Annotated in this window: 51 protein-coding genes and 1 pseudogene (1 of these 52 cut by a window edge); 22 read left to right on the top strand and 30 right to left on the bottom strand. The window is 70.1% G+C overall.

Going from position 1 to position 56182, the window contains the following annotated elements; all coding sequences use genetic code 11:
* From D7V77_RS45655 to D7V77_RS02300, 7 genes are all read right to left on the bottom strand, one after another.
* Positions 1-1533, bottom strand: partial view of a cyclic nucleotide-binding and patatin-like phospholipase domain-containing protein gene (locus D7V77_RS45655; RefSeq protein ID WP_120574641.1) — the 5' portion only. Its footprint begins 327 nt before the window's first position; only the first 1533 of its 1860 coding nucleotides appear in the window; the start codon lies at positions 1531-1533; its stop codon lies off the left edge, out of view.
* A gap of 78 nt (positions 1534-1611) precedes the next feature.
* Positions 1612-4809: an efflux RND transporter permease subunit gene (locus tag D7V77_RS02325; protein ID WP_120574640.1), complete on the bottom strand. Its 3198-nt coding sequence runs from the start codon at positions 4807-4809 to the stop codon at positions 1612-1614.
* A 9-nt stretch (positions 4810-4818) separates the two neighbouring features.
* The gene (locus D7V77_RS02320) at positions 4819-6027 is read right to left on the bottom strand and encodes an efflux RND transporter periplasmic adaptor subunit (protein WP_120574639.1); all 1209 of its coding nucleotides are present in this window, start codon (positions 6025-6027) and stop codon (positions 4819-4821) included.
* Complete coding sequence (locus D7V77_RS02315) at positions 6015-7406, bottom strand: TolC family protein (protein ID WP_120574638.1); 1392 nt, start codon at positions 7404-7406, stop codon at positions 6015-6017. Before D7V77_RS02315 ends, D7V77_RS02320 begins: the two co-directional genes overlap by 13 nt.
* A 591-nt stretch (positions 7407-7997) precedes the next feature.
* Positions 7998-8282 carry a hypothetical protein gene (locus D7V77_RS02310; RefSeq protein ID WP_120574637.1) on the bottom strand — a complete coding sequence of 95 codons (285 nt, stop codon included), beginning with the start codon at positions 8280-8282 and terminating at the stop codon, positions 7998-8000.
* Complete coding sequence (locus D7V77_RS02305) at positions 8272-8844, bottom strand: hypothetical protein (protein ID WP_147451964.1); 573 nt, start codon at positions 8842-8844, stop codon at positions 8272-8274. The genes D7V77_RS02310 and D7V77_RS02305 overlap by 11 nt, the downstream gene beginning before the upstream one ends.
* A gap of 11 nt (positions 8845-8855) precedes the next feature.
* Positions 8856-10937: a HEAT repeat domain-containing protein gene (locus D7V77_RS02300; RefSeq protein ID WP_120574635.1), complete on the bottom strand. Its 2082-nt coding sequence runs from the start codon at positions 10935-10937 to the stop codon at positions 8856-8858.
* Positions 10938-11078: 141 nt separating this feature from the next.
* Here D7V77_RS02300 and D7V77_RS02295 point away from each other — a divergent pair, with 141 nt between their 5' ends.
* A complete protein-coding gene (locus D7V77_RS02295) occupies positions 11079-11906 on the top strand; it encodes an alpha/beta fold hydrolase (RefSeq protein ID WP_120574634.1) in 828 nt (275 codons plus the stop codon).
* 35 nt (positions 11907-11941) lie between these two features.
* Positions 11942-12226 carry a DUF427 domain-containing protein gene (locus D7V77_RS02290; protein WP_120574633.1) on the top strand — a complete coding sequence of 95 codons (285 nt, stop codon included), beginning with the start codon at positions 11942-11944 and terminating at the stop codon, positions 12224-12226.
* 1 nt (position 12227) lies between these two features.
* On the opposite strand, the gene D7V77_RS02285 is transcribed toward D7V77_RS02290, so the two are convergent.
* Positions 12228-13265, bottom strand: coding sequence for an oxygenase MpaB family protein (locus D7V77_RS02285; RefSeq protein ID WP_120574632.1), 1038 nt, complete (start codon positions 13263-13265; stop codon positions 12228-12230).
* A 195-nt stretch (positions 13266-13460) separates the two neighbouring features.
* On the opposite strand from D7V77_RS02285, the gene D7V77_RS02280 reads away from it, so the two are divergent.
* Positions 13461-14474, top strand: coding sequence for an ABC transporter ATP-binding protein (locus D7V77_RS02280; RefSeq protein WP_120574631.1), 1014 nt, complete (start codon positions 13461-13463; stop codon positions 14472-14474).
* Between the two features lies 1 nt (position 14475).
* Here the strand turns inward: D7V77_RS02280 and D7V77_RS02275 are convergent, their stop codons facing one another.
* The 5 genes from D7V77_RS02275 to D7V77_RS02255 form a co-directional block, all read right to left on the bottom strand.
* Positions 14476-15138: a hypothetical protein gene (locus tag D7V77_RS02275; RefSeq protein ID WP_120574630.1), complete on the bottom strand. Its 663-nt coding sequence runs from the start codon at positions 15136-15138 to the stop codon at positions 14476-14478.
* Positions 15135-15812: a methyltransferase gene (locus D7V77_RS02270; RefSeq protein WP_120574629.1), complete on the bottom strand. Its 678-nt coding sequence runs from the start codon at positions 15810-15812 to the stop codon at positions 15135-15137. The genes D7V77_RS02275 and D7V77_RS02270 overlap by 4 nt, the downstream gene beginning before the upstream one ends.
* A 47-nt stretch (positions 15813-15859) precedes the next feature.
* Positions 15860-18211 (bottom strand): glycosyltransferase, encoded by a 2352-nt coding sequence (locus D7V77_RS02265; RefSeq protein WP_120574628.1) that lies wholly within the window; start codon positions 18209-18211, stop codon positions 15860-15862.
* Positions 18212-18333: 122 nt separating this feature from the next.
* Positions 18334-18516, bottom strand: a complete 183-nt coding sequence (locus D7V77_RS02260; protein WP_120574627.1) for a hypothetical protein — start codon at positions 18514-18516, stop codon at positions 18334-18336.
* Positions 18517-18726: 210 nt separating this feature from the next.
* Positions 18727-18924 carry a hypothetical protein gene (locus tag D7V77_RS02255; RefSeq protein ID WP_120574626.1) on the bottom strand — a complete coding sequence of 66 codons (198 nt, stop codon included), beginning with the start codon at positions 18922-18924 and terminating at the stop codon, positions 18727-18729.
* Between the two features lie 153 nt (positions 18925-19077).
* Here D7V77_RS02255 and D7V77_RS02250 point away from each other — a divergent pair, with 153 nt between their 5' ends.
* From D7V77_RS02250 to D7V77_RS02240, 4 genes are all read left to right on the top strand, one after another.
* Positions 19078-19413, top strand: coding sequence for a DUF2171 domain-containing protein (locus tag D7V77_RS02250; RefSeq protein ID WP_233596612.1), 336 nt, complete (start codon positions 19078-19080; stop codon positions 19411-19413).
* Positions 19414-19590: 177 nt separating this feature from the next.
* On the top strand, positions 19591-20406 hold the full coding sequence (locus tag D7V77_RS02245) for a kelch repeat-containing protein (protein ID WP_199733720.1): 816 nt from the start codon (positions 19591-19593) through the stop codon (positions 20404-20406).
* Between the two features lie 94 nt (positions 20407-20500).
* Positions 20501-20818 (top strand): hypothetical protein, encoded by a 318-nt coding sequence (locus D7V77_RS43550; protein WP_158624274.1) that lies wholly within the window; start codon positions 20501-20503, stop codon positions 20816-20818.
* Positions 20819-20925: 107 nt separating this feature from the next.
* Complete coding sequence (locus tag D7V77_RS02240; protein WP_120574623.1) at positions 20926-22350, top strand: M24 family metallopeptidase; 1425 nt, start codon at positions 20926-20928, stop codon at positions 22348-22350.
* Between the two features lie 4 nt (positions 22351-22354).
* Here the strand turns inward: D7V77_RS02240 and D7V77_RS02235 are convergent, their stop codons facing one another.
* The 3 genes from D7V77_RS02235 to D7V77_RS02225 all read right to left on the bottom strand — a co-directional run bounded on the left by D7V77_RS02235 (position 22355) and on the right by D7V77_RS02225 (position 26051).
* Complete coding sequence (locus D7V77_RS02235) at positions 22355-23518, bottom strand: cytochrome-c peroxidase (RefSeq protein ID WP_120574666.1); 1164 nt, start codon at positions 23516-23518, stop codon at positions 22355-22357.
* A gap of 155 nt (positions 23519-23673) precedes the next feature.
* Positions 23674-24078: a hypothetical protein gene (locus D7V77_RS02230; protein WP_120574622.1), complete on the bottom strand. Its 405-nt coding sequence runs from the start codon at positions 24076-24078 to the stop codon at positions 23674-23676.
* Positions 24079-24296: 218 nt separating this feature from the next.
* Positions 24297-26051, bottom strand: coding sequence for a S8 family serine peptidase (locus D7V77_RS02225; RefSeq protein ID WP_120574621.1), 1755 nt, complete (start codon positions 26049-26051; stop codon positions 24297-24299).
* 347 nt (positions 26052-26398) lie between these two features.
* Between D7V77_RS02225 and D7V77_RS02220 the strand changes: the two genes are divergently transcribed.
* The gene (locus tag D7V77_RS02220; RefSeq protein ID WP_120574665.1) at positions 26399-28825 is read left to right on the top strand and encodes a serine/threonine-protein kinase; all 2427 of its coding nucleotides are present in this window, start codon (positions 26399-26401) and stop codon (positions 28823-28825) included.
* Positions 28826-28864: 39 nt separating this feature from the next.
* Here the strand turns inward: D7V77_RS02220 and D7V77_RS02215 are convergent, their stop codons facing one another.
* Positions 28865-29542 carry an RDD family protein gene (locus tag D7V77_RS02215; RefSeq protein WP_120574620.1) on the bottom strand — a complete coding sequence of 226 codons (678 nt, stop codon included), beginning with the start codon at positions 29540-29542 and terminating at the stop codon, positions 28865-28867.
* Between the two features lie 87 nt (positions 29543-29629).
* Positions 29630-30601 (bottom strand): PDR/VanB family oxidoreductase, encoded by a 972-nt coding sequence (locus D7V77_RS02210; RefSeq protein ID WP_120574619.1) that lies wholly within the window; start codon positions 30599-30601, stop codon positions 29630-29632.
* A gap of 305 nt (positions 30602-30906) precedes the next feature.
* Between D7V77_RS02210 and D7V77_RS02205 the strand changes: the two genes are divergently transcribed.
* The 4 genes from D7V77_RS02205 (at position 30907) to D7V77_RS02190 (ending at position 34265) form a co-directional block, all read left to right on the top strand.
* Complete coding sequence (locus D7V77_RS02205) at positions 30907-31551, top strand: hemerythrin domain-containing protein (RefSeq protein ID WP_120574618.1); 645 nt, start codon at positions 30907-30909, stop codon at positions 31549-31551.
* Between the two features lie 126 nt (positions 31552-31677).
* Entirely contained in the window at positions 31678-32427 is a 750-nt protein-coding gene (locus D7V77_RS02200) for an SIMPL domain-containing protein (RefSeq protein ID WP_120574617.1), read from the top strand.
* A 60-nt stretch (positions 32428-32487) separates the two neighbouring features.
* On the top strand, positions 32488-33915 hold the full coding sequence (locus D7V77_RS02195; RefSeq protein WP_147451963.1) for a hypothetical protein: 1428 nt from the start codon (positions 32488-32490) through the stop codon (positions 33913-33915).
* The gene (locus D7V77_RS02190) at positions 33915-34265 is read left to right on the top strand and encodes a DUF2019 domain-containing protein (protein WP_120574615.1); all 351 of its coding nucleotides are present in this window, start codon (positions 33915-33917) and stop codon (positions 34263-34265) included. The genes D7V77_RS02195 and D7V77_RS02190 overlap by 1 nt, the downstream gene beginning before the upstream one ends.
* Positions 34266-34324: 59 nt before the next feature.
* Here the strand turns inward: D7V77_RS02190 and D7V77_RS02185 are convergent, their stop codons facing one another.
* From D7V77_RS02185 to D7V77_RS02160, 6 genes are all read right to left on the bottom strand, one after another.
* A complete protein-coding gene (locus D7V77_RS02185; protein ID WP_120574614.1) occupies positions 34325-35221 on the bottom strand; it encodes an alpha/beta hydrolase-fold protein in 897 nt (298 codons plus the stop codon).
* Entirely contained in the window at positions 35218-36291 is a 1074-nt protein-coding gene (locus tag D7V77_RS02180; protein WP_120574613.1) for an FtsW/RodA/SpoVE family cell cycle protein, read from the bottom strand. The genes D7V77_RS02185 and D7V77_RS02180 overlap by 4 nt, the downstream gene beginning before the upstream one ends.
* Positions 36288-36599, bottom strand: coding sequence for a PadR family transcriptional regulator (locus D7V77_RS02175; protein WP_120574612.1), 312 nt, complete (start codon positions 36597-36599; stop codon positions 36288-36290). Before D7V77_RS02175 ends, D7V77_RS02180 begins: the two co-directional genes overlap by 4 nt.
* 61 nt (positions 36600-36660) lie before the next feature.
* Positions 36661-37272, bottom strand: a complete 612-nt coding sequence (locus D7V77_RS02170) for a cysteine hydrolase family protein (RefSeq protein WP_120574611.1) — start codon at positions 37270-37272, stop codon at positions 36661-36663.
* Between the two features lie 77 nt (positions 37273-37349).
* Positions 37350-37982, bottom strand: coding sequence for an SCO family protein (locus D7V77_RS02165; RefSeq protein ID WP_120574610.1), 633 nt, complete (start codon positions 37980-37982; stop codon positions 37350-37352).
* Complete coding sequence (locus D7V77_RS02160; RefSeq protein ID WP_120574609.1) at positions 37979-38509, bottom strand: hypothetical protein; 531 nt, start codon at positions 38507-38509, stop codon at positions 37979-37981. Before D7V77_RS02160 ends, D7V77_RS02165 begins: the two co-directional genes overlap by 4 nt.
* A gap of 89 nt (positions 38510-38598) precedes the next feature.
* On the opposite strand from D7V77_RS02160, the gene D7V77_RS02155 reads away from it, so the two are divergent.
* Entirely contained in the window at positions 38599-39018 is a 420-nt protein-coding gene (locus D7V77_RS02155; protein WP_233596610.1) for a FixH family protein, read from the top strand.
* An 85-nt stretch (positions 39019-39103) separates the two neighbouring features.
* Positions 39104-39202 (top strand): annotated as a pseudogene (locus tag D7V77_RS44520) (NUDIX hydrolase); the annotation flags it as partial.
* Between the two features lie 47 nt (positions 39203-39249).
* Here the strand turns inward: D7V77_RS44520 and D7V77_RS02145 are convergent.
* Positions 39250-39705 carry a hypothetical protein gene (locus tag D7V77_RS02145; protein WP_120574607.1) on the bottom strand — a complete coding sequence of 152 codons (456 nt, stop codon included), beginning with the start codon at positions 39703-39705 and terminating at the stop codon, positions 39250-39252.
* Between the two features lie 148 nt (positions 39706-39853).
* Here D7V77_RS02145 and D7V77_RS02140 point away from each other — a divergent pair, with 148 nt between their 5' ends.
* Positions 39854-40675 carry a class III extradiol ring-cleavage dioxygenase gene (locus D7V77_RS02140; protein ID WP_120574606.1) on the top strand — a complete coding sequence of 274 codons (822 nt, stop codon included), beginning with the start codon at positions 39854-39856 and terminating at the stop codon, positions 40673-40675.
* Between the two features lie 12 nt (positions 40676-40687).
* Here the strand turns inward: D7V77_RS02140 and D7V77_RS02135 are convergent, their stop codons facing one another.
* Positions 40688-41386, bottom strand: a complete 699-nt coding sequence (locus tag D7V77_RS02135) for a type 1 glutamine amidotransferase domain-containing protein (RefSeq protein ID WP_346728603.1) — start codon at positions 41384-41386, stop codon at positions 40688-40690.
* A gap of 120 nt (positions 41387-41506) precedes the next feature.
* On the opposite strand from D7V77_RS02135, the gene D7V77_RS02130 reads away from it, so the two are divergent.
* On the top strand, positions 41507-42412 hold the full coding sequence (locus D7V77_RS02130) for a LysR family transcriptional regulator (protein WP_120574604.1): 906 nt from the start codon (positions 41507-41509) through the stop codon (positions 42410-42412).
* Positions 42413-42639: 227 nt separating this feature from the next.
* Positions 42640-43179: a hypothetical protein gene (locus D7V77_RS02125; protein WP_126932874.1), complete on the top strand. Its 540-nt coding sequence runs from the start codon at positions 42640-42642 to the stop codon at positions 43177-43179.
* Here D7V77_RS02125 and D7V77_RS02120 read toward each other — a convergent pair whose 3' ends face one another.
* The 4 genes from D7V77_RS02120 to D7V77_RS02105 form a co-directional block, all read right to left on the bottom strand.
* A complete protein-coding gene (locus D7V77_RS02120) occupies positions 43180-45444 on the bottom strand; it encodes a lamin tail domain-containing protein (RefSeq protein WP_233596608.1) in 2265 nt (754 codons plus the stop codon).
* Between the two features lie 171 nt (positions 45445-45615).
* Positions 45616-47583 carry a lamin tail domain-containing protein gene (locus D7V77_RS02115; protein WP_120574602.1) on the bottom strand — a complete coding sequence of 656 codons (1968 nt, stop codon included), beginning with the start codon at positions 47581-47583 and terminating at the stop codon, positions 45616-45618.
* Positions 47584-47721: 138 nt separating this feature from the next.
* Positions 47722-49143 (bottom strand): IgA Peptidase M64, encoded by a 1422-nt coding sequence (locus tag D7V77_RS02110; RefSeq protein ID WP_120574601.1) that lies wholly within the window; start codon positions 49141-49143, stop codon positions 47722-47724.
* 61 nt (positions 49144-49204) lie between these two features.
* Positions 49205-50743, bottom strand: a complete 1539-nt coding sequence (locus D7V77_RS02105; RefSeq protein ID WP_120574600.1) for a PEGA domain-containing protein — start codon at positions 50741-50743, stop codon at positions 49205-49207.
* Positions 50744-51029: 286 nt separating this feature from the next.
* On the opposite strand from D7V77_RS02105, the gene D7V77_RS02100 reads away from it, so the two are divergent.
* The 5 genes from D7V77_RS02100 to D7V77_RS02080 form a co-directional block, all read left to right on the top strand.
* Positions 51030-52034 carry an SDR family oxidoreductase gene (locus D7V77_RS02100; protein ID WP_120574599.1) on the top strand — a complete coding sequence of 335 codons (1005 nt, stop codon included), beginning with the start codon at positions 51030-51032 and terminating at the stop codon, positions 52032-52034.
* 85 nt (positions 52035-52119) lie between these two features.
* The gene (locus D7V77_RS02095) at positions 52120-53121 is read left to right on the top strand and encodes a diacylglycerol kinase family protein (protein WP_120574598.1); all 1002 of its coding nucleotides are present in this window, start codon (positions 52120-52122) and stop codon (positions 53119-53121) included.
* An 83-nt stretch (positions 53122-53204) separates the two neighbouring features.
* Positions 53205-53894, top strand: coding sequence for an NUDIX domain-containing protein (locus tag D7V77_RS02090; protein WP_120574597.1), 690 nt, complete (start codon positions 53205-53207; stop codon positions 53892-53894).
* Positions 53895-54077: 183 nt separating this feature from the next.
* Positions 54078-54881 carry a protein phosphatase 2C domain-containing protein gene (locus D7V77_RS02085; RefSeq protein WP_120574596.1) on the top strand — a complete coding sequence of 268 codons (804 nt, stop codon included), beginning with the start codon at positions 54078-54080 and terminating at the stop codon, positions 54879-54881.
* A gap of 4 nt (positions 54882-54885) precedes the next feature.
* A partial coding sequence (locus tag D7V77_RS02080) for a hypothetical protein (RefSeq protein ID WP_120574595.1) occupies positions 54886-56182 on the top strand: 1297 nt, incomplete at its 3' end.

The following is a 56182-nucleotide window of genomic DNA, read 5'->3' as shown; positions in this document are numbered from 1 at the left end:
GTGATGGCCCGCGGGGAAGATGTTGCTGGAGAAGACCAGGTCCGCGCCCGCGTGGAGCAGCACGTCCACCGGCACCATGCTGGTGAAGGCCCCGTCCACGTAGCGCGCGGGAGGCTGGAGCGTGGGCGCCCAGACGCCCGGCGCCGAGCCACTCGCGCGCACCGCCAACGCCAGCGGTCCCTTTTCCAGCACCACGCAGCGGCCCGTGGTCAGGTCCGTCGTCACCGGCAGGAAGCCCATGGGCAATTCCTCCAGCGCCAGGTCCCCCAGGTCGCCGCGCACCAGCCACTCCATGGCCTGCGTCGTCACGACGGAAGACAGCGCGGCGGCGGACAGGTGCCCGACCCGCGCGCGGTGCTGGAGCCGGCGCAGGCCGTCCAGGCCTTCACGCCCGTCGCGCGCGGTGCCGCAGTAATACGCGCCCACCAGCGAGCCCATGCTGGCGCCGCTGAGGAAGTCCACCGGCACGTCCAGCGCCGCCAGCCTCCGCAACAGGTGCGCGTGGTAGAAGCCCCACACGCCGCCGCCACTGAGCGCCAGACCCACGCGCCGGCCGGTGATGGCGCGCGCCCACCGCGACAGCGCATCCCTCGTCCCCGCGTCCAGGCCCAACGCCGCCAGGGGCCGAGAATCCCCGGGCCGCACCACCAGCCGCTCCCAGTCCAGCCGCAGCCGGCACCCGGGCGGCGGCGCCTCCTCGTCCCATCCGTCCTCGTCCGGCAGCGAGCGCCCCTGCAACATCGTGCTGCCCTGCGACCGCCACGGCGACAGCAGTACGGTGAGCAGCACCGGCGCTCCCTGCGTCCCCACTCTGTTCGTCTCTCCTCCACCCGGCGGCACCAGCCGCACCTCGCGCGGTGTCAGCACCTCCGGCACCGGCACTCCATCCACCAGCACGCAGTCGAAGTCCTCACCTTCGGCGAGGAGCGGCGCGCCCGGAGCCACCGTGCGGCGGAACACGCGGTCGGCTCCGCGCACCGCGCCTTTCGTGCGCTTCGCCCCCGCGCGCACGAGCAGCACCCGGTCCCCGAAGTCGTGGACCATCACCTTCGCCACCAGCTCCACCAACACGGACCGCGTCGCGGGCGGCAGGTCCAGCCCCTGCTGCGCGTGGAACGTCACCACGTCCGGCCGCGCCGCCGCGCTTCCTCCAGGGCTTCCAGGCCGAAGCACCGCCGCCACCGCCTCCAGCTCCACTCGAGGAAGGAAGAGGGCATGCGACGCGGACGCCGCCGTCACCGTGACGGGCCAGGTGCCGCGCGCGAGCGCCTCCACGCCCAGCGACATCCCCGAGCGCAGGTGCAGCAGCACCGTCCCTCCCGTCGTCATCCGCCACTCGCCCGAGCGCAGGAGGTAGATGCCGTCCACCGGCTCGCCCTCGCGGCAGATGCCCTCGCCCGGCTGGGGCTCCACCGGCCGGGCCCGCTCCAGCAAGCGGAGCAGGGCGGACGCACGCGCGTGGCGCAGCACGGGGGCTTGCTTCAACGTGTACAGCCAGCGACGCCGCTCATCGACAGTCAGAGGAGAAGGCATGCGTCGCCCAAGGATAACCAGGACGCTCCGGCGCGGGGTAGCGCGCCGGAGTGCCTGCCCGCTCCGTGCGGGTCGTCGTTACGCCGGCTGGGGTCGCGGTGGCTCCCCCTCGGGAGGGATGGCCGGCGGCGGCGGGTTGCTCGGACCGCGAGGTGAATTGCCGTGCTTGCGGTGTTTCAGGACCTTCGTGCGCGCGCCTTCCACCAGCGCGTAGAGCACCGGGATGAAGATGAGGTTCACGAAGGTGGAGAAGAGCATTCCGCCGAAGACGGCCGTGCCCAGCGACTTGCGCGCGGAGGCGCCCGCGCCGCTGGCCAGCATCAGCGGCACCACGCCGAAGAGGAACGCGAAGGACGTCATCAGGATGGGCCGCAGGCGCGTCTCCGCCGCGTTGATGGCGGACTCCACCACGCCCTGACCCTGCGCGCGCAGTTGCTCGCCGAACTCCACGATGAGGATGGCGTTCTTCGACGCGAGGCCCACCAGCATCACCAGGCCCACCTGACAGAACACGTCGTTCACCAGCCCGCGCAGGTTCTGCAAGAGCAGCGCGCCCATCATCGCGACGGGCACCGCGAGCATGACGACGAAGGGCAGGGCGAAGCTTTCATACTGCGCGGCCAGCACCAGGAACACGAACACGATGCCGAGCGCGAAGATGACGAGCACGGTGTTGCCCGCGCTCTTCTGCTCCTGGGACAGGCCCGTCCATTCGAAGGTGAAGCCCGGCGGCAGGGCCTGCTTCGCCACCTCCTCCATGGCGTTCAAGGCCGTGCCGGTGGAGGTGCCGGGGCTGCCCTGGCCGTTGATGTTGGCGGAGCGGAAGAGGTTGTAGTGGGTGATGTTCTGCGCGCTGGTGATGGGCGTCACCCTCACCAGCGCCTCCAGCGGCACCATGGCCCCGGTGTCCGAGCGCACGTAGAAGCTGCCGATGTCCTTCGGGTTGTCGCGGAAGGGCGTCGCGGCCTGCACGAACACGCGGTAGACGCGGTTGGCGAAGGTGAAGTCGTTCACGTACTGGCTGCCCAGGTACACCTGGAGCGTGGAGAACAGCGAGGACAGGGGCACGCCCATGGCCTTGGCCTTCTCCCGGTCCACGTCGATGTTGAGCTGCGGCGAGCCCGCGGTGAACGCGGAGAACACGCCGCGCAGCCGCGGGTCCTGGCCCGCCTTGCCCACCAGGGCCTGCGTGGCCTGCGCCAATTCCTCCAATGTGCGGCCGCCCTGCTGGTCCTCCAGCACGAACTCGAAGCCGCCCACGCTGCCCACGCCACGGATGGCGGGCGGTTGCAGGGGCAGCACGCGCGCGCCGCCCACCTGGCTCAGCGGACCGCGCAGGCGCTCAATCAGGCCCGCGACGCTGGACTCCTTCGTCTTGCGCTCGTCCCAGGGCTTCAGGTTGATGAAGAGCGAGCCGTAGTTGGCGCCCGTGCCCAGCAGCGAGAAGCCGCCCACGGTGAAGATCTGCGTCACCTCCTCCTGCTGCTTGATGATGCCCTCCACCTGGATGAGCACGTTGCGCGTGTACTCCAGCGACGTGCCCTCCGGGCCCTGCACCGCGATGATGACGTAGCCCTGGTCCTCGTCCGGGATGAAGCCCGTGGGCGTGGCCCGGTAGAGCAGGCCCGTGGCGACGAGGAACACCGCGAAGATGCCCACGACGACCCACCGTGCCTTGCCCAGCATCACGCCCAAGAGCTTCCCGTAGCCGCGCCGGAGCGCGTCCAGGCCCTCGTCGAACTTGCGTGCGAGGACGAACTTCTGGCCCTCGTTCGGGCGCAGGAGGCGCGCGCACAGCGCGGGGGACAGGGTGAGCGCCACGAGCGCGGAGAGGCTGATGGAGAACGCGATGGTGAGCGCGAACTGGCGGTAGATGGCGCCGGTGGTGCCGGGGAAGAAGGACACCGGGATGAACACCGCGGACAGCACCAGCGCCGTGGCCACCACCACGCCGGACACCTGCTGCATGCCCCGGTGGGTGGCCTCCTTCGCGTCCACCTTCTCGTGCTCGATGACGCGCTCCACGTTCTCGATGACCACGATGGCGTCATCCACCACCAGGCCCGTGGCCAGCGTGAGGCCGAAGAGGGTCAGCGTGTTGAGCGAGAAGCCGAACGCGTTGACGAACATGAACGTGCCGACCAGTGACACCGGCAGCGTCGTCACCGCCACCAGCACGCTGCGCCAGCCGTGCAGGAAGATGAAGATGACCAGGATGACCAGGAGGATGGCTTCACCCAGCGCCTGGAGCACCTCCTCGATGGAGGCGCTCACCGCGGCCGTGGTGTCGAACGCCACCTGATAGGTGAGGCCCGGCGGGAAGTTGGCGGACAGCCGCTGGAGCTCCGCCTCCACGCCCTCGCGCACCTCCAGCGCGTTGGAGCCGGGCAACTGCGTGATGCCCAGGCCCACCGCGTCCTGGCCGTTGAAGCGCAACAGCTGCTGATAACTCTCCGCGCCCAGCTGCGCGTTGCCCACGTCGCGGATGCGCACCAGGGCGCCGTCAGCGCCGCGCTGGATGACGATGGCGCCGAACTCGTCCGCGGACGTGAGCTGGCCCTTCACCTGGAGGGACAGCTGATACGCCTGCTCCTTGGAGGACGGGGCCTGGCCCACCTTGCCCGCGCCTACCTGGACGTTCTGTTCTTGAAGCGCGTTGACCACGTCCTGCGCGGTGAGGCCGCGGCGGGCCAGCTCCGTGGGGTCCAGCCACAGGCGCATGGCGAAGCGGCGCTCGCCGAAGATGCGCACGTCGCCCACGCCCTTCACACGCAACAGCGCGTCGCGGATGAAGACGTCCGCGTAGTTGCTGATGAACTCCGTGTCGTAGCGCTTCTCCTTGTCATAGACGCCGAAGGAGACCAGCAGCTGCGTCTGCGCCTTGCGCACGGTGACGCCCAGCGCGTTCACCTGCGCGGGCAGCTGGGGCGTGGCGGTGGCCACGCGGTTCTGCACGTCCACCGCGGCCAGGTCCACGTCGCGCGACGGGTCGAACGTGGCGGTGATGGTGGACTGGCCGTCGTTGGTGCTGGTGGAGGACATGTAACGCATGCCCTCCATGCCGTTGAGCTGGCGCTCCAGCACGGTGGTGACGGCGCTCTCCACCGTCTCCGCGGACGCGCCGGTGTACGTGGCGGTGATCTGGACCTGCGGCAGCGCCAGCTCCGGGTACTGCTCGATGGGGAGGCTGGGAATGGAGATGGCGCCCACCAGCGTGATGAGGATGGACAGCACGCTGGAGAAGACGGGGCGCTTGATGAAGAAGTCGGTGAACATGGCAGCCCCCTACTGACCCGCGTCCGAGCCACCGCCCATGCCCTGGGCAGGGGGCAGGGGCATGCCTGCTGTCTGGCCCTGCGACTGCCGCGCGGGCTTCGGCTGGATGGGCATGCCGTCCCGCAGCTGCTGCACTCCGCTGATGATGACCTGGGTGCCCGCGTCCAGGCCCTTGAGCACCTCGTAGTCGTTGCCCTCCACCAGCCCCAGCGTCACGGGCTGGCGCTTCACCACGGTGCCGGCGTCGCCTTCCCCCACCACCATGGCGAAGGACTGGCTGCCCTGCCGCGTCACCGCGGTGGTGGGCATCTTCAAGGCGTCGCGCACGTCGTAGACGAGCTGCGCGCGCACCAGCTGTCCGGCCCTGAGGCCCACGGTGTTCTCGAAGGCGGCCTGCACCTCCACCAGCTGCGTGTTGGGATTGGGTGTGGTGGCGACGAAGAAGGCGGGGGCGCGGACGATGGGCTCGCCATCCTCGTTGAGCACCTCCAGTGGCGTCTCGCCAATCTTCACGCGCGCGGCCTGGTCCACGGGCACCTGCACGGACAGCTCCAGCGCGCGGCTCTGGTCCAGGATGGTGAGCGCCGTCTGCGGCGTCACGTAGTCGCCCAGCTTCACCGGGATGTCGCCCACGACGCCGTCGAAGGGGGCGCTCACGTTGAAGAAGCCCAGTTGCACCTGCTGGTTCTGGATTTGCGCTTCCGCCGCCTGGGCCTGGGCCTCGGATTGCGCCGCCTGGGCCACGGCCTGGTCGTAGTCCTGGCGGCTGACGAGTCCTTCCCTGAGGAGCTGCGCGCTGCGCTCGCGCGTCCTGCGCGCGAACTCGCGGTTGGCGACGGCGGAGGCCTTCTGGGCCTGGGTGGCGCGCAGGGAGGCTTGCTCCTGGCGCGGATCCACCACGAGCAGCACCTGGCCCGCCTTCACCTTCTGGCCCTGGCGAACGGGAATCTTCTGGATGTAGCCGGCGACCTGCGGGACGACGGTGATGCTGCTGCGCGAGATGAGGGTGCCCACGTATTCGCGGGTGTCGCGCACCGGGCCGGGCTTCACCGCCATCACCTGCACAGGCGTGGGCTTGCCTCCGCCCTGGGTCTGGCTGCCCGCCTGGGGGCCGCCTCCGGGCGCGGCCTGGCCGGGGTCCTTGCCGCCGCTGCACCCGCCCGCCGACAGCGCGAGCACGAGTCCCCACGCGCCCCAACCGCCCCTCACCAATCGCATGCCGCCTCCGACAGGAATGCATCCACCACGGCCTGGCGGTACTGGAAGTCACGGATGACGAGCTCCAGTTCGGCCTGCCGCAGGGCCCCGGCCGCGTCCACCAGCTCGAGGCTCGTTCCGGTGCCCACCTCGAAGCTGCGGCGGGTGAGCCGGTCATTCTCTTCCGCGAGTTTCCGCTGGCGGTCCGCCAGGTCGCGCGTCTCCTGGGTCACCTGCACGGCGCGCTTCGCCTGGGTCACTTCGATGACGATGTTGCGCTCGCGGCCGGTGACCTCCGCGCGGGCCTGCTCCAGCTGGCCGCGGGCCTGGCGCAGGCGGCCCTCGCGCGCGCCGCCATCCCAGAAGGGCAGCACCAGGCTGGCGCCGACGTTCCAGATGGGCACCTCCGCGAAGCCCGGGTTGACGGTGAGCGCGGTGGTGCTGCTGGTGAGGTCCAGGGTGGGCGCGTACAGGCGATACACCTCGCCGATGGCGCGCTCGGCCACCACCTGGCGCGAGCGGGCGGCGGCGATGTCCGGGCGGTTCTCCAGCTCCTCCAGCGTGCGGCAGGTGGCCTTCGCGCCCTGGAGCAGCGTGGTCAGCTCCAGGCCCGGCTTGAGGCCCACGGCGGACGGGGTGCCCAGGGCCAGGCCCAGGGACTCGCGCGCCTTGCGCAGGTCCTCGTCGCCGGTGACGACGTTGCGGCGGGCGATTTGTGCGTCCTGCTCCACGCGGACGACGTCCAGTCGGGTGCCCGCGCCCAGCTCGAAGCGGCGCTGCGCCAGGGCCAGCCGCTCCAGCGAGGTGCGCAGGTTGACGCGGTTGACCTCCGCCAGGCGCTCCGTGGAGGACACGGAGACGAGCGCCTGTGCGAGGCCGCGGGTGAGCTGCCGGCGCGTCTCCGCGAGCGACAGGCCGGCGGTGCGCCGCGACTCCTTGGCGCTGCCCAGGGCATAGAGGCTGGCCAGGTCCACCACGGGCACGTTGGCGGTGAGGATGCCCACGCCCAGCAGCTCCGTGGGTGTGAAGCTCCCGCCGCCCGTCACCGCGCCGCCCGTGCCGCCGCCGAAGGCGACGATGCCCGGGTTGAGGACGTTGTACTGCGCGGTCAGGTTGCCGGAGACGGAGGGCAGCAGGTTGGCGAGCGCGATGCGCCACGTGCCCGCGGCGACTTCAATCTGGCCCAGCGCTGCCTGGAGGTCGGGGGAGCGCTGGCGCAGGAGCGTGAGCGCTTCGTTCCAGGACTGGAGTTGTAGGGGCGCGGCGGGCGCGGGCGTGAGCAATGGATCCGACACGTTCGCCTGGAATGGCGGTGGCACCTCGGGGACGTCGTCCGGGTCCTGGGCCGACGGCGTGCGGGTCCGGTCGGGCTGCCGCGCGGGAGTCCGTGCGTTTGGCACGGCCGGTGTCCGCGCGGGCGCGTTCGGAGCCGGGGCACTCGGCGCGGCCGGAGGCTGCTCGGGTAGGTTCAGGACCGGGGCGTTCGTCGCGGGCGCGTTCGGAGCATGGGTGTTCGGTGTCGCGACGGAAGGCGTGGGCGGCGGAGGCGCGGGTGGAGCGCGCTGCGGTGGCGCGGTGTATTGCGCGAGGACGGGACGGAGGGGTCCGGAGCCGTGCTGTGCTGGCGCCTCACCGGGGATTCCGGTGGGAACCAGCAGGGCTGCGAACACGAGCGCGTTCATAAAGGGATGCTCCCCAGGTAGGGGCGAAGCCAGCCCCCGGCCACGGTTCGCGCCCCCCGGCGCTCCAGTGGACAACACAGCAGGGCGAGGTTGTGCTCAGCAGTCGATGAACGGACCTCGGGCCAGGAGCGGGAGGTCCGGGGTTGCCCTTACGGACGCAAGGGCGGGGAAGGTGGAGGGGCTCGTGGAGACATGGCGCGTCCTGACGGTGGCTGGGGCAAGGGAAGAGCCAACGTGCGTCGCGATCGCCGAGCGGGCGTCTGTCTTCAAGGGAGGGCGGGCGTTCAACACGCCACGGGTGGAGCCCCGCTACTCGTAGAACTTGCCCGCGAACAGGATGCTCGCGCACCGGTGCCAGGGATTGGCGGAGCGGTCCTGGTCCTGGGAGTCCTCGCCCCAGGAGGCGCCTCGTTCGAGGAACGCCCCGATGGTGCCGTTCTCCCATCCGAGGGGGCTCGGTGCGTGCGGAGCAGGAGGCCGACGGGCAGCCTCCGCGCGGTCCTCCTCGAAGTCCTCGCTCAACGCCTGGACGAAGCGCAGGAAGGACGCCTCGTCCGTGACCTCTTCCAGGAGTTGGTGCAGGTCATGGGCCATGGCGCACTCCGGTTCCAGCATCCGGGGCAGGCGCCTGGATGAACGGCAAGGGCACGGAGCCATCCGGTGGATCGAAGGACCGACCGACCTCCGAAGTGGGAACCAGGATGCCGGGCCCAGCATCCGTGGGCGCCATCGATTCATCCGGCTCTCCATCCCGAAGGCGGCGGAGGATCCGGCCATCGCTCCCGACCGCGTACTGCGCGCCCGAGTGCAGCGCGGGAACAGTCAGTCCACAGGCCCGGGGATCCTCATCGATCCGGACGAAGAGGATGCCTTGCCGCTGCATGACCCTGTACCGGTGTGACTCGCGCCGGTCGACGCAGGGTGTGTTGGCATCTTGTGGGCCCAGGAAATCGGCGGCGGCGACGTCGAGCGCATGCAGGACGGTGCCGCTCAGTTCGACCGCGCCTCTCTCCGCGCTCGCTTCCACGGCAGGCTGCTCGAAGAACCGGGGGAACTCGATGGACGCGTCATTCGTCCACGCATCACGCGTGGGCGTGGGCCGCAGGCAGCCCGCCAGGAGCAACGCTGCCGGAACCGCGCGCCACGCCACGCTCACGCCGCGCATCCTCATTGCGGCAACATGCCCAGCCGCTGCTTCGCGGACTTGTTCTGCGGATCGAACCGGAGCGCTTCCTCCAGCCGCTCGCGGCCCTTCGCCGGGTTGCCCTGCACCACGTAGAGGTCCGCCAGCCGCACCAGCACGTCCGCGTTGTAGGGCTGCAGGTCCAGCGCCTGTTCGAACTCACGCGTCGCCGTGGTCACGTCCCTGCGGCGCATGGCCAGCTGCCCCAGCATCACGTGCGGCTGCACCAGACCGCGCGTCTCCGGCTCCGTCGCCAGCGCCTGCAACGCCGGCATTCCCCTCGCGTCTCCGAACGCCGCCAGCGTCAACGCCGCGCCCTGCCGCACCCACAACGAGCCGTCCTTGAGCAGCGACGCCAGGTCGTCCGTCGCCTCGCGCGCGTTCGCCGCGCCCAGCCCGTCGATGATGTCCGAGCGCAACGTGCTGTCCGTCGTCCCCTTCAACGCCGCTCGCAGCGCCGGCACCGCGTCGTGCTTGAACCGGCGCGCCAGGAACTTCGCCGCCGCGCCCCTCAGCGTGCCCGCCTCCGCCGTGTCCGCCAGCACCGCCTCCAGCGCCCCACGGCTCTGCGCCGCCGTCTTCTCGTCGAACGCGTCCGCCAGCCGCAGCCGCCGCGCCTGCCGCGCCTCCGCCTTCGGCCACCACTTCACCAGCGCGTCCTGCATCGCGTCCGGCGTCTTCTTCTCATGACAGGTGTTGCACGCGTTGGGGATGTCATGGCGCGCCGTGTTCTGGGGCGCCGGCACGTCCAGCGCGTGGTCCGCGAAGTGGTCCAACACGCCCGACACCACCGGTGGCATGTGACACGCCAGGCAGTCCTGCGCCGCCGCGGCCTTGTGGTGCGTGTGCTGCTCTCCCTGCGCCACCACCTCCTGATGACAGCCCTGGCACGTGGACGCGTTCACCGACGTGCGCGCCGCCACCGGCTTCTGCTTGCGCACCTCGTTGGGCGCGTTCGCGTCGTGCGGCGCCGTGTGGCACGTCAGGCAGGTGGCCCCGCCCTTCAGGTGGCACTGGGACTGGATGAGCGCCTGGTACTCGAAGCTGGAGGTGCTGGGCCGCCCGTCCGCGAAGAAGTCCCCGGAGCGGTCGTTGCCCACCAGCAACACCATGGGCTGATAGCTCGCGTCGTAGCGCTGGCCGGGCAGGAAGTGGTGCTTCGCGTCCAGCATGGGGAACAACGTGCGGCGCGGCCCGTGGCACTGCGCGCACACCGCGAAGCCCTCCTCCTTCGACAGCTTCGCCGGCTGGATGATGTCCTCCGGCGCCTGCGACTCCGCGTGCTGCCCGCCGGGCCCGTGGCAGGACTCGCACGCGACGCCCGCGTCCGCGAACTTCGTCTCCCACTGGTGGCTCGCCCGGTCATAGCGCGCGTCCAGCCCCGTCACGTGGCAGTCCAGGCACGCGTGCTGCGCGCTGCGGCGGAAGTTCGTCCAGAAGAACGGGTGGTCCGGCGACAGCGCCCCCTGCTTCTTCTCCGAGTAGTCCACCCACTCGGCCTTGCCCGTGACGTGGAAGTACACCGGCATCACCTGCCAGCGGCCGTCCGGCAACAGGGTGATGGGGTCCTGCATCCGCTTGCCGCCCACCACCCACTGCACCGGCCACTCGCCCAGGTTCCCGTCCGCGCCCTTGGTGCGCATCAGGTACTGGCTCCCGTCCCGGCGCATCCACGCCTCGCTGGACTCGCCCTTGAAGTGCGTGCTCGCCGTGAACGTGCCCACCACGTACGGCTTCGTCGCCGGAGACAGCGCCCGCGCGTGCCAGTCGTGCTTCCAGCCCGTGTGCTGCTCCTCGTGGCAGTCCGCGCACACCTGCGAGCCCACGAAGTGATTCGGCTTCGCGGGCGGCGCCTCCACCGTCTTCACCGGCACGGGCGCGGCCACACTGCCCGCGTCCAGCGGGGTCTCCGGAGCCGGAGTCGGCGCCTGTGTCACCGGTGGGGACACGGAGGGCGTGGGCGCGGACGAAGAGCGCAGGAAGAAGAACAGGCCCGCCGCGAGGACCACCACCGCGAGGGCGACAAGGACAGGGCGAGAGGAGCGCATCCGGAAGGTGCCGCCCATGCTCCTCCCAAGCGCCGGGCCGCACAAGCGGCGCTCCGCGCAAGCCCTTCTCCTCCAGTGGACAATGACCTCCCAGGGAGGGCTGCGGTCCTGGCGAGCCCTGGATTAGGGTCTCCCTCCAAGCCAAGGGAGGCCGTGCCCATGCCCATGCGATCCGTGAATGGAACCCGGCTGTACTACGAGGACACTGGTGGTTCCGGGGACGTGGTCCTCTTCAGCCACGGGCTCCTCTGGAGCACCCGGCTGTTCGACCCGCAGGTGGAGGCCCTGCGCGGCCGCTTCCGCTGCATCGCGTACGACCACCGGGGGCAGGGCCAGAGCGACGTGCCGCCCGAGTCCGCCATCGACGTGGAGACGGTGTACGCGGACGCGGTGGCGCTCATCGAGTCCCTGGGCGTGGCGCCCGTCCACTTCGTGGGCCTGTCCATGGGCGGCTTCGTGGGCATGCGGCTCGCGGCGCGCCGGCCGGACCTGCTGCGCTCGCTGGTGCTCCTGGAGACGTCCGCGGACCCCGAGCCCATCGCCAACGTGCCGCGCTACACCGCGCTCAACCTCGTCGCCCGCTACGTGGGCCTGGCCCCCGTCGCGACCGCGGTGATGCGCATCATGTTCGGCGCGTCGTTCCTCTCCGACCCGGGCCGCGCGGAGGAGCGGGCGCTGTGGCGAACGCGCCTGACAGGCAACCGCCGCGACATCTACCGCGCCGTCAACGGCGTCATCAAACGCAAGGCCATCACGGAGGAGCTGCCGCGCATCCGCACGCCCACGCTCGTCATCGTGGGGGAAGAGGACCGTGCGACAGTGCCCGCCAAATCGGAGCGCATCCACTCGCTCATTCCCGGCTCCCATCTGGTGCGCCTGTCGCGCGGAGGCCATTCGTCCTCCGTGGAGGAGCCGGCGCTCGTCAACGCGGAGCTCGCCCCCTTCCTCACGCAGCACGCGTCCAACCAGGCCGCGCACGCGGGCTGACGCGCCGTTAACCAGCACTCCAGGAGGGTTTCCCCATGCCAGTCGCGAAATGGAACGGCACCGTGCTCGCGAAGAGCGACACCTACGAGACGGTGGAGGGCAACATCTACTTCCCGCCCGACAGCCTGGCGCGCGAGCACTTCAAGCCCAGCGCCACGCACACCACCTGCCCCTGGAAGGGCGAGGCGAGTTACTACTCGGTGGAGGTGGACGGGAAGACGAACGCCGACGCGGCCTGGTACTACCCGGAGCCCAAGCCGGCCGCGTCCAACATCCAGGGCCATGTGGCCTTCTGGAAGGGCGTGACGGTGGAGCGCTGACTCAGAAGCCGGTGAGGTACTTGCCCCAGCGCAGGCTGTTGCGCATCTGGGTGACGATGAAGGCGGGCACCCACTGGAGCAGGTTCGCCTCCGGCTGCACGTCGTAGCCGTTCCACAGGTCATCGTCGATGCGGTTGGGGTCCAGGACCGTGGGGGCGGGCGCGGGCGTGCCGCCGAAGCACTCGCCCCGGGCGAAGAAGAGGTTCCACAGCGTGGCGGCCTCCGCGTGGTCGTCCGCCATGAGGCGCGTGTCCACGCCCAGCAGCGAGCCCAGCAGCTTCCAGAAGGAGTACCAGCGCTGCTCGTTGTACTCGTAGCCCTTGTTCACCCACGCCTGCGCGACGACGTGGGAGAACGTCAGCAGCGTGAACGCGACCGCGCTCTGGTTGTAGCAACGGTCCCGCCCCGTGTGATGGGACTGGTAGTGGCTCAGCGCGACGTTGTGCATCTGCGCCAGTAGCAGCGTCGTGGCCAGGGTGCGCGTGCTGTAGATGCTGCCCCAGCCCATGTTCATGTTGCCGTAGAGGATGCGCAGCATGATCTGCGCCGTCTCGATGACCCGACGGGACACGACGGCTTTGATCTTGCTGTGCCGCCGCTGCTCGAACAGCGCGGACACGTCCTTGTGGTAGTACGTGGCCTTGAAGGACACGCCCGCCAGCTGGTTCACGGACGTGGCCTGGAAGAAGACGTAGAAGGCCTCGTCTCGCGCGGCCTCGAAGTCGCGGAGGAACTGCGCGGCGGACTGCGCGCCCGTCACCGCCGCGGTCGCATTGGCGTCGTGGTCGTAGAGCACCTTCGCGAGCCGGTGGTCGCTGTACGTGGTGCCCCAGAAGCCCGTGATGTCGGAGAAGGCCTTCAGCGCGGGCCGCCACCCCTGGAAGGCGGTCACGGTGCTGACATGCTTCGACCAGTGTGTCCGCAGCCCCTGCAGCAGCTCCGGCTCCGCCGCGTTCATGATGCTGAACAGGCTGTTGGCCGCGTTGAGCGGGTCGCCCAGGATGGCGTCCAGGTTCTGACCACGGAAGATGAAGGGCATGGGGCGGGCGCTCCGGCGGACGGCGTTCCCGGCGCAGTGTAGAGAACTGTTGAACCTGTAACAAACCGCCCGCCATGGAAAACCCGACACGTAGGGGATGTGACGGGGCACGTGGGGATGGGGCTTCGCGGGCGGACGCGAGCGGCGATGCTGGGGCCTTTCGCGGGGCGTGGCCCTGAGTGGAGGAGCGGAGCCTTGGCGACGGTGTCCCTGCAGGACGTGCGCAAGGTGTACCGGGGTGGGGTGGCGGCGGTGAAGGGCGTGACGCTGGACATCGCGGACGGCGAGTTCGTGTCGCTGGTGGGCCCGTCCGGGTGCGGCAAGTCCACGACGTTGAACCTCATCGCCGGGCTGGAGGAGCTGTCGGGCGGCGAGCTGCGCATCGACGGGCAGCGGGTGAACGACCTGTCGCCGCGCGAGCGGGACATCGCGATGGTGTTCCAGAGCTACGCGCTCTATCCGCACCTGGACGTGGCGGGGAACCTGGCGTTTCCGTTGAAGGTGGCGGGGATGGGGGCGAAGGACGTGGACGCGCGCGTGCGCGAGGTGTCCGGCGTGCTGGGGCTGGAGGCGCTGCTGGCGCGCCGGCCGAAGGAGCTGTCGGGCGGGCAGCGGCAGCGGGTGGCGCTGGGGCGCGCGTTGGTGCGCAGGCCCAAGGTGTTCCTCTTCGACGAGCCCCTGTCCAACCTGGACGCGGCGCTGCGCACGCAGATGCGCGGCGAAATCAAGAAGCTGCACGAACAGCTGAAGGCCACGTTCATCTACGTCACGCACGACCAGTCGGAGGCGATGACGCTGTCGGACCGCGTGGTGGTGATGAGCCAGGGCGAGGTGCAGCAGGTGGCCCCACCGCGCGAGCTGTATGACGCACCGGCGAACCTCTTCGTGGCGGGCTTCTTCGGCTCGCCGCGAATCAACCTGGTGAAGCCCCAGACGCTGGGTCTGTCCGAAGATGACGCGGTGCTGGGCCTGAGGCCTGAGCACCTCCAGGTGGGGCAGGGCGCCATGCCGGAGGACGCGCGCGAGGGTCGCGTGTACCTGGTGGAGCCCATGGGCGCGGAGGTCTGGGTGACGGTGGAGACAGGCGGCGAGCGCCTGGTGGCGCGGGCGCCCGGGGACTTCCGCGCCGCGAGCGGAGACACGGTGTGGCTGCGCCACGACGCGCGCTACCTGCGTCGGTTCGACGCGAAGACGGGGCGCGCGGTGTGAGTCACGGGCGGAGCCGCAGCCGGGCTTCCGCCAGGACGCAGCTGGCCTCACGCGCGACACGCGCATGGCGCGTCATCAGGGCTTCCTGGGATGCACGAGGCTGTGCCTCGAACAGGTCCCAGAGGTACTGCTCCTCCAGGACAGGGACGCGATACCCCAGCTCCTCGCCATAGCGACGCAACCGCTCCAGGGTGGCGAGCAGGTACTTCCAGTTGGTCAGCGGGCGCAGCAACAGCACCTCCCGTCGCTGGTGGGACTCGGATGCGAGGGAATGCACGTGCCCCCGCCACCGGCCTTCCTCGTACTCCACTCCGATGGCCGAGAGGCCCAGGTCGAACCTGGAAAGGCGCTCCTCCAGGCTCGCTGGCGTGCAGTCATGGGCCACTTCGAGTCGCTGCCCCGAAAACTGGAAGGTCGTCTGGAATGGAGGGTTGTCGTCCAGCAGCACGGCTCCGAGTGCTTCCAGGTGCAGCAGGAGCGCCTGCCGGTCCTGGAGGGTCGCTGGCCAGAGGTCCAGGTCATGAGGGGAACGACCATGGAGCAGTGTCTTGAACGCACCCCCGGCCAGGAAGAATCGACCTGGAAACGCGCGGGAGACAATCGGAGCGAGCTGGTCCCGAGCAAAGGCGATGACCGAGTCCGGCGCGAGAGGCGAGCACCTCATGCCGGATCCAGAAGGCGTGCACGCAACTCGCGTACGGTGACGCCCTGCTCGTCGATGACCTGGAGCGCGCCGTCCAACGTCTCCACGCGGGACTGTCCGTTGTAGAAGGGCTCCACGATGGCGAAACGCCGGGTGTAGAGCGCGTCTCCCGCGGCGTCGACGTGATGCCAGCCGCCTGCGTCCCGGGCACGCGCGAAGCCCTTGTGGAAGACATCCAGGTCCAGGAACCGGCGCGCGTTCAGGGGGTGCCCCTGCTTGTCGATGTGCAGGTGGAGACCCGAGGACTCCTGCACCACCGCGCAGCCGTCCCGGAAGTCTCCCGCGTAGGCATACCGTTCCAGGTAGGCCGCATCTCCCCGGCCGTCGATGTGGAAGTAGCGGCCGTCCTTCGCCCGGACCGGACAGCGTCCGTCCTGGAAGTTGCCGCACCACGCGTGGCGCCCTGGGGTGAGCTCCTGCCCATCCACTCGCAAGTGGAACGCACCCGCTGCATCCACGACCGCCGCGAGCCCTTCATAGAATCCAAACGTCCGGATGAAGCGGCGGGAAGAGAGCGCGTTCCCCCTCAAGTCGATGTGGAATGCTCCCGAGGCGTCCCTGACGGCCGCGAGCCCTGGCTCGTGAAAGGAAAGGACCTCGGTGAAGCGCGCGGCATAGAGCGGCTTGCCGTCCACGAGATGATGGGTCCTGTCAGGCGAGACCCGCGGATGGGAGCTGGGGTTCAAGGGGCCTCCTTCACCGGCTGACGCATGTTGCATCCACGGCACAGGGGATGGTCCTGATAGCCGTTCAGCAGCCGTTGATAGGCCGGGCCCGTCCACACCTCCTGGATGCCCACCGCGTTCAGGTTGCCCAGATTCCCGAGCGTTCGTCGTTCCTTGTCGGGAGCGCAGCAGGGGTCGAAGCGGCCCACGGCGCTCACCCATGCCTCCTTCCCCAGGAAGGGGCAGTGCGCGCCTGGCGCGAGGTCCGTGACGGCCTCCGCGCCCAGGGGGAGGATGTTCTCCAGGAGCACCTTGCTCCCATCTGGCCGACGGCACTCCTCCGCGACGGCATGGGCCTGCCGGACGGCCTCGTTCCAACGGTGGATCGCGGATGCGTCGCGCCTCATGGACAGGGGCTGGATGGCGGCGAAATGGGCCCAGAGGTGATGCCCCTTCACCCGGTCGACGCCCAGTCCCGCCGCGAGCCGCACGATGTCCGCCAGCTCGCCCACGTTCGACTCCAGGAAGGTGAGCTGGAGCGTGACCCGGCAGCGGTGGCCTCCCTGGTGGGCATGCGCATCACGCTCGGCCAGGAACTGGCGGAGGTTCTCCAGGACCTGCTCCCAGCGCGTCCCTGGCATCACCGTTTCGTGGGTCTGCTTCGTGGCCCCATTCCAGGACACCTTCACGTCGGAGGTGATGGGGACCAGTCTGCGTGCCCACGCGCGTGCTCCGCGCCTGGGAAACGTCCCGTTGGTGGTGAGGTTCAGCCACACCCCGTGCGCCATGCACAGGTCGATGATGTCGTCGAAGTGGGGATAGAGCAGCGGCTCTCCCATGGTGGACGGAATCACCTCCCGCAGGGGCGTGCCATCACTGTCCTCCATGACCCTTCGCAGGAGCTCGAGGGGCATGCGGCGCTTCGGCTGGCCCGCTTCCCTGCGCAGCCGCTGGGTGTCGCTGTGGGGCGAGTGGTCCTCGCACATGATGCAGTGCAGGTTGCAGTCGTCGGGGTTGGTGTCGAAGGTGATTCGCCAGGGGCCGGGCCGGGTGGCAGGACGGCGGGCACGGTGTTCCCGGATGGCGCGTGCGTAGAGCGCCTCCACGGCCTCCACATGGGCTTGCATCCCCTGCACGTCGCCGCTTTCGCCCCAGAGGTGCCCACGGCTGCCCAGGCGCACCGCCAGGTCCGGGGCATCCACGAGCTGCTGCATGGCCTGGGCAAGCGACCCGGGGTCGCGGTGGGTGAAGAGCACGCCATTTTCTCCATCCCGGACGTACTCGCGCATCCCTCCTGCATCCGCGGTGATGACAGGCACCCGCGCCTGGAGCGCCTCGTGGATGACCAGCGGAGAGTTCTCCACCCAGATGGAGGGCACGACGATGGCATCCACGTGGTTGAAGACATCCGGAACGATGTCCGCGTTGCGGTACTCGGGAAGCCACTCCACGCGCGTGCCGGCATCTCCCGGGAGGGCGCGGGCCATGGCCTTGAGCGTCTCCGTGTGTTCGCCGCGAGGCCGGCCCCAGATTTTCAGCCGGGCCTTGCCGCGCACCTGCCCGAAGGCCTGGATGAGATGGTGGATGCCCTTGGCCGGGATGTGGGTGCCGATGTAGCCGAAGACGACGTCGGGTTCGGGCGTTCGCTGCCGGTGGCGCAGTCGCTCCAGGTCGAAGCCGTAATCCAGATACACCGCCTTGTTGGCGGGCAGCCCGAAGTCCCGCTGGAAACGCTCCAGCAGGTAGCGCGAGGGAGCGATGAAGAGGTCCACGTGCTCCATCATCCGGCGCACATGCTCCATCCGGTCGCGCACCCACTGACTCCAGTGCGCGACGTCCTGCTCCCGCGTTTCGGGGCCTCCAGAGAAGTAGCGCGCGTAGCAGCGCTCCGCGCACTTCCGGTCCTCCTGGCCTGAACATGCGGACCAGGGCTCGCTCCCAGGTACGGAATGCATCTGCATGAACTGCCCCCGGGGACACATGAGCCAGTAGTCGTGCAGGGTGAAGACGATGGGGATTCCACGGGCCGCGCCTACCTCCAGCAGGGACGTGGACAGGTGGTTCAGATGGCCCACGTGGATGACGTGGGGACGGAAGCCGTCCAGCACCTCCTCGAAGCGTTGATCCACCCCTTCATGCCGGTAGCGGTCACGACTGTTGGGGAGGTTGACCAGGTGCAGCAGGACACGTGGGTCGTCCGGATCGCGCTCCTGCGTCAGCGCGTAGTCTGGGAGGAACGGGTCCTCGCGGCGGGTGAAGACCTGGACCTCGTGCCGGCTCGACAGGCCTTGTGAAAGTGCCTGGGTATACACCTCCGAGCCTGCGTTGAAGCGCATGGGATAGCCATGGATGACCTGAAGGACTCGCATGAGAGGGCCCGGGCGTCATGGCTCCTGGCCACGACACTGGTTGAAATGAGAGGGTGTGGAACGCCGCGACACGGCTCCGCCCACATGCGCGAAGCCGTGTCTCCATGTGGGTGGCTGGATCTCTACTTCAACGCGGGCGTGGCGGGCGCGGGAGCCTGAGGCTTCTGGGTATCCACTTCCTCTTCGGAGGGACGACCTTCTTCGCCACGAGACTGCCAGTACGCGTCATGCTCGGAATTGAGCTGACGCGAACGGTTATCGATATCTGCCTGCGAGGGTTGGTACTGCTTCGAAGACCTGCTCATGGGCATCTCCAGTGTCGGATTTGCCGGCGGTGCTCGTGGTCATGCCGGATTCAACGGCCAACCAAGCCTCCGTCCAGACGGACGGCCACGGACCCACGTGGAAATTCCTGGCCAGTTGGGGTTCTGCGGGCTGCATCAAAACCATACACAGGCGGGTCGCGCATCGCAACCCGCCTTGGGGTGGGTGTGAGGAATTGGGCGGGGAGGTTGTCAGGCGTAGACCTGTTCGCTCTCCACGACCGGTTCCAGCCGGCGCTGGAGGGCGGCGAGCCGGTCGTAGCGCTGGTGCAGCGCTTCCTTGAGCTCGCGTTGTTCCGCGTGGGCGATTTCATCCAGCAGCGTGTTCAGTGCGGAATCCACTGCGTCCTTCAACACGCGCGATTCGTCGTTCGACAGTTCCAGCAGCATGGGGGCCTCCTTGAGGCAACGTTAGGCACCGCGCGACGGGGCCGCGCGCAGGGCAGGCACACAGGCGTGGAAGAAGGCGGCCCGAGGGCCCACCGGGCTGCCTGTCACATCGCGCACGGCGGCGGGAGCGACCCCACTCTTGGTGAGGACCCCATGAGCGCGAGGAGCGACGCGATGATTCACGCGGGAGAGGTTCGCGAAGGCATGTCGGTGCGCACCGCCGACGGACAGCGGCTGGGCCGGGTGGCGGGCGTGGGCGACACGCACTTCGAACTGGAGCAGGGGGTGGTGCCCATTCCCCGGCGCGACTACCTGGTCGAGTACAGCGACGTGGAGGCCGTGAGCGGGGATGAAGTCCTGCTCAAGCCGGCGGACCACTCGCAGCTCACGCTGGAGGAGGACGACGACGGCGGAGCCCTGCCGCCGCGCCACAGCGAGGGCCTGGAAGCGGAGCCCGCGAACGACCCCGTGGGTCCCATGAGGCACTGATGCGGAAGGGCCCGGCGCGCCTCCGGGACTTCGGGATTTCCAACCCGGAGGGCAGGGCAAGACCCTGGAATCACAGGGTCTTGCAGGAGCCTGGGTGTCAGACCGGCGGGTTAAACGGACCCCTCGACCAGACGTCCCGGTGGGGCCATGCGACGGTTTTCGACTTCTTGCGTCACGATGCTGTGGTTGGGAGTGGTGTTCGCGTGCGGGCCCGCGCCGCGCGCCGATGCGGGCGGCGTGGAGGCGCCGGTGCCGGGCGTGTTGTCCACGCCGAGGCGGCTGTTGCCCTACCTCGCGTTGGACGACGGGAGGGTGCTGGCGGCGGGAGGGCATGACGGCAACCGCACGCTGGGCAGCTGCGAGGTCTTCGACCCGGAAACAGGGCACTGGAGGTCCACGGGAGCGCTGCGCACGGCGCGGCGCAACCACGCGGCGGTGCGGCTGCTGGATGGGCGCGTGCTGGCGGTGGGCGGCTCCAACGGCGTGACGGTGGGCGCGCTGGCGAGCGCGGAGCTGTACGCGCCGGACACGGGCGTGTGGACGCAGGCGTCGCCCATGAGCGAGGCGCGCAACGACCCCGCGGTGGTGGTGTTGCCGGACGGGCGCGTGCTGGTGGTGGGCGGCACCACGACGCAGGCGGCGAGGACGGCGGAGGTGTACGTGCCGGAGCGCAACGCCTGGGAGTTGGTGGAGGCGCCGGCGGTGCCGCGCGAGCACCACGCGGCGCTGCTGACCGCGGAGGGCGCGGTGCTGGTGGTGGGCGGCGAGCACTCCTCACGAGGCACACTGGACTCCGCGGAGCGCTTCGATCCGGCGAAGGGCCTCTGGACGCAGGCGCCCACGCTGCATGAGCCGCGAGGCGAAGCCGGAGCGCTGTGGCTGCGCCGGGGCACGGTGCTGGTGGTGGGCGGAGTGAACGAACTGGGCACCCTGGCCACGAGCGAGGAGTACGTCCCCGCTCCCGCCGTGGCCCAGGTCACTCCGGGAGAGTAGGCCCGGCTTCGTTCATGAACGGGGGATGTCCGGGACTGGAGGGCGAGGCCGATTCGAGAAGCGTGGCAGCTGCAGTTCTGCTGAGCTTCCGCGCATGACCTCTGGCCCTCCGCACCACGCGTCCATCAGCGGCCCCGTGGCCGACGACTACTGGTCCTTCGAGGATGACCACGGACACCAGCACGTCTCCCGCGTCACCCTGGGCCGGCCCGCGCCCATCCCCCAGGATGCCAACGGAGATTGGTACTGCCCGCTGATCATCGGCCACGCGGTGCCCATCACCGTCAGCATGGTGGGCGTCGGTCCCGTGGATGCCCTGCTCAACGCCGCGCGGTTCGTCCGCGAGCACTTCCACGAGCTGCGCAAGGTCAGCCCCCGCGCCACGCCCCCAGGCTCCACGGATTCGAAGTGAAGCCAGGACAGTGTGTCTGGCTTTTCCGCGAATGACTGACAACGGCGGTTCCTGACGGCCTTTTTGCGCCGCGCGGCGCGACAGGGCGCGTGACAGACTGCGCGCCCATGCGCTCCTGGAAACACTTGCTCGTCGTCCCGCTCGTCTGTTCCTCCGCCTGCGCCACCGCGCCCGCCGCCCCCTCGAAGCCCGAGGTCCCGGTTGCGGCCGCTCCGGCCGCTCCGGCTGCTCCCGCCGCCCCGGTGCGCCCCTTCGGCACGCTGCGCGAACAGTCCGTGCGCCAGCAGGCGTGGCTCAAGGAACGGCTGGAGACCGGCGTGCCCCAGCTCATGCGCAAGTACGGCGTGCGCATGTGGGTCGTCCCCATGCGCGAGTACAACGAGGATCCCGTCTTCAAGGCGCTCGTCTCCCCCACCACCTTCGCCGCCCGCCGCCGCACCATCTACGTCTTCTTCGACCGCGGCGCGGACAAGGGCGTGGAGCGGCTGGCGCTCGGCGGCAGCACCCAGGGCGGCCTCTATGAAGCCCGCCGCGCTCCCATGATGGTCGACCGCGGCGGCTCGCAGCGCGCCGCGGAGCTCCTGGGCCCCGAACAGTGGCTGCTCCTCAAGCAGGTCGTGGAGGAGCGCAAGCCGGACTCCATCGCCATCGACGTGTCCCCCGCCATCGCCTTCGCGGACGGCCTCACCCACGGCGAATACGAAGGCATGGCCCAGGCCCTGGGCCCCACCTGGGCGAAGCGCCTCAAGCCCGCCGGCGGCCTGCCCCTGGACGTGCTCGGCTGGCGCAGTGCTGACGAGGTCCGCTTCTACGCCGACCTCCAGAAGTACGCCTGGAACCTCATCCAGACCGCCTTCTCCAACGCCGTCATCACCCCCGGCACCACCACCACCCAGGACGTGGAGTGGTGGATGCGCCAGCGCCTGGCCGATGAAGGCCTGGACACCTGGTTCCAGCCGGACGTGGACGTGCAGCGCCAGGGCGCCACCGACGAACAGCTGGGCGACAGCCCCGTCATCCAGCGCGGCGACGTGCTCCACTGTGACTTCGGCGTCACCGCGCTCCGCCTCAACACCGACACCCAGCACATGGGCTACGTGCTGCGCGACGGCGAGACGGACGCGCCCGAAGGCCTCAAGGCCGCGCTCAAGGCGTCCAACCGGCTCCAGGACATCGTCACCGGTGAAATCAAGCCGGGCCGCACCGGCAACGAAGTCCTGCGCGCCTCGCTCGCGCGCATGAAGTCCGAAGGCATCAACGGCAGCGTGTACTCACACCCCATTGGCCTGCACGGCCACGGCGCCGGCCCCATGATTGGCATGTGGGACCGCCAGGAGGGCGTGCCCGGCAACGGCGAGCACAAGGTGATGCCGGACTCCTGGTTCTCCATCGAGCTTCAGGCCACCAGCCCCGTGCCGGAGTGGAAGGACCAGCCCGTGCGCTCCGCCCAGGAGGAGGACGTCGTCGTGGACTCGCAGGGCGCCGTGCACTGGGCCTTCCAGCGTCAGACGTCCTTCCACCTGGTGCGCTGAAGGCCTACTTCGCCGCGCCCGTCATGGACTTGAGCAGCGTCACCAGCGCCTGCTTCTCCTCGCTGCTCAGGTCCAGCTTGACGATGGTCTCCGTGCGCACGCCAGCGAAGGTGCCGGCCGGGTCGCCGCCCTCGTTGTAGAAGTCGACCACGTCCTCCAGCGTCTTCTCCGCGCCGGTGTGCATGTACGGCGCGCTCAGCGCCACGTTGCGCAGCGTGGGCGTGCGGAACGCGCCCTCCACCTCCGTGGGCTTGCTCTGCGCCTGCGCCTTCAGCGTGGACAACCGCGCCGCGTCGATGCCCGACGGCGCGTCGCTGTAGGGGCCCGCGGCGTTGAGCGGCCAGGACACCAGCGTGTCCACCACGTCCGCCTGCCCGCGCCGCCCCGCGCCCGTGTCCTTCAACCCCAGGTTGTGGAACTTGTCGTCCGACAGCGAGCGGCCCTTGTGGCACACCACGCACTGGCCCTTGCGCACGAACGTCTTCAGGCCCAGGTACGCCGGGTCCTTCTCCTGCGTGCCCGCCTCCACCGCCTGCAGGAAGCGACGCACGTCCGCGTCGAAGGGCGCGTCGGTGCGGTTGAGCGTGCGCTGGTACGCCGCCAGCACCTTGCCCAGGTTCGCCATCAGCCGGTCGGAATCCGACTCGTCCGCGGGGGCCTTGCCGAACAGCTGCGTGTACCCCGCCGTGTACGAGGGCTCCTCGGACAGCCGCGTGCGCACCACCGTCGCGTCCGAGTCCATCTCGATGGGGTTCGTCAGCGGCAGCACCGCCTGCGACCAGAGCCGGTCCGCCCGTCCGTCCCACATGAACCAGCGGCTGTAGCCCACGTTCAACAGGCTGGGCGGGTTTCGCTCGGACTGGTGGCCTCCGCAGCCCTCCGCCGTCGCCGTCTCCACCGTGTAGGACTCACCCGCGTGGCAGCTCTTGCAGGACACCGTCCCGCAGCGCGACAGCTTCGGGTCCTCGAACAGCCGCTGCCCCAGTGACGCCGCGTCCGGGTTGTCCGCCCACTTGTTGGTGGGGTCGGCCTCCGGCTTCACGCTCTGCGTGTGCAGGGCGCTCAGCTGGTCCAGCTCGTCTTCGGTCGGAAAGGGCACTTCGGATTCGCAACCCGCCCCCAGCAGGGCCAGGGCGAGCACGGCGGTACGCGGACGGAAACCAGTCATGGGCCGATGCAGCTTCGCGCCCTTGTGTTCAGCAATCAATGGTTCCTGTCCCCCCGCCGGGCATGCGGCCATCCACGCACGAAGGCCGGGGACCCCTTTCGAGGGCTTGCCCCGGCCTTCACGGCGTGAAGCACTTCAACGGGACTTCGGGAGCGCTACTCGCAGGCCAGCTTGAAGCTCACCACCGGCGCCGAGAATTTGGCGATCTTCATCTTCGTGGGGCCCGGGGTGACCGTGGGCGCCGCGCCGTTGGCGCACTTGAGGCCCGCGTCCAGCACCAGCTCCACGTTCAGCTCCTTGTCCTCCGGCAGCGCGCTGACGTTGTAGCTGCAACGGTTGTTGCGGCTCTGCTTCACCTCGCCCCGGCCCAGCGCCACGGCGTCACCCTCCGTCACCTTCACCCCGACCGACGTGCACGGATCACCCTGCAGGCCGCTCGCGGGGTACGCGACGCTGCCCGTGACCGTGGCGTTGCCCGCGCGACCCGAGGCCGCCGCGCCGCTCGAAGAGGCGCAACCCGTGGCGGCAACGACGAGGGCGGCAACAGCAATTCGAAACATGGATATCCTCAATTCAAGAATGAGATGTTTTTCGCGCCGGGTTGGCCGCCTTCCCGGCAGCCATTGGCGCGCGCCACGTACAATCCCGGCGCGCATTCATTCCACGCAGCAGCGCATTCTCGATTTCATCACTCGGAGCATTTTTGGGTTCCCCAACAGCCACGCTCCGCGTCCGTGATGCGCTGCTTACGTCTCCCATGAATTGAGAAGTGGGTGCGTCACGGCAGCCGTTGCAGGGCGTCTCGCGCGCGCACCAGGCCGTGGCCGAACACGGGGTCCCGGCCCGCGATGCCCAGGTCGCGCGCGGAGGACTCCAGGGCGTCGCGCACCTGTTGGGGCGTGAGCTCCGGCCGGGCGCTCCAGAGCAGCGCGGCCACGCCGCTCACGTAGGGCGCGGCCATGGAGGTGCCGGAGACGTGGGTGTAGTCCACCGGAATCAGTGACAGCCGCGCGTCCGCGCCCAGCCGCTCGCGCAGCACGGTGCTGGCCGCCTGGTTGACGCTGACGGCGGGGGCCCAGCGGCCGATGCGGGGCAGGGAGAGGATGTCCACCGCACCGCCCGCGGGGGCGTCGTCGGAGCCGAAGACGACGGCGCGCGCGCCCTGCATCATCACGTTGGCCATGGCCTCGGACACCGGCACCGCGCCCGGCCGCACGTAGGCGACGAAGCCGTCACAGGTGGCGCCCAGACACGCGGCCAGGGAATCCCCCAGGCCGCAGTCCACCAGCCGCCCCGCGGTGTCACCCGTGGGCGAGTACAGGAGCGAGCGCGACATGGGGGACGTGTCGTCCAGGGACATCTCCGCGAAGGCGCCCAGGCCCCGGGGGAAGGTGGACAGCACGTCCACGCCGGGCGCCACCAGCGCGAGGTCCGCGCCCATGTTGGAGAAGCTCGCGCGCCGCTCGTTCGCGTCCACCGCGCCCACCGCGAGCACGGACGGGTCGGACGCGGGGTACAGCACCGGGCCGCCCTGGTTGCCCGCGGCCGCCACCACCAGCAGGCCGTGATCCGCCAGCGCGCGGAACGCCTCCACCGTGCTGCGCGTGGGGTTGCCACCGCCCAGCGACAGCGACACGACGCGCGCGCCCTGGGACTCGCACCACTCCATGGCGGAGAGGACCACGCTCATCTGCGTCTGCCCGGACAGGTCCAGAACGCGGGCGATGAGCAGCGACGCTTTGGGAGCCACGCCCACCATGCCGCCCGGCGCGCCCCGGGGGCCGGTGTCGCCGCCCTGGCCCATGCGCGCCGCGATGATGCCCGCCACGTGCGTGCCGTGGCCCTGGCCCCACTGGCCCTGGGGGCCGCGGTCATTGGCGTCGTCGTCTTCATCCAGGAGGTCATGGCTTCCCGCCACCGCGCCCTGGAACTCCGGGTGGTCCATGTCCAGGCCGCTGTCGATGACGCACACCCGCACGCCCTCGCCCGTGGGCGCGCCCACGTCCAGCACGCCGTCCCGGTCCGCGTCCCACACGTCCGGGGCCTGCACCAGGTGCAGGCCCTCGGTGTACTCGTCCCCCGGCATGGGCGTGACGGCCGTCACCTGGCGCGGCAGCGGCGCGAGCAGCACGGGCGTCAGGCCCTGGGCGACCCAGATCTGGTCCGCCTCGATGCTCTCCACCAGGGGGCTGCGCTCCAGCAGGAGCCGCTCCTGGGGCGACACGCGCGCGGCCACCGCGGGGATGTTGCGGTAGACGGCGCCCACCTTCGCGCCGGTGCTCGCCGTGAAGCTGGCGCCGGACGCCGTGACGCTCGAGGCCTGGGTGCGGTCTCCCCGGCGGAAGCGGATGATGACCGGCTCGCGCCCGTCATCCTGCACCCGGGAGGGCAGGTTTCCATCCAGCCCCTGGCGGACCGTCATCCCTCCGGCGACGACGCCCGGGCACACCTGGCCCTGCGCGGAGGTGCGTGGGGACGACTCCGGCGCACATGCGGCCAGCGCCAGCAATCCGACGAATGTCCAATGCCTCATGATGCGACTCCTTCCAAGCAGGACGCCCCTCCTGAGGGCGGTCCCCCTACATGGCGGAGGACCGGGAGGTGCCCGCCCCCCTCACAGAGGAAGGAAGCGGCGTGCTGCGATGAGGGAACGCATCCCCAGGCTGACTCGCATCGTCTCCAGGCCCCGGGTGCATCCCGGACGTGCGCGGGTGCACAACAGACCTGTTGTCAGTCGGAACACAGGCTCGGGAATTCCGTTGGCCCCGGGACTTTCTCTTTTTCGCGCCGGGGGTGTCCGAAGGCTGGCAAGGAGGGGTGGCGCGACGTGCGCGGCTTGATTCCATGGGGGAGTCCATGCTGCGCTCCGGAGCCGAAGCCATGAGCACCGCACCCACAGAGTCCCCCCGTTTCTTCGGGCGCTATGAGCTCGTCCACCTCCTGGGCCAGGGCGGCATGGGAGAGGTGTACCTGGCGAAGCTGTCCGGGGCGGCGGGCTTCGAAAAGCCCTGCATCGTGAAGACCATCCTGCCGGGGCTGGTGAAGGACCGGCAGTTCCTGGACCGGTTCCACCACGAGGCCAAGGTGCTGGTGCACCTGGTCCACTCCTCCATCGCCCAGGTGTACGACATGGGCGAGGCGGACGGCACCTACTACATGGCCCTGGAGTACGTGGCGGGCGTGGACCTGGGCTATCTGCTGGAGCAGGCCCGGGTGCAGGGGCGGGCGGTGCCGGCGCCGGTGGCGCTCTACATCGGCCAGCGCATGGCGGAGGGCCTGGGGTACGCGCACCGCAAGACGGGCACGGACGGCGAGCCCCTGGGCATCGTCCACCGCGACGTGTCCCCGCACAACGTGATGGTGTCGTACGAGGGCGAGGTGAAGGTCATCGACTTCGGCCTCGCGAAGTCCACCGCGCGCAGCAAGTACACGCTGCCGTCCACGGTGATGGGGAAGCTGGGCTACATGTCCCCGGAGCAGGTCCGCGCCGAGCCGCTGGACCATCGCAGCGACATCTACTCCTGCGCGGTGGTGGTGTGGGAGATGCTGGCGGGCCGTGGGCTGGTTCCCCACGGCACCGTGGGCGAGATGATGGCGGCGATGTCGCATCCGGTGGTGCCGCCGCTGACGGACTTCCGTCCGGACGTGGAGACGTCGCTGGAAGCCGTGCTGCGCCGCGCGCTGGCGCCGTCGCCGACGGACCGGTACGGGCGGGCGGATGAGTTCGCGCGGGCGCTCAACGCGGAGCTGCTGCGCTCGGGGAATCCCATTGGAGCGGAGGAGGCGGGCGAGTTCGTGCGCGCGCTCTGCCCGGAGGCCTTCGCCGAGCAGCGCAAGCTGACGTCCAGCGTGCACGGGGAGCGGAGAACGCCGTCGCCCGCGCCCCGGGGCGGTTCGGGCACGGGGCTGTACGGCGGTTCCGGCAGTGGCTCGGCGGATGTCCAGGCCACGGCGCCGGGGACCGGCGAGGAGTCCGCCGGGAACAGGCCCAACACCGGGCGCATCGACGTGGATGGGCCAGGGCTCGGGCCGGGGGGCACGTTCGTGTCCCATCCCTCGGGCTCTGGCGGCGTGGCGCCGAGCACGTCGGGCTCAGGCGGTGTGGCCCTGCCCACGTCGGGTTCGGGAGGCGTGCGGAGCACGTCGGGCTCCGGTGGGGTGGCGCGGGGCACGTCGGGCTCTGGTGATGTGGCGCGCGGCACGACGGGTTCCGGTGGCGTGGCGCGGAGCACCGACGAGGTGGACGCGGCCGCGCTGGGCGCCACGGCGGTGCACCTGGCCGCCGCGCCGTCCCAGGGCGCCGGGGTGGCGGGCACCTCCGGACAGCTGCCGGCGCAGACCGGGTCTCGCAGGCCGGTGGCGCGGATCGCCGTGGCGGCGCTGCTGCTGGTGGGCGCCTCCGTGGGCATCACCGCCTACGTGCTGCGCCCGAATACGGCCGAGCAGCCCGTGGCACCCCAGACGCTTCCGCCGTCCGAGCCGGTCGTGGCCGCCGCGCCCCCGAAGGTGGAGGAGCCGCTCCCCGCGGTGACGCCGCCCGAGGAGCCCCCTCCCGAGGCGGCGGTGGACGCGGGCGCGGGGGAGCCGGAGGCGAAGCCCGGGCCGGTGGTGAAGGCTCCGCCCGAGGTGAAGCCCGTCCCCGGACCGAAGCGGCCCGCGACGCCCCAGGTCGAGATGGTGCCCGCTCATCTGACCGTGGCGAAGATTGGCGAAACGGGCGGCGGCCAGCGCATGGTGGACGCGACAGTGCCCAAGGGCACCAACGCGGGCTCCGTGTTCAAGGTGGTGGGCCCTCCGCAGCGGGGGACCCGCAAGCGTCCGGTGCTGGGGACGGCGACCGTGGTGTCCATCCAACCGAACCGCGAGCGCATGAACGTGCGGCTGGACGCGGATGCGGATGCGGCGAAGGAGCCGCGCTTCCTGCTGCTGAGCGGGCGCCCGTCGGGGCCAACGCTGCCCACGCCCGTGGCCGAGTCCCCGCCGGCCGCGCCGCCCACGCCCGAGCCGAAGCCCGTGGAGCGCTCGCGCCTCCTGGGACAGGCGGAGATCGACGGCATCCTGGGGAGCAGCTTCAACAGCACCCTCTATGTGATCAGCTCCGACACCCGGACCTGGCACAACTGCTCCATCGTCCTGAGCGGACGGAGGGGGGCGCGGATGGCGCGGCTGGAGCCCTACCAGACGCACACGGTCAAGGTGGAGGAGCGCTACTTCAAGGTGAGCGAGAAGCTGCCCGCCGTGCCGGAGAAGGCCGTGTGGGTGAACTGCGACGAGGGCGAGGACACCTTCGCGCTGCGCAAGCGCTGAGGCGCGAGGACGCGAGCCTCCGTCGGCTCGCGTGACGTCTCAGGGCCCCAGCCGCGTGGCGGCCACGGGGCACTCGTTGCGCAGGAACTCCGAGACCTCCGTGTCGCCGCCGTTCGCGTTGCGCACCGCGCGGGACAGGGACGCGCGGCACTGCCAGGTGGCCTCGCGCGTGCCGTGGCAGCAGTGCCACCCGGTCAGCGTGCGGTCCAGGTACTGGAGCATCTCCTGGCGCGTGGGCGTGACGATGCTCCACACCGCGCCCGCCAGCAGCACCAGCCCCACGAGCGGCAGCGGCAGGCTCCGCGCCCAGCCACGAATCCCGCCCGGAATCACGGCCGCGTGCACGCCCAGCTGCGCATCCAGCGGCCGGTGTTGCAGCACCACCTGCAGCAGCAGCTCCACCGGCGCGGTGAGCGCGCGCAACAGCCCCGCGCCCAGGCCGGGCGCCCGTCCTTCCGCCCGCTCCAGCTTCAGTCCCAGGGCGTGACGGCCCGGGCTGAGCCCCGTCAGCCCGCCCACGCAGGACAGCACCACCCAGGCGACCCCCATGGCGAACCCCAGCAGCGCCGGCGTGGACACCCACTCCGCCGCGCGCACCGCCCCCCAACCCACGAGCGCCGCGCCCGTGAGGTCCAATGCATCCGCCACCCAGAGCCGGTTCTGGAACCGGGCCTCGGTGGGCGGAGTGTCCATGGAGAACAACGTCCCGTCGCTCATCAGCCTCTCTCGTGTACGAGCGGGGCGCGAGCATAGGCGGCCCGCCGCGTACAGGCGCGCTTCAAAACGTCGGGCCCGGGGGTGTCACTACAGATCCAGCACCAACCGCTTGGACCGGGCACGTGACACGCAGACCAGCATTCGCGCATTTCCCGCGGGCTCTTGCTGGAAGAACGTGTCACGGTGGTCCGGAGTGCCCTCGCACACGCGGGTGACGCAGGTGCCGCAGGAGCCCGCCTCACAGTCGCTCTCCACCTTCACGCCGTGGGTGCGCAGCACGTTGAGCACGCTCTTGCCGGCCGGCACGCGCAGCACCTGGCCGGTGCTCTTGAGCGACACCTCGAAGTCCTCCTCCGGGGTCGCGTGGGTGGCGGACGTGCCCTCCGCGGTGAAGGCCTCGAAGTGCACCTTCTCCCAGGGCCACTTGTGCAGCGTGGCCGCCTCGCGAACGGCCTTCATCAGGCCCGCCGGACCGCAGCAGTACAGCCGGGTGCCCGGGCCGCGCGTCGCGAGCAGCGCCCGCACGTCCAGCCCCTTGGAGGGGTCACCCCCGTCGTGGTGCACGTGCACGCGGCCCGCGAAGGACGGCGTGGACAACAGTTCCAGGAAGGCGGTGCGGTCCGCTTCGCGCGTGCAGTAGTGCAGCACCCACTCCGCGCCGGTGCGCTCCAGCAGGCGCGCCATGGCCAGGAGCGGCGTGATGCCGATGCCGCCCGCGATGAGAACGTAGCTGCGTCCGTACAGGAGGGGGAAGTCGTTGAGGGGCTCGCTCACGGTGAGCACGTCGCCCTCGTGGACGTTCTCGTGCATCGCCTTGGAGCCGCCGCGGCCGTTGGCGTCGCGCTGCACGGCGATGACGTAGCGGTGCGACTCGCTCGGGTCGTTGCAGAGCGAGTACTGGCGCATGCCGTCGAGGCCCGGCACCTGCACGTCCAGGTGTGCGCCGGCTTCGAACTCGGGCAGGGGGCTGCCGTCCTGGGAGACGAGCTCGTAGGACTGGATGCCCTCCGCTTCACGGGTGATGCGCGCCACCCGGAGGCGCAGCGTGTTCGTCGTCACGGTATTGCCCCTGTTCCCTTGCCCGCCGCCCGCGCGAGACCGATCTGGCCGCGCACGGTGTGCATTCCCGCGCCGCCCGGGGAGTGGGGCCGGGTGCGGTTTTCCGACCGATACCGGACAGAAGGCGCATGCCGCCCGGCTGCCCTCCGTGCGGGCACGGCGGCCAGGGGGACGGGGGTAGGCGCGGCCGTGAATCCATCCCCACCCTTCACCCCGTGCCGCGCTGCGCCAGGGCCTGTCTGGGCCCGAGCGGCTTCGCGATGGGGGAGGCGCGGCCCCCGATTCGACGCAAAGGGAGACGGCCCATGGATGCCATCACGTTGCTGAAGGCGGACCACAAGACGGTGGAGCAGCTGTTCCGCAAGTTCGAGAAGGCGGGCGACCACGCGCTGGCGCACAAGCGCAAGCTGGTGGACGAGATGGTGCGCGAGCTGTCCATCCACGCCGCCATCGAGGAGCAGGTCTTCTACCCGGCGGTGCGCGCGCGTTCGGAGGACCTGTCGCCGGACGTGCTGCGAGCGCTGGAGGAGCACCACGTGGTGAAGTGGGTGCTGTCGGAGCTGGACACGCTGCCGCCGGAGTCCGAGCGCTTCGACGCGAAGGTGCACGTGTTGATGGAGAGCGTGCGCGCGCACGTCACGGAGGAGGAGCAGTACCTCTTCCCGGAGGTGAAGAAGGCCTTCAAGCCGCAGGAGCTGCGGCAGGTGGGCGAGGCGCTGGTGCTGGCGAAGAAGGGCGCGCCCACGCACCCGCATCCCGCCGCGCCGGACACCCCGCCGGGCAACCTGCTGACGGGCGCGGTGGCGGCGGTGATGGACATGGGGCGGGACGCGCTGCGCGTCGCGCGCCGCAAGGCCGTCACGCAGGTGCGCAGGTCCGCGCCGCGTCCGCTGCGAAAGCCATTGGAGTCCATGATGTCTGTGGACCAGCCGGGTGAGTCGCTGCACTGAGCGACCGTCCGGCGCAGGACGCCTCGGGTCCGGTGAATGTCCGCTGGGGCTGGGGCGTCCGAAGGGGCATGAGAGGCTTTCGCGCAGGAAGCGCGAAGGTTCTCTGTGCCTTGGGAAGGAGGCGCCATGTCCGCTGTTCGCAGGATGTTGACGACGCTGGTGGTGCTCGCGGGCTTCACGGCCGCGGCGCAGGCGCAGGCCCCGGCCGGTTCACCGCAGCCCCGGCCGCCGGTGGATCCACAGGTGCGCACGCTGCGCGTGGAGGGCACCGGCGAGGTGAAGGCGCAGCCGGACGAGGCCTTCATCGACGTGGCGGTGGAGACGTCCGCGCAGAACGCGAAGGCGGCGGGCGAGGAGAACGCGAAGCGGATGGAGAAGGTGCTCGCGGCGCTGACGGGCGCGGGCATCGCGAAGCGGGATTTGCAGACGCGCAACTACAACGTCTATCCGGAGTACACGCCGCCGCCGCCGCAGGGCGGTGAGCCGAAGCTCAAGGGCTACCGGGTGAGCAACCTGGTGAGCGTCCACGTGACGGACCTGTCCAAGGTGGGGAGTCTGTTGGACAAGGCGTTGGCGGCGGGAGCGAACCGGGTGGACTCGGTGCGCTTCGGGCTGAGCCGGCAGGACGCGGTGCAGGGCGAAGCGCTGCGGCAGGCGGTGGCGCGAGCGCGCAAGTCAGCGGAGGTGCTGGCCGCGTCGCTGAACGTGAAGCTGGGCGCGGTGCTGGACGCGAGCACGGTGACGGAAGCCCCGCGCCTGTACCCGGCCACCTTCGCCATGGACATGGCGGAATCGCGAGCCGCGCCCACCACGCCCATCCAGCCGGAGGAGCAGACGGTGATGGCGAAGGTGACGCTCATCTTCGCGATTCAGTAGGCCCGCGGTCCCGGCTGAATGCGAGACACTCCAAGCCGCGTCCCGGCTTGGAGTGAATCCATGCGTACAGGTGTCTTATTGTGTTGCGCGGTCATGCTCTTCACGGGCTGCGCGCCGGCTGTCTCCAGCAGGGCCCTGCGCTACTCGCCCCGGGAGTCCGCGAGGGAGCGAACGCCAGGAACGAATGCCGACCGCGCCATCGCCAGCTCCGGCGTGCGCATGGATGCCTGGGAGCAACTGCTGACGGACGCGGGGCTGGACGCACGGGACGAGCAGCCCCTGTGGGACAGCACGCTCACGCCCACGCAATCCGTGCGGCTGCTGGGCGTCCTCCTGCGCAAGCCCGTCACGCTGGACACGCTGCCGCCCCGAATGGTGGCGGGCTTCCTGCTGCGAGAGGTGCTGGAGCGAGGCGGGACTTCGCGGGAGGAGTTGCTGCGCCGGGTGGAGCGATTCGCTCGGGAGCAGGTCGCGGTGTTGCGACCGGATGGCTACCTCGCATGGGCACTCACGGGTCGCACCCAGCAAAAGGTGGCGCCCGTCGAGTGGAGGGACGGAGCCTTCCGGGCGAATGGCTTCGAGCTGGGGCGCTTCTACAGCGGCAAGGGCGGTGTCTTCCGCGTCATGGATGCGCAGCTCCAGGTCTCGGACTGGCGTCCCATGGCCGAGGTGTACGACGACGCTGACGTCATCAGCCGCACCCTGGACGGAGCCGAGGACGCCTTCGTGGAGCTGTACCACGCGCTGGGACAGGTGCTCACGCGTCCCGTGGACAGCATCGCGGGGCTGAGCCACCTGCCGGCGGGCGTGGCGGCGCTCATCGCTTCCTCCCCCGCGTACTGGGAGCGCTTCCAGTCCATGACCCGTGGCGAGCAGATCCGCGAAGTGTCGCGGCTGACGACGGGAATGCTCGTCACATGGGGCGCGGCCTCGGCCACGACGCGGACGTTGAAGGGGATGGCGCTGGGGGCGGAAGTCTCGGTGCCTGTGCTGTCATTGTCGGCGCAGGGCGCGCTGGCGTTGGAGCGCGTCGCGGTGCCAGCAGGGCGTGCGGCGGCGGTACTCAGCGGTGGCGCTGGGGCGGCCATCATCCTCCAGCGAGTTGATGACGCAGCGGGCTCGGGGGGCGGAGGGGGCGCAGATGCGCAGGGATCCTCGCCGTCGAGTGGGCCGAAGGGCTATTCGTCCTTCAAGTCCTTCAAGCGGGCCATGGGACCCGCAGGGAACGGCAAGGAGTGGCATCACATCGTGGAGCAGACGGAGGGGAACGCGTCTCGCTTCGGACCCCAGGCTCTCCACAACCGGGAGAACGTCATCCCGCTCGACAAGGAGCTTCATTCTGGGGTCAGCGCTCTGTTCTCCTCGAAGCGCTTCGACATCACCAGCTCCTTCAAGACAGTGCGAGAATGGTTGAGCACGCAGTCCTTCGACGCTCAACGCGACTTCGGCCTTCGGGCCATTGAGAAAGTGAAAAATGGGGTCTGGTGATGTCGCTTGAGAAACTCGTAGAGGCATTCGCCCAGGACATCGCGGCGCAGACGGACTGCATCGTCCGAGGAGATGCAAGGGCGGGCAATAAGCACGCCGAAAAGGCGCTTGCCGCGTTCATGGCGTTGCGTGAGAAGGGCGACGCCGGCCGCGATGCACTGGCTGCGCTTTTTTCTCACCCGCGTATGGATGTCAGGGTCACTGCTGCTGCTTTCCTGCTCCGGCACAAGACCGCAGAAGCCACTGCGCTTCTGGAAGATGCAGCAAAGGGCCAAGGTCTGGCAGCCCTGGGTGCCCAGCAGACCTTGCGGAATTGGCAGGATGGGTTGTGGGCCCTGGACCCTGCGTGACTCAGCCTGGCCAGGTGCGCCCCTCCAGTAGGCGCCGTTCGCCACCGCGGTCCCGACTGTCATTTCACGAGGAAGTCGGCCAGCGAGGACACGTCTGACGCACAGTGGCCGCCATAGAGCGGGTGCCATTCGGTCCTGATGCCTCGCTGACGGGCAAGGTTGGCGAGGCGCTCGGTGCCTTCGTAGTTGCCGTAGGCATCGTAGAGGCCGCAGGAGAGATAGAGCTCCGGATGGTCCGGTCCCGCCTGCGCGACCAGGTGCAGGGGCGAGACGCGGCGCCATTCGGCTTCGTCGGCCACGTACTGGCGCGCCATCCGCCAGACTCCGAACACGATCTTGGGATCGGCGCCGGTGCGCTCCATCGAGGCCTGGATCGTGTCAAAGGAGGAGAACGGGGTGTCGGTGTAGACGCCCGGACAGAGCGCCGCGACCTTGGCGAACTGCGCCGGATGGGAAAGGCCCGCGACCAGGACGTTGAGCCCACCCATCGACTCCCCCAGCAGCATCCGCCGCCGGGGGCGTCCCACCTTCGCCTCAATCGCAGGCAGACGGGCCATGAAATCATCGAGCAGTCCGCTGTCCTCCTGCTGGCCCTTCGGAGTCAGGAGCCAGGTCGAGCCGTAGGAGACGGTCACGACCGTGGGAGGTAGGGCTCCGGTGGCCTGCCATTGCGCCTGCAGCATGCCGGTGAAGTAGGTGTCGTCGTTCCAGACCGTCTCGTCGAGACTGCGCCCGTGGTGGTGATAGACGATGTCGCCGTTGGTGCCCCCGGCGGCCTTGTTGATGCAGTAACGCAGGGGCCCTTGCGCGTCGCACTGCTGACTCGCGGGCGTGAAAGAAGCCCTCTGGTCGCCGCGGCTGCGTGTGATTCGCGTCCACGTGAACCAGAGCACGAGGGCAAGCAATACAACAGGCAGCAGGTATCGAACCCGCCGTCCAGGGCGAGGCATTGTCATGACTGGGCGAGTGCGATTCTTGAAGGGATGTCGCGCGAAGTCAGCGGCCTCGGCAGGGTCGAAAGGCTCAGGACGTAGCCGAGGATCGCGCTGCCTCCGTAGCCCACGACCGGGGTCGGATGATTGCCAAACGCGGCGGCAACGGTCGCCGCGAGCCACGCAGCCCCGAAGGCGAGGTAGGTCGCGCGGCTGTCCCCGTCACAGGACCCACCGAACAGCACAGGGACGAGCAGCATGACCGAGCCGGCCACGACGGCCAGCCCGGCAAGGGCATGGACCTGGAAGGACGAAAAGAGGACCTGGTCGACGAAGGGTGCGGCGGGAAGCGCGTCGGGGCGCAGCAGCGTCACCACCAACGCCAGGAGGCTGGCCGTGAACGCCAGAGACGTCGGCCGGTCCGCGCGCGTCACCGCGACGGTCGCCAGCGTCGCGGTCATCATGGCCGCCATCGCACGGTCGGGCTGGAGCGCCATTGCCACGGCGGCAACGATGATCCCCGTCGTCGCAAGCGGGGTGCGCGTCCGGGAGAATCCGGCAAGCATGAGCGGCAGAAGGACCAGGCTCGGTTGCACGCTCACTCCGCCGAGCTTGACCCAGCGAGCTGCCCCCTCGACGCGGAGGCCGGCGGATGCGGTGGCGAGCAGCAGGACCGAGAGGCCGAGAATCAGGGCTCCGGACCATCGCCCGCCCGCCCCCGGGATGCGGCTGACGAGGGCCAGCAAGACAAGACCGAGGACGAGCGCGCCAGCGTTGATGCCGAGGTAGCCGACGGGCGCGCCGGCAAGCGTCATGTAGACGAGCCCCATGGCGACCGAGCCAGCCGCGCAGAGCGCACCGACGGCACGCGGGCTGTGCAGCGCGCCGAAGGGCTGCATCAGGAGCAAGCCGATGGCACGCGGCGCCAGGCCGCGGAAGCTCGCAAGCGCGAACGACAGGGCCTGGGTGTCCTCGGGGATTTCCGCGACCTCGTAGCGGATGGCCAGCCCCCAGTCGCGCATCGACGGTGGGAGGAGGGACTGCAGGGCGCGGCACAGCAGGTCCGCCGCAAGTCGTTGGACCCGGACGCTCATGTTGTTGCCCCGCGAAGGACGGAGCGAGCAGCCACCTTGCGGTCTGGCGGATTGTCGCGCGCGAGCTGGACCCCGGTCTGGGTCAGGCGATAGGCGTGCCTTGGCGGCCGCCCACCCTCCGCCGGCTGCTGCCACTCGGCTTCGAGATAGCCCTGGGCTTCGAGGCGGATCAGCAGCGGATAGAGCGTGCCCGACTTCACGTCCGCGATGCGGCACAGCTCATACCCGTGCGACCAGCCCGCCCCGGCCTCCAGCAGTGCGGCAAGAACGGAGCGGGCGTGATTCGACAACGCGCGAGTTCGCGGCATGCCCTGTAAATCTACCTATGTAGATTTAATGTCAAGGCCGACTGCGGCTGCTTCCTTCACGTCAGCGGACGCTCAAGTTCACGATGGCGTTGGTGCCCATGACGGCGCCAAAGGTGTCGGCGATGGTCACCAGCGCGGACTTGTGCAGCACATCATGCGCAATGGTGCCGCCGCCGGGCGCCTCGATGTCCCGGGTGGCCGAGGCGTCGTCCGCCACGATGACGTTGTAGCCGAGGGGAACCGCGTCCCGCGCCGCGCCGGACACGCAGGCGTGGGTCATCAGGCCGGAGATGATCAGCGTCTTGATTCGGGAGATCTGCAGCTCGTGATGGAGCTCCGTGCCCTGGAACACGCTGATCTGGTTCTTCTTGACGACCTTGTGGTGGGCGGCCGGCTGGAGGTCCTTGTGGCAGAAGGCCGTCGCGCTGTCGTGGGCGAAGAGGGGAGCGCCGGACGGGCTCACGTGCCACACGTGGAAGACCGGCAGCTTGTGCCGATCCGCGAAGGCGATGAGTCGCCTGGCGTTGTTCAGGGCGCGCATCCCATCCGGAATGGGCAGCTTTCCGCTGAAGTATTCTTCCTGGAAGTCAATCACCAGCAAGGCGGTGCTGAAGGGGTCAAGCGAGTCCGGGGCGGATGCGCCGAGGATGGTGCGGATCGTGGGGTGCGACACTCTGTTCTCCGGGTCGGGGATGGACGGCCGCGCGAGTCTACTCACTGGACGCTCAGGATTTCCTGAGTTCCTTGTTGTTACTCCGGGGCCTGGGCCAGCAGCGCGGCGTCCCGGAGCAGGGCTTCCAATCCGCCCTCTCCCTCGGTGACCCGGTAGTAGCCGCGAAGCTGTCCCCGGGCGTCCACGAGGACGAAGTGCTCGCCGTGGAAGACGCTGAAGAAGTCGTCCTCGCCCGCGTCGGCGTCGCGGCCCATCATCACCCGGAAGCCCTCCAGGACCGTCGTCTCCACCTGGTCCAGCGGGCCCGTCAACAGCGTCCAGTTGGACGTGTCGATGCGGTGGTCTCGCGCATAGGCGGTCAGCCGTTCCGGTGTGTCATGGCGCGAATCCACGCTGAACGAGGCGAAGCGCACATCCAATCCCTGCTCCCGGGCCTGTCGCTGCACCCGCAGCATCTTCTCCGTGAGCAGCGGGCACACGGTGGGGCACCGGGTGAAGAAGAAGTCCGCGACGTAGAGATGCCCCCGCATGTCGGCGTCGGAGAAGGATCGTCCCGTCTGGGCGGTCAATTCGAAGCGCGGGAGCGGCCCGTACAGGGGCAGGTTCTCCGCGGCGACGCGCGCGCGTTCGCGTTGAACGTGGGGCCACGCGACGGACAGCAACGCGATGACTCCTGCACCGGCGAGCACGAAGAGGGATGTGGGCTTCATAGAGGGGGGCAGGAGCGCAGACAGCGCGCGTCCGTGATGACGCGTTCGGAGGTGGATGGGGCCTGGCTTGAGTCGTAGACGCCCCGGACCTGGAGGCGTTGATCCACCAGCAACAGGAGGCGTCCGCTGTCCCGCAGCGGCTGCCAATCCGGGTGGAGCACCGTGGAGTCGCGCGACGTCGCGATGACGACCTGGAGCGGGACGCCATCGGTCTCCAGACGCTCCTGGACCTGTCGCAGGAGGGGAACAAGCGTGAATTGAACCAGGGTGAGCTGTCCCTGAAGCTGCCCGGGCTCCAGCGGCTGGCCCCGCTCATCGCGAAGGGTGAGCGAGGGCAGCGGCCCATACACAGGAGGCGGCACCTCCAGCTCCCACGAGGCGTTCGAAGGGGGCGCCTCCGACCAGGCGAAGTCCAGCACCATCACGAGCGCCGCGCATGCGAGCACGGACACGGTCAGCCCCACGGCTCCCAGCACCACGAACACCCACGAACGGGGCTGCGCGGAAGAGGACGAAAGGGCGGACATGATGGCGCACCCTCTCTCATCCAGACCGCATGTGCGATGCGACACCTTGTCGCAGAACGCAGGCCCGCCTCTTCCGCTACACGGCAAGGATGATGAAGGCACTGCTGATGGGAACGCTGTTGCTGGGCGCGACGCCCTCCGCCACTCCAGACGCGGGACAGGTGAGCGCGGCCTCCTCCGTGGGGACAGTGGCCAGCGCATCCGGTCGACTCCGAGTCGAGGTCCTCTCTTCGATGACACCGCTCCGAAGAGGCGTTCAGGCGTTCCAGGTGCGGATCACCGACGCCGCGTCGGGAAAGCCGGTGCCCGGTGTCGTGCTGTCCGTCCAGCCCTGGATGCCCGCGATGAACCACGGCATCTCAGAGGTCCCCCGCGTCACCGCGCGAGACCCTGGGACCTTCGAGGTCTCCGACGCGGACCTCTTCATGCCCGGCGTCTGGGAGCTGCGCTTCACGCTGAAGGGGACGGTGGAGGACTCCGCGACCGTGACCCTCAAGCTGGGGCGGTAGGCGCGGCGGCCGCACCTCTTCGAGGTCATCAGGCTGCCAGGAGCCGTCGAAGGCAGGCGAGTCCGGGTCGTAGATGCGGAAGTCGAATGACGTTGCCGCAGTGCAGGTGTTCAGCGGACTGGTAGCCGAAGCAGAGCGCACCCACCGGGTCACGCGCCTGGTGCGCGGACAGCTCACGAGGAAGTCTGAGCGGGAGCGGCAGTTCCTCGCGCTATTCGGCGGGCATGGGCCTCAGGACTTGAGCGCCGCGGGAGCCGTTTCGCGCGGCATCAAGCCGCTGAACTCGTAGATGAACGCACCGTTCTCCGTGACGTCCACGGTGCAGGCGCCCGCGCGGGACAAGCCTTCGAGCACCTCCTTGGCTTCGGTGAACGAGAGCTGACTGCTCGCCGCCACCTCGGCGATGGTGACGCGGCCCCCGTGCTCCTTCGCGCAGGTGAGCACGGCGCGCTCGACGTCGCGGGAGTCCAGCGAGGGCCGCACCGCGACGGGCGCATCCCTCAATTCGGGCGGCAGCTTCGCGCGCCGCGAGGAGCGGACGAGCGCCAGGCCTCCGAGGATGAAGACGGCGCCGAGGATGAACCCCGCGATCGTGTGTTCCGCGGTGCCCTGGATCAGCTTGTCGAGCTCCAGGCCAATGCCAAAGACGCCGAACGCGGCGAGCGCCCAACCGATGATGCTCTTCATGCAACCCCCTTCGCGACGGGACCACCCATCCGTTCCCCAGCGCGGGTTCATAGCAGAAGACGTCGTGTCTCAATCGGACGCAGGGGTCCACCCGGAGTGCGTTGGCGCGCCGGTCCACCCGTGGAGTTGAATGGCACCGAGAGGCCCCATGCCGACCGACCCGTCCAATCCCTCCTCGCGCCTGCCCGTCGTCTTCATCCCGCACGGCGGTGGCCCCTGGCCCTTCGTGGAGATGGGCCTTCCGAAAGCGGAGCTCCAGGCGCTCGCGACCTACCTGCGCCAGGTGGGCCAGCAGCTCGCGGCGCCACCCAAGGCGCTGCTCGTCATCTCCGCCCACTGGGAGGAGCCCGTGGCCACGGTGATGACGTCCGCCGCGCCACCCATCCTGTATGACTATTACGGGTTCCCGCCGGAGTCGTACCGCATCCCCTGGCCGGCGCCGGGCAACCCACGGCTCGCGGCGCGCGTGCGCGAATTGCTCTCCACGGCGGGCTTCGCCACGTCGGAGGACCCGGCGCGCGGCTACGACCACGGCACCTTCATCCCGCTGAAGCTGACGTACCCGGAGGCGGACATCCCCTGCGTCCAACTCTCGCTGAAGCAGGGGCTGGACCCGGCGGAGCACCTGTCCATGGGCCGGGCGCTCGCGCCGCTCCGCGACGAGGGCGTGTTCATCATCGGCAGCGGGATGACGTTCCACAACCTGCGCGCCTTCGGAGACCCTCGCGCGCACGAGGTCTCCGCGAAGTTCGACGCGTGGGTGCAGGACGCCGCCACCTCTCCCGCGGACGAGCGTGACGCGAAGCTCACGCAGTGGATGCAGGCCCCCTATGCGCGGCTCGCCCATCCTCGCGAGGAGCACCTGCTCCCCCTGATGGTCGTCGCCGGTGCCGCCGGTGCGGACCGGGGCACCACCGCCTGGTCCGGCTCCATGATGGGGACGCGCATCTCCGGCTTCCAGTTCGGCTGACGGCAGCGGGCTTCAGCCCTTGGGGGCCGGGGCCTGCTTCTTCTCGGCCAGGACCTTCAGGACCTCCTGCGCGGTGGCGGCGGAGGACGCCGGGTTCTGCCCCGTGACGAGCCGCCCGTCGCGCACCGTGAAGCTCTTCCACAGCGGGCCGGACTCGTAGCGCGCGCCCAGCTCGCGCATCCGGGTCTCCAGCGGGAAGGGGACGATGGCGTCGAACTTCGCCGCCTGCTCCTCCGCGTTGCTGAAGGCCGCCACGCGCTTGCCCGCCACCAGCGGCTTGCCGTCCGGTCCCTTCACGCCCACCAGCGCCGCCGGGCCGTGGCAGACCGCCGCCACCACCGCGCCCCGCGCGTAGCCCGCGGACAGCAGCTGGTGCGCCGGCACGTGCTGCGCCAGGTCCCACATCACGCCGTGCCCGCCCACCACGAAGTACGCGTCGTAGGTGTCCTTCACCTGGGCGAGCACCTTCGTGTTCGCCAGCTTCTTCGTCGCCTCGGCGTCCGCGAGGAAGGCGCGCGTGTCCTCCGTCTGCTCCTTCTCGCTGCGAGGATCCACGGGCGCCTTGCCGCCCAGCGGCGACGCGATGTCCACCTGGGCCCCGGCCTTGGTGAACTGCTCGTACGGCGCGGCGAGCTCCTCCAACCAGAAGCCCGTCTTCTCCCCGGTGTTCCCGAACTGCGAGTGGCTGGTGACGATGAGCAGCACCTTCACGGCGGTGAGCGCTTCCATGGAACGTCCTCCTTCGAGCCCCAGTCCGTGGGGCGATGGGCGATGAAATACGTCCCCGCTCTCCCCAAGAAAACCGAGAGCCTCTTCACATAAACTGAAGCGATGCTTGGCAATCACGAAGCGCTCTGGACGCTGTGGGAGGTCAGCCGGGCGGGCACGCACGCGGCCGCCGCCACGCGCCTGGGCATCACCGCCTCCGCCGTGGGTCAGCAGCTCAAGGCCCTGGAGCGGCACGTGGGCGTGGCGCTGTTCGAACGGGTGGGGCGCCGGGCCCGGCTCACTCCGGCGGGCGCCGCCCTCGTCGCGAGGCTGGGCGAGCACCTGCCCGCGGTGGACGCGGCGTTGGAGGCGGCCTCCGAGGCCCAGCGCGCGGTGCGTGGCGAGGTGTCCCTGGGCGGTCCCTGGCCCTTCTTCCGGTACTGGCTCCGGCCCCGTATGCCGGGCCTGCTGGCGCGACACCCGGAGCTGCGGCTGGATGTGCGCTTCGACGTGCCCAGCCGCGTGTCACGGCTGTTGCTGGACGGCGCGTTGGACCTGGGCATCGTCGGACTGTTGCCGGACGCTCCGGGGCTGGAGGTCCGACCGGTGGCCCAGGAGGAGTTCGTCGCCGTGGGCGCGCCTTCGTACCTGAAGCGTTGGGGAACACCGCGCGGGGCACGCGACTTCGGTGCGCACCGCTTCATCGCCTTCGATGCGGACCTGGCCATGCTGGCGCCGTGGTGGCGCGCCACCTTCGGACCGAAAGAACCCCTGCCGGCGCAGGTGGTGTGCCGCGTCGCGAACCTGGACGAGATGCTGGCCCTGGTGGAGGCGGGCGTGGGGCTGGCGGTGTTGCCCGACTACCTGGTGGCGCCCGCAGTGCGCGAGAAGCGGGTCGTGACGCTCACGCCGGAGCTGGGCCGACGCTCCGCACGGAAGCCTCGGGGAACGCTCTATGTCGCGTGGCGCAGGGCCGCGGCACCCACGGCCCGCTTCCTCGCGGTGCGCGACTGGCTCCTGGCCGCATAGGCGCTGCTTCCGGAAGGCCCTGGGCCAGGGCGCGAGGTAGCGCATGCCCGCCCGCCCTCCGGACAGGAAGGAGAGAGTTCCAGGCAGCCAGGCCCAGCCCCACACGGTCGTGGTTCCCGGCGGGGCAGGGTGTCCCCATCTTTACCGGGGGAGAGCGGGCTCGCGCGCCATGGACGGGACTCCGTCGGGAAGCGGGCTCCTTCGCACGACACGGGAGGACGTGGCCAATGCGGAGAATGCGCGGGACGGCGGGCCTGCTGATGCTGGGCCTGGTGGGACTCGGGGGGCTGTCGGCGTGCCACGGCGGCGAGCCGGGGCAAGACGGCCCTTCCGCGAAGCACCGCGAGGGACGTTCGGAGGTGCTGCGCGGGCTGATGGCCTCCAAGGAGACCGTGGACCCCAAGGCGCTGAAGACCGCGGGCTCGGAGGTGAAGGGCGAATCGGCCCCCGCTCCGGCTCCAGAGGGAACGGGCGGCTCCGGTCAGCAGCCCCGGCCCATGGGCTGGGCCGCGGGCCGCGTGTCCTGGGTGGGCGACGACGAGCTGCTCTTCGTGGACGGCCAGGGCCAGGAGCAGGAGGTCTTCGTGGACGAGGCCACGCGGCTCAAGCGCGACGACGAGAACGTGCAGCTGCACGACATGTCCGAGGGCGATGAGATCCGCGTCACCTACGAGGACCATGGCCAGGAGTGGATCGCCCGGGACGTGGAGGCGGTGCCCGCGGAGCCGGAGCCCGGGCCCGACCCCCAGGCCCCGCCGCTGCGCTGACTAGAACGCGCCTCCGTCCGCGCGCCGGCCCGGTGAGGACTGCAGCCCGGGCGTCAGCGTGGTGTGCAGCACGAAGCCCGCGTCCGGCGACAGGTCCGGGGAGCGGTTGATGGACACCGCGTCCACGGTGCTGAAGTAATCGACGCTGTCCACGACGCCGCCATCCTGGCGCTTGAGCTGCACGGTGTCCGACGTGTTGTTGAGGCTCAGCGTCCCGCTGGAGGCCGCGACGGCGTCGGGCGTGCCGGCCGGGAAGCCCGCGGACCCACCGAAGACGACCAGGGGTCGTCCTGGCTGAAGCACCGTGCCCGGGGCGAAGACGTGCCGCGTGCTCAGTGCGTCCCACAGGCTCCAGCCGGACAGGTCCAGCGGGGCGGAGCCCGTGTTGTAGAGCTCCACGAACTCGTGCGCGGTGCCGCCGGGGAGCGCGGGCTCGTTGGCGAGCAGCTCGTTGATGATCACGCGGGGCGCCGTGCGCGTGAACCAGATGCGGCCGGGGGTCATGTCGAAGCGCGACGCGTTGGCCGTGTCCACCACGCGCACGCGCACCAGGTCGCTCTCCTCGTCCGGCACGGTCCACGTGAAGGTGCCCGCGCTCGCGCTCACGGAGGGGGCCACGACGAACCACTGGTCGCCGCTGTCGTAGGTGGCCTCGATGCGCACGGTGCTCACGCCCGCCGAGCGCCACGTCAACGTCAGCGGGGTGCCCACGACGAACGTGCCGTCCAGGGGCGCGGTGACCCGCACGCGCGGACCGGGAACGCCGCTCAGGTCGTAGCGGGTGATGACGGGGTAGTGGTCGCTGACGGTGCGGGCGTAGTCCGGAATGGTCGCGTCGGGCCGGAGCACCTGGACGCCACCGGGCACCGCGTCCACGGCGACCTCGTCGGTGACGAGCGTGTGGTCGATGACGTCGTTGTATTCCGTGGTGGTGCGGATGGTGGCGTCGGTCAGCACCTTCGTGAGGAAGGTGTAGTGCGTGGGGTCGTCCAGGAAGTTCGCGTAGGGCGTGGGCAGCGCGACGCCGTTCTGCGTGGAGATGGAGTGGTCCAGGTCATCGTTCCAGTCGCCGATGACGAGCACGCGCGCCTCGGGCAGCCACTGGTCCAGGTAGCTCTTGAGGGCGGTCGAGGAGCGCTGGCGCTGGCCGTAGGACGTCATGTCCTCGAAGGCCTTCATGTGCGTGACGATGACGACCAGCGGCGCGTCCTCGCCATGGATGCGGGTGGTGAAGTCCACGCGCAGCGGCGGGCGTCCGCCGAAGTCGGCGGCTTGCGCGGTGAGGATGATCTGGGCGCTGCGGTAGGTGAGCGAGCTGTCGTAGACGATGCCGGGCTTCTGCTCGCCCGCGGAGTACGTCGACGTGCCGCTGAGGACGTAGGTGGTGTTGTTGGCGAGGAAGCCGCGGTAGCTGCCGGGCAGCCCCGACAGGAGCGTGTTGAAGTCCACGGTGTCCACCATCTCCACCAGGCCCCAGACGTGGGCCTCCGCGTCGCGAATGACACTCGTCGCCCCCGCGACCTGGAGGTCGTCGGTCACGCCGCCGTCGGAGGTGGAGTTGGCCGGGCCCTGGTTGGGCGCGCCGAACCACTCCAGGTTCCAGTGGCCCACGGTGAACAGGGAGAGGGGCGGCTGCACCATCACGATCAGCCGCGCGGACGCGGTCTGGCCCTCCGCGTCGCGCACGGTGGCGGTGAAGAGCGTCGAGCCCGCGGCGGTGGGCGTGCCGGACAGGGCGCCGTCCGTGGAGAGCGTGAGCCCCGCGGCCAGCGTGCCGGTGAAGCTCCAGGTGAGCGGTGCCCGCCCGCCAGAGGCGGTGAGCGTCATGGCGTAGGGCTGCCCCACGCGTCCGTCCCCGAGCCCCAGGGAGGTCACCGTGAGCGCCGGAATGCCTGCATCTGGCACTCCCGCATCGCCGCCATCGGAAGTCGAGCCGCCATCGGAAGTCGAGCCGCCGTCACCCGACGAGCCGCCATCGTTCAGCACACCGGCGTCACCTGACGAGCCGCCATCGCCGGAGGCGCCGGCATCGTCGGGCTCACCCGCGTCGCCAGGCCCACCTCCATCGACAGACTCGCCGCCGTCGACCTGCTCGCCGCCGTCGACCTGCTCGCCGCCGTCGACCTGCTCGCCGCCACCGTCGGACGCGCCGCCGTCGGCTTTTACTCCGCTGTCGGGAGGCTCGACCGGCGTCGGAGGCGTGGAGCTGGGACACGCGGTGAGCAGCAGGGCGAGCAGGGGCGCGACGATGCGAGGGAGGGACATGGAAGCCATCCGGTCCAGACACCGGAAAGGGACCACGGCCCATCGCGATGACGGGCGGTGCATCCCCATGCTCCCAAGAGTCGCACATCCCCCCGTCATCCAAGAAGAAGGGCCGCGCTCCCCGGTGGGGGAACGCGGCCCTGGGTTACTGCAATGTGTCAGACGCGGCGACTACGGCGTCGGAGCGCCCGGCGTCGGGGTGGTCACGAACGCGAAGTCCGCGTTGTTGTTGTTCGTGTCGTTGCCGTTCGGGGTCCGCTGCAGGGAGCCCACGGCGGAGTTCGAGTCCGAGGCGGAGGTGCGCGTGCCCTCCTCGAAGTTCAGGGACTTGGCACCCGCGGCCGTGGTGATGGTGAACGTGGGGTTCTGGGCGCCCGGCTCGTAGAACACGCTGTCGAGGAGCGTGCCCGCCGCGTCGTCAACCAGGCCCACGCCGTCACCGCTGCCGTTCTGGATGATGTCGGTGTTCGCGCCGGAGGTCGTCTTGATGATCAGCCGCAGCGTGCCCGCCGGCAGGTTCGCCGTGGTGAAGTACGGCTCGGGCGCCGCGACGATGTAGCCGCCCGCGGGCAGCGACGTCACCGCGGTGCCAGCCGCGTCCTTGGTGTCAGCCAGGTTGAACTTCAGGTACTCCACGCGCGGGTTGGCGGTGGAGTCGCCGTTGACGAACACCAGCTTGACGTTGGTCAGGTCCGCCGCCTCGGTGCCGCGGTTGTAGATCTCGACGAACTCCGCGGTGTCGGTGCCCACGTTGTCGTAGTCGATCTCATTGATGACCAGCGACGGGCCCGTCGGAGGAGGCGTCAGGCCGGTGAACGTCGCGGTCTTGGCGGCCGCGTCCAGGGCCTTGCCGGCCAGGTCCTTCACCTCGCCGTTCACGGTCACCGTGTACTGCGTGCCACCCGTCAGGTCCCCGGTGGTCAGCGAGACCTGGTTGCCCGTCGTCGTCGCAGCGGAGACGGCCACGGTCGGCGTGATGCCGAAGTCCGCCGCCTCCACGCTGGCCGCGTCGAGCTTCCGGTCGAACGTCAGCCGCACTTCCGTGCCGCTCAGCGGGCGCGCCTCGGTGAGCTTCGGCGCGGGGCAGGCGGTGATGGTGAGCTGCTCCGGCGCGAACACGGACACCTGCGGCTGGGCGGTGAAGCGCCAGACGACGCCGGTGGGCACGGTCACGTCGCAGCCCGAGACCAGGTCCAGGTCCGTGGACAGGGTGGTGGGCACGCGCAGGCGCAGGGGGCTGGGGGACGGCTCTCCCGTGGTGATCAGCGGGAAGGCGGTGAAGGCCGCGCCGCTGCCAGCGCCCGCCTCCAGCTTGCCGGACACGGTGACCAGACGGCTCTCGTAGACGCCGGTCGTGCCCGCGTCCTCGAAGGAGCTGACGGCGTTCGCGTCCACCTTCAGGCCCGGGGGCGTCGCCGTGCTCAGGTTCCACACGCCGTGGTTCTTGCTCACCACGGTCAGGTCCGTGACGGTCTTCGCCACGTTGAGACCGCTGATGATCTCCTTCTCCGTGACGTTCAGCGTCACGCGGTCACCCACGGCGACCGCCGTGGTGGACGCGGAGTCGCGCACGAACATCGCCGGGCCGTTGGCCTCGGCCTGCAGGAAGAAGCCGGAGGCCTCCGTGGCCGCGCTGCCCGTCACCGCGGGCTTGACGAAGGTCACGAACGCGCCGCTCACGATCTGCGGCGTGGTCAGTGCGCCCGCCGGGGCCGCGATGAACGCGGCGATCTGCGCGCTCGTATCCGCCGGAGGCGTGGTGACGCTGGAGGGCGTGCAGGTGTTCGTCGCGATGTCGCAGGAATCGGTCAGGGCGCAGGCCGGGGTGCACGCCTGGGGGCCACCCGTGCCGCCGTCCGTCGTGGTGCCGGCGTCCGTCTCAGTGCCCGCGTCGGTGCCCGCGTCCGTCGTGGTGCCGGCGTCCGTCTCCGTGCCCGCGTCCTCTTCCGGAGGAATGTTCAGCGTGCGCAGCTCGCACTTGTTCTCCACGCAGGTGTACGCCTGACCCGCGGGCGGCGCGCCCTTGTCACGACAGTCGAACTGATCGACACACTCGTCGCCGCAACCCGTGCCGACCGTGACGAACACGGTGGTCACGAGCGCCGGCAGCCAGCTCCGCTTCAAGCTCTGCTTCAGCATGTGAATGCCTCCAGGGGTGTCCAGATTGCAGGTGCGGTCCCCCTTACACCCGAAAACAGAGGGGCGTCCATTTGCCCAACCACCTGCCACGTCCCTGTCACCCGAAAGGACGCCCAGGGGCCTGGGAATCGAAGGAAGTCAGGGACTCTTTCGTGCAGGGGTGGACGTTGGACCCGCGTACAGGTCGATGACCTCGGTGATGCCGCGCTGGCACACCGCGCAGAAGGGCACCCGGTCCCGGGTGAACATCATGCAGTCCATCTGCGGCCGGAAGTAGCCCTTCGCCTCGTAGTGCGCGCCCTCGAAGGCGCCCACCTTCCCGGAGAGCTTCTGCGTGCCCAGGAATTTCTCCTCCCAGTCCCGCTGCGCCACGAACAGCGCGTCCATCTCCGACTCGGGTTTGCGCTCTGAACGAATCTTCTGCCGGCGTTGCTGCACCTGCAGGGCGTGCGCGTCATAGGCGGGCTGATTCCAGGGCGTGGGCAGCGGGGTCCCCGGCGCCACCAGGTCCTTCCACTTGAGCTGGGCGGGGTCGTGGAGCGCGGTGACGTTCTTCTCCCAGGGCTCCACCCGCTCCGAGGGCGCGGAGCCGTAGACGGGGGCGGACGTGTAGTACTCGTCCGCCAGCCCCGCGAAGTGGTGGCCGAACTCGTGGACGAAGACGTAGGGGGCCCAGAGGCTGTCAGCGGCCACGGTGCTGAAGAGGCCGTAGATGCCTCCGCCGCCGTAGGTGTTGCCGTTGGAGAGGATCTCCACGAACTCGTAGGGCGCGAAGGCGGCGGTGTCACGCAGCGCGGCGTTGTCGAAGGTGAGGATGTAACGCTCGGCGCCAAAGGCGTCGTAGGTGGAGCCCAGGGGCGGGCGGCGGTGGACGCCGGTGGAGGGCCGGGAGATGCCGGACTCGGCCGCCTTGGGCATCAGCCCCCAGACGTTGAAGTCCGCCTTGCGCTCCTTGAAGGGGGAATAGCTGAAGAGGATGTCCACCAGCTTGCGAGCGTCCTTCTCGAACTTGGCGCGCTCCGCCTCCGTGTAGCCATCCCCCATGATGAGGAAGTCCACCTTGTCCTGCGGCGGCCCGTTCTCCAGCAGCTTCAGCAGCGGGCCCGGCGCGGGCGGCGAGGACGGATCCACGAAGGGGTCCTTCGGATCCACCACCAGCGACCAGATTTCGCGGAAGGCGTTCTGCGCGTCGCGCTTCTTCAGGATGACCTGGACGGGGCTGTCCGGCGCGGGGAAGCGCAGCGACTCACTGAAGGTGCGGTGGGCCTGCTTCGCTTCGTCCGTCAGCTCCCACTCGCCGAAGATGGAGGCGAAGCCGCGCGAGAACAGCAGCCGGTTCGTCTTCCGGTCCCGCACCTCGAAGAGGTACTTGCCCAGGTTCGTCTCGTCGATGGCCCGCGCCGGGTGGCCCGGCCAGGGCAGGGGCTCCACCACCAGCCGCTCCAGGCTGAAGCGCTCCTCGGTGGCGTTGCCGGTGTGGAAGTAGTCGACGCGGAACGTCCGGGGTGCGGCGAGGGCGGTGCTCGCCGTGAGCAGCAACAGCAGGAGGGAAGCGCGCATGTGGCGCGACTCTACGCGCCCGGCGCTTCCCATCCAGGAACCTCCGGCCGGGACCGTCCGCTCAGAACGTTCCGGACACGCTCGCCGCCGCGCCCGTCTCGTCCGCCGTCACACCCAGCGTCACGGGCGCTGGCTTCGCGGGGGAGGACACGAGGAAGAGCACCGCCCCGGTGACGACTGCCGCGCCGCCGCCCACGAGCAGCCCCGTCATGACGTGGCTCTTGCCCACCAGAGAGTCGCGCAGCGCGACGGCCCGCGCATCCGTGCTCACCAACTGGCCGCCATTGGCCGCGCGGCGGTCCTCCAGGCCGTTCAGGTCCTTCTGGGCCAGCAGCCGCACCACGCCCGCGCCACCCAAAGCCGCCACGCCCGCGCCCACCGTCACGTACGACGCCGTGCGCAGGCCCGTGCTGGGGGCGGCGTCGCTGGAGACGTCCTCCGACAGCAGGTTGGGCGCGGTGAGGTCCGCGCCCGTGCCGGAGGCGCTGGCCGTGCCCCGCGCGCCGCCCGCGTCCCAGGGCGCCTTGCCGTTGGCGTTGTTCATCACCACGAGGTTGGAGGGCGAGCGTCCGGTGGTGACGAAGTCCACCAGCGCGGAGAGGGCCTCACCGGGCGCGTCCAGGCCCTGTGTCTTGAAGCCGCCCTCGCGCAGCTTCTGCCCGCCGTCGACGTTGAGCACCGTGGCGGCGAACCACTTGGGCCCGCTGCTCGGGCGCTCCAGCCGCACGACGATGACCTCCTCCACGCCCAGCGTGCCGCCCAGGCGCACCGCGTGGCTCCAGGTGCGCTCCTCGTTGCCGTCCGCGGCGGCGAGGCACGGGAAGGGCGCGGCCGTCACGGACCCCTCGTAGGCCAGGTCCACCAGCAGCGGCGTGTCCGCCCCCTGCGCCTGCACCTGCCGGGGGAAGCTCACCGCGTCCCCCTTCACCATCGTCAGCTCGTACGCGCCCGCGGGCAGCTCCAGCGTGAGCGGCGTCTGCCCCACGCTCAGGCCCTCCAGGTACACGTCCGCCGCGGGCAGCGTGGACTTCAGGGACAGCTTCACCTTCGGCGTCCTGGCCAGGTCGCGGCGCAGCTTCTCGAAGGCCTGCCGGATGGAGGGGGCGTACTGGTCTGGGTCCAGCTGGTACTTCGGCTGGAGGCGCAGCACCTGGAGGAAGGCCGCGTCGCTGTCCTTCGTCTTCCCCATCGCCCGGTGGTTGAGCCCGTGCAGCAGCTGCGCGTGGGCGAAGAGCTTCCAGCGCGGCTCGCCCGGCGGCAGGCGGCGGATGTCGCGCAGGGCATCGTCCAGGAGCTGGGTCGCGCGGGCGTTGCGGCCCTCGTAGAACTGGTCCTGCGCGGCGTCCAACTGGCGCTGGAGGTCCTCGAAGGAGCGCGAGGAGTCGGGGAAGAGGCGCTCGGCGAACTCGGGCGCGCTCAGCAGGTGCTGTTCGGGGCGGGCGCGGAGGGCGTCGTAGAACGCCTTGGACTGGCCGCTCAGCTCGGCGTCCCGGCAGTCGCCGCTGGAGACCACCAGCCGGTGGGGCGCGGCCCCCGAGGCGGCGGCGCACAGCAGGCACAAAAGCAGCGCGAAGGCGGACGGCTTCGGACGGAAGGGCATGGTCACGTGGGTGTGGAAGGGATGGCCGGACCGGCGATGCAGGCCGCGTTCCGTCCTCTACCGGACTGTCCACCCTCCAGGCCAGCGACCCCGGAGCCTGCCTCCCGGTCCCGCACGTGGACCCCCGTCCGGATTCCGGGCCCCCTGCCTCGCTGGTTGCCCTCCGGGTGAGTCACCTGTGTCCCGGGTGCGACGCCGGGCGTCATCCCCACCTTTCCGTCCACGAACCCTTTCGAATGCTCGGGCCGTCCAGAGCCGGCGGGCCCGCCAACAAGGACCCCACTCCATGGATCGCATCTGGAAGAAGAAGGTCATCGTCATCACGGGCGCCTCCAGCGGCATTGGCCGGGCCACCGCGCTGCTCCTGGCGAAGAAGGGTGCCCACGTGGTGCTCGCCGCGCGCCGGGAGGACCCCCTGGAGGAGCTGGCGGCCGAGTGCGAGTCCCACGGTGTCCAGGCGCTGGTGGTCCCCACGGACGTGGCGGACGCGGAGGCCGTGCGGAAGCTGGCGGAGGCCGCGGTGGAGGCCTTCGGCCACTTCGATGGCTGGGTGAACAACGCGGGCGTCTACATGCTGGGCAGCCTGGAGGAGACGCCGGACGAGGCGTTCCGCCAGCTCATGGAGACCAACTTCTTCGGCACGGTGAGCGGCGCGCGCGCGGCGCTGGCCCGGTTCCGTCGCCAGGGCTACGGGACGCTCGTCAACGTGTCCTCCACCTTTGGCACCGTGCCCGCGCCGTACCTGAGCGCCTACGTGGCCTCCAAGTTCGCGGTGCGCGGCTTCTCCGCGTCGCTGCGCCAGGAGCTGCTGGGCACGGGCATCGACGTGTGCACGGTGATGCCCGCCGCCATCGACACGCCCCTGTGGCGCCACACCGCCAACTACACCGGCTGGCGCATCCGCCCCGTGGAGCCCGTCTACACGCCGGAGCGCGTGGCCCGCACCATCCTCCGCGTGCTGCGCCACCCCCAGGACGAGGTGATTGTCGGCCCCGCGGGGAAGAGCTTCGCGGCGATGCACGGCCTGTTCCCTCGCACGTACGAGCGCACCATGCGGGCCGGCACGGACGCGCTGCACTTCAAGGACGAGCGGCAGCGCCCTACCCCCGGCAACCTCTTCCAGCCCATGGAGGAGGGGGACACGGCCTCGGGCGGTTACCACGGCACCGGAAAACAATGGCTACGTCGTCTGTTGGTGGCCGGAGGGCTGGCCGCCGCGGCGGTGACGCTGCGCCGGCGTGCGGCCGAGCGGCACCTGGAAGCACGGCTGGCCCACGCCCTGGGGGTGTGATGCCCATGTTTCCGGGGGAGTCCCCATGCCGGGGCTCTTTTCGTGACGGGGCCATGACATGAACTGGGGAAGAGTCGCGCCCGCCATGAACATCGCCGTCCTCGTCAATCTGCGTGCGCGTAAAGGGACCGAAGGGATGGGCGGGCTCGTCAGAGACCTGCTCCCCCGGGCCCGGGTGGCCCTGACCCGTTCCCTGGAGGAAGCCCGGGAGTGGGTGGACCAGCTCCGGCACGACCCGCCCAGCCTGCTGCTCGCGGGCGGAGGCGACGGCACCATCACGGGCCTGCTCAACGAGCTGCGCTCCCAGGGTGTGGCCCTGCCGGCCATTGGCGTGCTGCCGCTGGGGACGGGCAACGCCTGGGCCCGCGTCACCGGGGCGCCGCGTCCTCATGTGGCCCTGAAGCAGATCGCCGCGTACGGCGAGCGCCTGCCTCCCCTGCGTCCCTTCTCCCTGGTGCGGGTGGAGGGCCGGGTGGCGCCCTTCGCGGGCACGGGCTGGGACGCGGAGATGATTCAGGACTTCAAGAACCAGCTCGCCGCGGCCGGTCCGCTGAAGAAGTCGCAGGCCGGCCTGCGCGGCTACCTGGGCGCCATGTTCACGCGCACGGTGCCTCGCCATCTGTTCGGCGAGGGCAACCCGAACGTCTCCGTCTACAACCTGGGCGCGCCCGCGCTGACCATCGACGCGACGGGCGCGGTGCGGCCGCTGCCCAACGCCGGCGAGGGGCAGCTCTTGTACCAGGGCCCCGCGGGCGTGGCGGGCGCGGCGACGACGCCGGAGTGGGGCTTCGGCTTCAAGGCGTTCCCGTTCGCGCAGGCGGTGCCGCACCGGCTGTCCGTGCGCGTGTACGGCGCGGGAGTGATGGAGGCCACGCGCAACATGTTCCGCCTGTGGCGCGGCGAGCACCCCATGCCGCGCATGCACGACTTCTTCGTGGAGCGCCTGCGGATGGACTTCGACCGCGAGGTGCCCTTCCAGATGGGCGGCGACGTGCTGGGCATGCGCCGCTCGCTGGAGTTCGACCTGGCGGAGGAGAACGTCAACCTGGTCGACTGGCGTCGCCTGGGGCGGCTCGTCGCCGTCTAGCCCGCCGCACCCTCCGATGAGCGCATGAAGGCGCTTGCCGGCACCGTGTCCTCTGGACACGATGCTGGCCGGAGGGTTTCCCCGTGAGCCACACCTATGAGTACCCGCGCCCTGCGGTGACGGTGGACTGCGTCGTCTTCGGGTTGGACGAAGAGGACCTCAAGGTGCTGCTCATCCAGCGCGGCGTGGAGCCGTACCAGGGCCGGTGGGCGCTGCCCGGCGGCTTCGTGCGCATGGACGAGTCCCTGGAGGACGCCGCGCGCCGTGAGCTGGAGGAAGAAGCGGGCCTGCGCACCAGCCACCTGGAGCAGCTCTACACGTTCGGTTCTCCGGACCGCGACCCCCGGGGCCGCGTCATCACCGTGGCGTACTTCGCGCTGGTGAAGCTGTCCCAGCACCACCTCCAGGCGTCCACCGACGCGCGTGAAGCGGCGTGGTTCTCCGTCTGGGACACGCCGAAGCTCGCGTTCGACCACGCGGACGTGCTGTCCACCGCGCTGCAGCGGCTCAAGGGCAAGGTGCGCTACCAGCCCATCGGGTTTGAACTGCTGCCGCCCAAGTTCACGCTGTCGCAGCTCCAGCGGCTGTACGAGACGGTGCTGGAGCGCGAGCTCGACAAGCGCAACTTCCGCAAGAAGATCCTCGCCATGGACCTGCTGGAGGAACTGGACGAGGTGGAGCAGGACGTCTCCCACCGCGCCGCGCGCCTCTACCGGTTCGACCACAAGAAGTACAAACAGCTCGAGAAGGCCGGCTTCAACTTCGAGCTCTGAACACCCCCACCTCCCGCCACACCCATCGGCGCCCGCTGACAGGTTGTCCCACGTCGCCTTGACTTAGTGTCACATGGACACTATGTTGGTGTTGTAGATACACGAAGTCGGACGGCGTGGGGCCGTCCACTCGCCATCAGGTTCCGGGTCGTGCGAGCCCTTTTCGAGGGCCACGGGAGAGCCATGTCCACGCTGCCCTTCGATGTCGCGGTGGGTTCGGTGCAGGGGCGGGAGCACGCGCGCTCGGGGCGCAACAACCAGGACGCCGCCTGCGTCCGGGAGAGCGAGCACGGGCTGGTGGTGGTGGTGGCGGACGGGTGTGGCAGCCAGCCGTGCAGCGAGTTGGGGGCGCAGCTGGGCGTGCGGCGGCTGGCGCACGCGGCGCATGCGAGGCTGGCGCGGGGTGAGACTGTGGACGGCGCGGACTTCCTGACTGGGCTGCGCGCGGACCTGCTGGAGCTGATGGAGGGCCTGGCATCCACGCTGGGGCGGGACGTGCTGGGGGACCTGCTCTTCACGCTGGTGGGGGCGGTGATGACGCCGGCTCACACGCTCGTCTTCTCGTCGGGGGACGGGGTGTGGATGCTCAACGGCGAGGTGCACGCGCTGGGGCCGTTCCCGGGCAACGCGCCGCCGTATCTCGCGTATGCGCTGCTGCGCGGGGAGGACGTGCGGCTGGAGCGCCGGGCTCTGATGCCCACGGAGGACGTGCACGCGCTGCTGGTGGGCACGGACGGGGTGGGGGACCTGCTGGACCTGTCGCAGGCGCGGCTGCCGGAGCGCGATGAAGCGGTGGGCCCGCTGTCGCGCTTCTGGACGGAGGACCGGTACTTCACGAACCCGGACGCGGTGCGACGGCGGCTGGCTCAGCTCAATCGCGAGTCGGTGCGCGCGGACTTCGCGGAGCGGCGCCTGCTGCGCACGCCGGGGTTGCTGACGGACGACACCACGCTGGTGGTGCTGCGCCGCCGGATGGGGAGGGCGTGAGGCCATGGACGTCTGGCTGGAGGGAAAGAAGGTCCGGTTGGATCCGCAGCAGGCGCTGGGCAAGGGCGGCGAGGCGGATGTGTATGACCTGGGCGATGGCCGCGCGCTCAAGGTCTTCAAGCAGCCCCAGCACCCGGACTACCTGGGCCTGTTGCCCGAGCAGGCCGCGGCGAAGGCCCGGCTCGTGGAGCACCAGCGCAAGCTGCGCGCGTTTCCCTCGGGCCTTCCTGCGCGAGTGGTGACGCCGCAGGCCCTGGCCACGGACAAGAAGGGCGCGGAGGTGCTGGGCTATGCGATGCGCAAGCTGGACGGCGTGGAGTCGCTGCGCCGGTGGAGCGAGCCCTCGTTCCGGCGCGCGGGAGGCAAGGCCGCGGACGCGGTGACGGTGCTGGCGGGGCTGCACCGGGTGCTGGCGGCGGTGCACTCGGCGAGTGTGGTGGTGGGGGACTTCAATGACTTGAACGTGCTGACGGTGGGCACGGACGCGTACTTCATCGACGCGGACAGCTTCCAGTTCGGTCCCTACCTGTGCCCGGTGTTCACTGAGAAGTTCTTGGACCCGCTGAGGCTGGACGCGAGCGCGAGGACGCTGACGCCCGCGCGGCCGGCGACGGTGGAGAGCGATTGGTATGCCTTCGCCGTCACCGTGATGCAGTCGCTCCTGTGCGTGGGGCCGCAGGGCGGCATCCACAAGCCGAAGGCGCAGGCGGCTCGGCTGAACGCGGTGGGACGGATGCTCCAGCGCGTCACGGTGTTCCATCCGGACGTGCAGTACCCCAAGCCCGCGCTGCCTCGGGTCGCGCTGCCGGATGACCTGCTGCACCTGTTCCACCAGGTGTTCGTGGAGGACCGGCGCGGCGCGTTCCCGCTGCCGGTGCTGGAGGGACTTCGCTTCACGGTGTGCGCGTCGTGTGGCCTGGAGCACGCGCGGGCCGCGTGTCCCACGTGTCAGCCGCACGCGACGGTGGCGGCTACTCCGGTGTCGGCGGTGCGCGGGCAGGTGACGGCGAAGCGGACGTTCACGACCCGCGGCGTGATGGTGCACGCGAGCGCGGAGGACGGAGTGGTGCGCTTCGTCTACCACGCGGACGGCGCGTACCGGCGCGAGGACGGGCGCACGGTGATGCGCGGCGCGCTGGACCCGACGCTGCGCTGGGCGGTGCAGGGGGACGTGACGCTGCTGGGGCACAGGGGGCGCGTGGCGGTGTTCACGCCAGGCCGGGAGCAGGAGTTCATTGGCGTGGATGTCTGTGAAAACCGGCCGGTGTTCGCGGCCAATACCAGACACCGGTTCTGGGCGG

The sequence above is a fragment of the Corallococcus sp. CA041A genome (assembly GCF_003612075.1).
Taxonomy (GTDB): Bacteria; Myxococcota; Myxococcia; order Myxococcales; family Myxococcaceae; genus Corallococcus; species Corallococcus exiguus.
Note: the sequence above shows the minus strand (reverse complement) of the source record. Positions and strands in the feature narration are given on the sequence as shown.

Excerpts from the sequence above, each read along its gene's own strand:
- D7V77_RS02325 (WP_120574640.1), bottom strand. The coding sequence starts at position 4,809 with ATGTTCACCGACTTCTTCATCAAGCGCCCCGTCTTCTCCAGCGTGCTG.
- D7V77_RS02320 (WP_120574639.1), bottom strand. The coding sequence starts at position 6,027 with ATGCGATTGGTGAGGGGCGGTTGGGGCGCGTGGGGACTCGTGCTCGCG.
- D7V77_RS02310 (WP_120574637.1), bottom strand. The coding sequence starts at position 8,282 with ATGGCCCATGACCTGCACCAACTCCTGGAAGAGGTCACGGACGAGGCG.
- D7V77_RS02300 (WP_120574635.1), bottom strand. The coding sequence starts at position 10,937 with ATGGGCGGCACCTTCCGGATGCGCTCCTCTCGCCCTGTCCTTGTCGCC.
- D7V77_RS02295 (WP_120574634.1), top strand. The coding sequence starts at position 11,079 with ATGCCCATGCGATCCGTGAATGGAACCCGGCTGTACTACGAGGACACT.
- D7V77_RS02290 (WP_120574633.1), top strand. The coding sequence starts at position 11,942 with ATGCCAGTCGCGAAATGGAACGGCACCGTGCTCGCGAAGAGCGACACC.
- D7V77_RS02285 (WP_120574632.1), bottom strand. The coding sequence starts at position 13,265 with ATGCCCTTCATCTTCCGTGGTCAGAACCTGGACGCCATCCTGGGCGAC.
- D7V77_RS02275 (WP_120574630.1), bottom strand. The coding sequence starts at position 15,138 with ATGAGGTGCTCGCCTCTCGCGCCGGACTCGGTCATCGCCTTTGCTCGG.
- D7V77_RS02265 (WP_120574628.1), bottom strand. The coding sequence starts at position 18,211 with ATGCGAGTCCTTCAGGTCATCCATGGCTATCCCATGCGCTTCAACGCA.
- D7V77_RS02260 (WP_120574627.1), bottom strand. The coding sequence starts at position 18,516 with ATGAGCAGGTCTTCGAAGCAGTACCAACCCTCGCAGGCAGATATCGAT.
- D7V77_RS02255 (WP_120574626.1), bottom strand. The coding sequence starts at position 18,924 with ATGCTGCTGGAACTGTCGAACGACGAATCGCGCGTGTTGAAGGACGCA.
- D7V77_RS02250 (WP_233596612.1), top strand. The coding sequence starts at position 19,078 with ATGAGCGCGAGGAGCGACGCGATGATTCACGCGGGAGAGGTTCGCGAA.
- D7V77_RS02245 (WP_199733720.1), top strand. The coding sequence starts at position 19,591 with ATGCTGTGGTTGGGAGTGGTGTTCGCGTGCGGGCCCGCGCCGCGCGCC.
- D7V77_RS43550 (WP_158624274.1), top strand. The coding sequence starts at position 20,501 with ATGACCTCTGGCCCTCCGCACCACGCGTCCATCAGCGGCCCCGTGGCC.
- D7V77_RS02240 (WP_120574623.1), top strand. The coding sequence starts at position 20,926 with ATGCGCTCCTGGAAACACTTGCTCGTCGTCCCGCTCGTCTGTTCCTCC.
- D7V77_RS02235 (WP_120574666.1), bottom strand. The coding sequence starts at position 23,518 with ATGACTGGTTTCCGTCCGCGTACCGCCGTGCTCGCCCTGGCCCTGCTG.
- D7V77_RS02230 (WP_120574622.1), bottom strand. The coding sequence starts at position 24,078 with ATGTTTCGAATTGCTGTTGCCGCCCTCGTCGTTGCCGCCACGGGTTGC.
- D7V77_RS02225 (WP_120574621.1), bottom strand. The coding sequence starts at position 26,051 with ATGAGGCATTGGACATTCGTCGGATTGCTGGCGCTGGCCGCATGTGCG.
- D7V77_RS02220 (WP_120574665.1), top strand. The coding sequence starts at position 26,399 with ATGAGCACCGCACCCACAGAGTCCCCCCGTTTCTTCGGGCGCTATGAG.
- D7V77_RS02215 (WP_120574620.1), bottom strand. The coding sequence starts at position 29,542 with ATGAGCGACGGGACGTTGTTCTCCATGGACACTCCGCCCACCGAGGCC.
- D7V77_RS02205 (WP_120574618.1), top strand. The coding sequence starts at position 30,907 with ATGGATGCCATCACGTTGCTGAAGGCGGACCACAAGACGGTGGAGCAG.
- D7V77_RS02200 (WP_120574617.1), top strand. The coding sequence starts at position 31,678 with ATGTCCGCTGTTCGCAGGATGTTGACGACGCTGGTGGTGCTCGCGGGC.
- D7V77_RS02195 (WP_147451963.1), top strand. The coding sequence starts at position 32,488 with ATGCGTACAGGTGTCTTATTGTGTTGCGCGGTCATGCTCTTCACGGGC.
- D7V77_RS02190 (WP_120574615.1), top strand. The coding sequence starts at position 33,915 with ATGTCGCTTGAGAAACTCGTAGAGGCATTCGCCCAGGACATCGCGGCG.
- D7V77_RS02185 (WP_120574614.1), bottom strand. The coding sequence starts at position 35,221 with ATGACAATGCCTCGCCCTGGACGGCGGGTTCGATACCTGCTGCCTGTT.
- D7V77_RS02180 (WP_120574613.1), bottom strand. The coding sequence starts at position 36,291 with ATGAGCGTCCGGGTCCAACGACTTGCGGCGGACCTGCTGTGCCGCGCC.
- D7V77_RS02175 (WP_120574612.1), bottom strand. The coding sequence starts at position 36,599 with ATGCCGCGAACTCGCGCGTTGTCGAATCACGCCCGCTCCGTTCTTGCC.
- D7V77_RS02165 (WP_120574610.1), bottom strand. The coding sequence starts at position 37,982 with ATGAAGCCCACATCCCTCTTCGTGCTCGCCGGTGCAGGAGTCATCGCG.
- D7V77_RS02160 (WP_120574609.1), bottom strand. The coding sequence starts at position 38,509 with ATGTCCGCCCTTTCGTCCTCTTCCGCGCAGCCCCGTTCGTGGGTGTTC.
- D7V77_RS02155 (WP_233596610.1), top strand. The coding sequence starts at position 38,599 with ATGATGAAGGCACTGCTGATGGGAACGCTGTTGCTGGGCGCGACGCCC.
- D7V77_RS02145 (WP_120574607.1), bottom strand. The coding sequence starts at position 39,705 with ATGAAGAGCATCATCGGTTGGGCGCTCGCCGCGTTCGGCGTCTTTGGC.
- D7V77_RS02140 (WP_120574606.1), top strand. The coding sequence starts at position 39,854 with ATGCCGACCGACCCGTCCAATCCCTCCTCGCGCCTGCCCGTCGTCTTC.
- D7V77_RS02130 (WP_120574604.1), top strand. The coding sequence starts at position 41,507 with ATGCTTGGCAATCACGAAGCGCTCTGGACGCTGTGGGAGGTCAGCCGG.
- D7V77_RS02125 (WP_126932874.1), top strand. The coding sequence starts at position 42,640 with ATGCGGAGAATGCGCGGGACGGCGGGCCTGCTGATGCTGGGCCTGGTG.
- D7V77_RS02120 (WP_233596608.1), bottom strand. The coding sequence starts at position 45,444 with ATGTCCCTCCCTCGCATCGTCGCGCCCCTGCTCGCCCTGCTGCTCACC.
- D7V77_RS02115 (WP_120574602.1), bottom strand. The coding sequence starts at position 47,583 with ATGCTGAAGCAGAGCTTGAAGCGGAGCTGGCTGCCGGCGCTCGTGACC.
- D7V77_RS02110 (WP_120574601.1), bottom strand. The coding sequence starts at position 49,143 with ATGCGCGCTTCCCTCCTGCTGTTGCTGCTCACGGCGAGCACCGCCCTC.
- D7V77_RS02105 (WP_120574600.1), bottom strand. The coding sequence starts at position 50,743 with ATGCCCTTCCGTCCGAAGCCGTCCGCCTTCGCGCTGCTTTTGTGCCTG.
- D7V77_RS02100 (WP_120574599.1), top strand. The coding sequence starts at position 51,030 with ATGGATCGCATCTGGAAGAAGAAGGTCATCGTCATCACGGGCGCCTCC.
- D7V77_RS02095 (WP_120574598.1), top strand. The coding sequence starts at position 52,120 with ATGAACATCGCCGTCCTCGTCAATCTGCGTGCGCGTAAAGGGACCGAA.
- D7V77_RS02085 (WP_120574596.1), top strand. The coding sequence starts at position 54,078 with ATGTCCACGCTGCCCTTCGATGTCGCGGTGGGTTCGGTGCAGGGGCGG.